The 57671-nt window shown below is 35.6% G+C and carries 54 protein-coding genes (1 of these 54 running past the window's edge); 37 read left to right on the top strand and 17 right to left on the bottom strand.

Features of this window, described 5'->3' with window-relative positions; genetic code table 11:
- Positions 1-590, top strand: partial view of a PTS sugar transporter subunit IIA gene (locus BTN98_RS08830; protein WP_231730647.1) — the 3' portion only. It extends 157 nt beyond the left edge of the window; only the last 590 of its 747 coding nucleotides appear in the window; the start codon falls outside the window, past its left edge; its stop codon occupies positions 588-590.
- A 3-nt stretch (positions 591-593) separates the two neighbouring features.
- Here BTN98_RS08830 and BTN98_RS08825 read toward each other — a convergent pair whose 3' ends face one another.
- On the bottom strand, positions 594-1439 hold the full coding sequence (locus BTN98_RS08825; protein ID WP_060997369.1) for a helix-turn-helix transcriptional regulator: 846 nt from the start codon (positions 1437-1439) through the stop codon (positions 594-596).
- A 166-nt stretch (positions 1440-1605) separates the two neighbouring features.
- On the opposite strand from BTN98_RS08825, the gene manA reads away from it, so the two are divergent.
- The 3 genes from manA to aroC all read left to right on the top strand — a co-directional run bounded on the left by manA (position 1606) and on the right by aroC (position 6875).
- Positions 1606-2805 (top strand): mannose-6-phosphate isomerase, class I, encoded by a 1200-nt coding sequence (manA, locus tag BTN98_RS08820; RefSeq protein WP_060997368.1) that lies wholly within the window; start codon positions 1606-1608, stop codon positions 2803-2805.
- 684 nt (positions 2806-3489) lie between these two features.
- The gene (locus tag BTN98_RS08815) at positions 3490-5391 is read left to right on the top strand and encodes a PTS fructose transporter subunit IIABC (RefSeq protein WP_060997367.1); all 1902 of its coding nucleotides are present in this window, start codon (positions 3490-3492) and stop codon (positions 5389-5391) included.
- Positions 5392-5789: 398 nt separating this feature from the next.
- A complete protein-coding gene (gene aroC, locus BTN98_RS08810) occupies positions 5790-6875 on the top strand; it encodes a chorismate synthase (protein ID WP_060997366.1) in 1086 nt (361 codons plus the stop codon).
- 108 nt (positions 6876-6983) lie between these two features.
- Here the strand turns inward: aroC and BTN98_RS08805 are convergent, their stop codons facing one another.
- Complete coding sequence (locus BTN98_RS08805) at positions 6984-7601, bottom strand: trimeric intracellular cation channel family protein (RefSeq protein WP_060997365.1); 618 nt, start codon at positions 7599-7601, stop codon at positions 6984-6986.
- Positions 7602-7850: 249 nt separating this feature from the next.
- Between BTN98_RS08805 and BTN98_RS08800 the strand changes: the two genes are divergently transcribed.
- The 11 genes from BTN98_RS08800 to BTN98_RS08750 all read left to right on the top strand — a co-directional run bounded on the left by BTN98_RS08800 (position 7851) and on the right by BTN98_RS08750 (position 16868).
- On the top strand, positions 7851-8402 hold the full coding sequence (locus BTN98_RS08800) for an elongation factor P hydroxylase (RefSeq protein WP_060997364.1): 552 nt from the start codon (positions 7851-7853) through the stop codon (positions 8400-8402).
- Positions 8403-8416: 14 nt separating this feature from the next.
- Positions 8417-8674 carry a YfcL family protein gene (locus tag BTN98_RS08795; protein WP_060997363.1) on the top strand — a complete coding sequence of 86 codons (258 nt, stop codon included), beginning with the start codon at positions 8417-8419 and terminating at the stop codon, positions 8672-8674.
- 115 nt (positions 8675-8789) lie between these two features.
- Positions 8790-9383, top strand: a complete 594-nt coding sequence (locus BTN98_RS08790; RefSeq protein ID WP_105029987.1) for a Wzz/FepE/Etk N-terminal domain-containing protein — start codon at positions 8790-8792, stop codon at positions 9381-9383.
- Positions 9376-9759: a hypothetical protein gene (locus tag BTN98_RS08785; RefSeq protein WP_105029986.1), complete on the top strand. Its 384-nt coding sequence runs from the start codon at positions 9376-9378 to the stop codon at positions 9757-9759. Before BTN98_RS08790 ends, BTN98_RS08785 begins: the two co-directional genes overlap by 8 nt.
- Positions 9760-9770: 11 nt before the next feature.
- The gene (locus BTN98_RS08780) at positions 9771-10961 is read left to right on the top strand and encodes an EpsG family protein (RefSeq protein ID WP_060997361.1); all 1191 of its coding nucleotides are present in this window, start codon (positions 9771-9773) and stop codon (positions 10959-10961) included.
- Between the two features lie 7 nt (positions 10962-10968).
- Positions 10969-12264 carry an oligosaccharide flippase family protein gene (locus BTN98_RS08775; protein ID WP_060997360.1) on the top strand — a complete coding sequence of 432 codons (1296 nt, stop codon included), beginning with the start codon at positions 10969-10971 and terminating at the stop codon, positions 12262-12264.
- Entirely contained in the window at positions 12249-13088 is an 840-nt protein-coding gene (locus tag BTN98_RS08770) for a glycosyltransferase family 2 protein (protein WP_060997359.1), read from the top strand. Before BTN98_RS08775 ends, BTN98_RS08770 begins: the two co-directional genes overlap by 16 nt.
- Entirely contained in the window at positions 13088-14032 is a 945-nt protein-coding gene (locus BTN98_RS08765; RefSeq protein ID WP_060997358.1) for a glycosyltransferase family 4 protein, read from the top strand. The genes BTN98_RS08770 and BTN98_RS08765 overlap by 1 nt, the downstream gene beginning before the upstream one ends.
- Positions 14032-14805 carry a glycosyltransferase family 2 protein gene (locus BTN98_RS08760; RefSeq protein ID WP_065190093.1) on the top strand — a complete coding sequence of 258 codons (774 nt, stop codon included), beginning with the start codon at positions 14032-14034 and terminating at the stop codon, positions 14803-14805. The genes BTN98_RS08765 and BTN98_RS08760 overlap by 1 nt, the downstream gene beginning before the upstream one ends.
- Positions 14806-14833: 28 nt before the next feature.
- The gene (locus tag BTN98_RS08755) at positions 14834-15589 is read left to right on the top strand and encodes a glycosyltransferase family 2 protein (RefSeq protein WP_060997357.1); all 756 of its coding nucleotides are present in this window, start codon (positions 14834-14836) and stop codon (positions 15587-15589) included.
- Positions 15590-16061: 472 nt separating this feature from the next.
- Positions 16062-16868, top strand: coding sequence for an exopolysaccharide biosynthesis polyprenyl glycosylphosphotransferase (locus BTN98_RS08750; protein WP_231730645.1), 807 nt, complete (start codon positions 16062-16064; stop codon positions 16866-16868).
- Positions 16869-17152: 284 nt separating this feature from the next.
- On the opposite strand, the gene BTN98_RS08745 is transcribed toward BTN98_RS08750, so the two are convergent.
- The 5 genes from BTN98_RS08745 to BTN98_RS08725 form a co-directional block, all read right to left on the bottom strand.
- Positions 17153-18124, bottom strand: a complete 972-nt coding sequence (locus tag BTN98_RS08745; RefSeq protein ID WP_060997355.1) for an OmpA family protein — start codon at positions 18122-18124, stop codon at positions 17153-17155.
- 354 nt (positions 18125-18478) lie between these two features.
- The gene (locus tag BTN98_RS08740) at positions 18479-20701 is read right to left on the bottom strand and encodes a YjbH domain-containing protein (RefSeq protein WP_060997354.1); all 2223 of its coding nucleotides are present in this window, start codon (positions 20699-20701) and stop codon (positions 18479-18481) included.
- Positions 20701-21480 carry a capsule biosynthesis GfcC family protein gene (locus tag BTN98_RS08735; RefSeq protein ID WP_060997353.1) on the bottom strand — a complete coding sequence of 260 codons (780 nt, stop codon included), beginning with the start codon at positions 21478-21480 and terminating at the stop codon, positions 20701-20703. The genes BTN98_RS08740 and BTN98_RS08735 overlap by 1 nt, the downstream gene beginning before the upstream one ends.
- A gap of 14 nt (positions 21481-21494) precedes the next feature.
- Complete coding sequence (locus tag BTN98_RS08730; protein ID WP_060997428.1) at positions 21495-22217, bottom strand: YjbF family lipoprotein; 723 nt, start codon at positions 22215-22217, stop codon at positions 21495-21497.
- 132 nt (positions 22218-22349) lie between these two features.
- A complete protein-coding gene (locus tag BTN98_RS08725) occupies positions 22350-22625 on the bottom strand; it encodes a hypothetical protein (RefSeq protein WP_060997352.1) in 276 nt (91 codons plus the stop codon).
- 570 nt (positions 22626-23195) lie between these two features.
- Here BTN98_RS08725 and BTN98_RS08720 point away from each other — a divergent pair.
- The 19 genes from BTN98_RS08720 (at position 23196) to BTN98_RS08630 (ending at position 43081) form a co-directional block, all read left to right on the top strand.
- Positions 23196-24338, top strand: coding sequence for a polysaccharide export protein (locus tag BTN98_RS08720; protein ID WP_060997351.1), 1143 nt, complete (start codon positions 23196-23198; stop codon positions 24336-24338).
- 56 nt (positions 24339-24394) lie between these two features.
- Positions 24395-24835, top strand: coding sequence for an arsenate reductase/protein-tyrosine-phosphatase family protein (locus BTN98_RS08715; protein WP_060997350.1), 441 nt, complete (start codon positions 24395-24397; stop codon positions 24833-24835).
- A gap of 180 nt (positions 24836-25015) precedes the next feature.
- Positions 25016-27193 carry a polysaccharide biosynthesis tyrosine autokinase gene (locus BTN98_RS08710; RefSeq protein WP_060997349.1) on the top strand — a complete coding sequence of 726 codons (2178 nt, stop codon included), beginning with the start codon at positions 25016-25018 and terminating at the stop codon, positions 27191-27193.
- A gap of 394 nt (positions 27194-27587) precedes the next feature.
- On the top strand, positions 27588-28646 hold the full coding sequence (gene rffG, locus BTN98_RS08705; RefSeq protein WP_060997348.1) for a dTDP-glucose 4,6-dehydratase: 1059 nt from the start codon (positions 27588-27590) through the stop codon (positions 28644-28646).
- A 73-nt stretch (positions 28647-28719) separates the two neighbouring features.
- On the top strand, positions 28720-29598 hold the full coding sequence (rfbA, locus tag BTN98_RS08700) for a glucose-1-phosphate thymidylyltransferase RfbA (protein WP_060997347.1): 879 nt from the start codon (positions 28720-28722) through the stop codon (positions 29596-29598).
- Between the two features lie 13 nt (positions 29599-29611).
- Positions 29612-30505, top strand: a complete 894-nt coding sequence (gene rfbD / locus BTN98_RS08695; RefSeq protein WP_060997346.1) for a dTDP-4-dehydrorhamnose reductase — start codon at positions 29612-29614, stop codon at positions 30503-30505.
- Positions 30506-30525: 20 nt separating this feature from the next.
- Positions 30526-31071, top strand: a complete 546-nt coding sequence (gene rfbC / locus BTN98_RS08690) for a dTDP-4-dehydrorhamnose 3,5-epimerase (protein ID WP_060997345.1) — start codon at positions 30526-30528, stop codon at positions 31069-31071.
- On the top strand, positions 31071-31769 hold the full coding sequence (locus BTN98_RS08685) for a polysaccharide biosynthesis protein (protein ID WP_105029985.1): 699 nt from the start codon (positions 31071-31073) through the stop codon (positions 31767-31769). The genes rfbC and BTN98_RS08685 overlap by 1 nt, the downstream gene beginning before the upstream one ends.
- 26 nt (positions 31770-31795) lie before the next feature.
- On the top strand, positions 31796-32575 hold the full coding sequence (locus BTN98_RS08680) for a lipopolysaccharide biosynthesis protein (RefSeq protein ID WP_240616114.1): 780 nt from the start codon (positions 31796-31798) through the stop codon (positions 32573-32575).
- Positions 32576-32608: 33 nt separating this feature from the next.
- Positions 32609-33439 carry a polysaccharide pyruvyl transferase family protein gene (locus BTN98_RS08675; protein ID WP_060997343.1) on the top strand — a complete coding sequence of 277 codons (831 nt, stop codon included), beginning with the start codon at positions 32609-32611 and terminating at the stop codon, positions 33437-33439.
- On the top strand, positions 33436-34272 hold the full coding sequence (locus tag BTN98_RS08670; protein WP_060997342.1) for a glycosyltransferase family 2 protein: 837 nt from the start codon (positions 33436-33438) through the stop codon (positions 34270-34272). Before BTN98_RS08675 ends, BTN98_RS08670 begins: the two co-directional genes overlap by 4 nt.
- Before the next feature lie 645 nt (positions 34273-34917).
- Positions 34918-35355: a hypothetical protein gene (locus BTN98_RS20180; protein ID WP_146107011.1), complete on the top strand. Its 438-nt coding sequence runs from the start codon at positions 34918-34920 to the stop codon at positions 35353-35355.
- A gap of 126 nt (positions 35356-35481) precedes the next feature.
- Complete coding sequence (locus BTN98_RS08660; RefSeq protein WP_105029982.1) at positions 35482-36006, top strand: glycosyltransferase family 2 protein; 525 nt, start codon at positions 35482-35484, stop codon at positions 36004-36006.
- A gap of 525 nt (positions 36007-36531) precedes the next feature.
- Positions 36532-37131: a DapH/DapD/GlmU-related protein gene (locus tag BTN98_RS08655; RefSeq protein ID WP_060997339.1), complete on the top strand. Its 600-nt coding sequence runs from the start codon at positions 36532-36534 to the stop codon at positions 37129-37131.
- Complete coding sequence (locus tag BTN98_RS08650; protein WP_060997338.1) at positions 37128-38240, top strand: glycosyltransferase; 1113 nt, start codon at positions 37128-37130, stop codon at positions 38238-38240. Before BTN98_RS08655 ends, BTN98_RS08650 begins: the two co-directional genes overlap by 4 nt.
- A gap of 245 nt (positions 38241-38485) precedes the next feature.
- On the top strand, positions 38486-39397 hold the full coding sequence (locus tag BTN98_RS08645) for a glycosyltransferase (RefSeq protein WP_060997337.1): 912 nt from the start codon (positions 38486-38488) through the stop codon (positions 39395-39397).
- Positions 39387-40307 carry an NAD-dependent epimerase/dehydratase family protein gene (locus tag BTN98_RS08640; RefSeq protein ID WP_060997336.1) on the top strand — a complete coding sequence of 307 codons (921 nt, stop codon included), beginning with the start codon at positions 39387-39389 and terminating at the stop codon, positions 40305-40307. The genes BTN98_RS08645 and BTN98_RS08640 overlap by 11 nt, the downstream gene beginning before the upstream one ends.
- Positions 40304-40855, top strand: coding sequence for a sugar transferase (locus BTN98_RS08635; protein ID WP_060997335.1), 552 nt, complete (start codon positions 40304-40306; stop codon positions 40853-40855). The genes BTN98_RS08640 and BTN98_RS08635 overlap by 4 nt, the downstream gene beginning before the upstream one ends.
- A 282-nt stretch (positions 40856-41137) precedes the next feature.
- Positions 41138-43081, top strand: a complete 1944-nt coding sequence (locus BTN98_RS08630) for a nucleoside-diphosphate sugar epimerase/dehydratase (RefSeq protein ID WP_060997334.1) — start codon at positions 41138-41140, stop codon at positions 43079-43081.
- Positions 43082-43180: 99 nt separating this feature from the next.
- Here the strand turns inward: BTN98_RS08630 and BTN98_RS08625 are convergent, their stop codons facing one another.
- The 8 genes from BTN98_RS08625 to BTN98_RS08590 all read right to left on the bottom strand — a co-directional run bounded on the left by BTN98_RS08625 (position 43181) and on the right by BTN98_RS08590 (position 52533).
- The gene (locus BTN98_RS08625) at positions 43181-44356 is read right to left on the bottom strand and encodes a site-specific integrase (RefSeq protein ID WP_060997333.1); all 1176 of its coding nucleotides are present in this window, start codon (positions 44354-44356) and stop codon (positions 43181-43183) included.
- 215 nt (positions 44357-44571) lie between these two features.
- Entirely contained in the window at positions 44572-44781 is a 210-nt protein-coding gene (locus BTN98_RS08620) for a hypothetical protein (RefSeq protein ID WP_105029981.1), read from the bottom strand.
- A 263-nt stretch (positions 44782-45044) separates the two neighbouring features.
- Entirely contained in the window at positions 45045-45839 is a 795-nt protein-coding gene (locus BTN98_RS08615) for a hypothetical protein (RefSeq protein ID WP_105029980.1), read from the bottom strand.
- A 9-nt stretch (positions 45840-45848) separates the two neighbouring features.
- Complete coding sequence (locus tag BTN98_RS08610) at positions 45849-48758, bottom strand: site-specific integrase (RefSeq protein ID WP_060997331.1); 2910 nt, start codon at positions 48756-48758, stop codon at positions 45849-45851.
- On the bottom strand, positions 48745-50367 hold the full coding sequence (locus BTN98_RS08605; RefSeq protein WP_060997330.1) for a hypothetical protein: 1623 nt from the start codon (positions 50365-50367) through the stop codon (positions 48745-48747). The genes BTN98_RS08610 and BTN98_RS08605 overlap by 14 nt, the downstream gene beginning before the upstream one ends.
- A gap of 81 nt (positions 50368-50448) precedes the next feature.
- Positions 50449-50856: a hypothetical protein gene (locus BTN98_RS08600; RefSeq protein WP_105029979.1), complete on the bottom strand. Its 408-nt coding sequence runs from the start codon at positions 50854-50856 to the stop codon at positions 50449-50451.
- Between the two features lie 489 nt (positions 50857-51345).
- Positions 51346-51639, bottom strand: a complete 294-nt coding sequence (locus BTN98_RS08595) for a hypothetical protein (protein WP_060997328.1) — start codon at positions 51637-51639, stop codon at positions 51346-51348.
- A 585-nt stretch (positions 51640-52224) separates the two neighbouring features.
- Positions 52225-52533, bottom strand: coding sequence for a hypothetical protein (locus BTN98_RS08590; RefSeq protein ID WP_060997327.1), 309 nt, complete (start codon positions 52531-52533; stop codon positions 52225-52227).
- Between the two features lie 661 nt (positions 52534-53194).
- On the opposite strand from BTN98_RS08590, the gene BTN98_RS20755 reads away from it, so the two are divergent.
- From BTN98_RS20755 to rfbB, 3 genes are all read left to right on the top strand, one after another.
- Entirely contained in the window at positions 53195-53329 is a 135-nt protein-coding gene (locus tag BTN98_RS20755; protein ID WP_268875302.1) for a hypothetical protein, read from the top strand.
- A gap of 529 nt (positions 53330-53858) precedes the next feature.
- The gene (wecA, locus tag BTN98_RS08585) at positions 53859-54932 is read left to right on the top strand and encodes a UDP-N-acetylglucosamine--undecaprenyl-phosphate N-acetylglucosaminephosphotransferase (RefSeq protein WP_060997326.1); all 1074 of its coding nucleotides are present in this window, start codon (positions 53859-53861) and stop codon (positions 54930-54932) included.
- A gap of 24 nt (positions 54933-54956) precedes the next feature.
- Positions 54957-56000 carry a dTDP-glucose 4,6-dehydratase gene (gene rfbB / locus BTN98_RS08580; protein ID WP_060997325.1) on the top strand — a complete coding sequence of 348 codons (1044 nt, stop codon included), beginning with the start codon at positions 54957-54959 and terminating at the stop codon, positions 55998-56000.
- A 117-nt stretch (positions 56001-56117) separates the two neighbouring features.
- Here rfbB and BTN98_RS08575 read toward each other — a convergent pair whose 3' ends face one another.
- The gene (locus tag BTN98_RS08575; protein ID WP_060997324.1) at positions 56118-56726 is read right to left on the bottom strand and encodes an N-acetylmuramoyl-L-alanine amidase; all 609 of its coding nucleotides are present in this window, start codon (positions 56724-56726) and stop codon (positions 56118-56120) included.
- Positions 56723-57595, bottom strand: a complete 873-nt coding sequence (locus tag BTN98_RS08570) for a lipase family protein (RefSeq protein WP_060997323.1) — start codon at positions 57593-57595, stop codon at positions 56723-56725. Before BTN98_RS08570 ends, BTN98_RS08575 begins: the two co-directional genes overlap by 4 nt.
- Positions 57596-57671: the final 76 nt, after the last annotated feature.

Below are 57671 nucleotides of genomic sequence, written 5' to 3'. Positions count from 1 at the left end.
AAATGCTAGCGTTGGCAAATAAACCGCATGCGTTATGCCAATTGATCATCAAAGGACATGATGCGGAATTAGCAAACCTGGTGCTGACTGATTTTATTGCTCAATACGCACTATCATTGTCACAATTCTCACCACCAGAGCCGTTTAAGCTTAATTTTCCTGTCACCAGTATTGAATGTGGTAACGGTGATAAAGCCGATACCATTGCGCAGTTAAGTCAAATGCTGGTGGCACAGCAAGCTATCAACTCTGAACAACAGCCGGCGTTACAACAAGCATTATTAGATCGAGAAACCGTTTCAGCCACCGTTATGGGGTCTCAAATAGCATTGCCGCATGTGATGCACGAGAGCATCAAACAGCCTGCGATGGCGATAGTGTGCCATCAACAGCCCATCGATTGGGGATCATCACGCGGAAATATCAGCCGTGCAATTGCGATGATACTGCCAAAGCCACCACCAAAAGCGGTGATCATGGCTTTTGCACAGTTCTCAAAGTGTTTATTGAATGATGATTATTGTAGGGCATTAACTTTAGCCCAGCTGCCGCAAGAGCTAAAAGCATTAGTGATTGAAGCATTAAGGTAATCGTTAGGCGACAATGCGGTATTCAGACGGTGTACGACCGGTTTTATTTTTAAACACGCGACAAAAATAATTCACATCCACAAACCCACATCGAGTTGCTACTTCGGTTAGTCGAAATGGGTATTGGCGCAGCATAAATTTAGCGCGTTCAATCCGCACCCAACAAATATAGTCAGCTAAGCGCATGTGTCCTTGTTGACGAAATAAACGCGATAGGTGGTTAGGGGTAATATTAAACCGATTGGCAATAGTATCGCGGCTAATGGCACGATGAAAATTTTCCTGAATATAAATACAAATCCCTTGATAGAGATCTTCAGTACGATTTTTTGATTGATGCAACGGCACATGAAGCATGTTTTGAGTGTAGCTCAGTAACGCTTGCAGTAAATGTTCATCCATTGGCTGCTGTTGCGGCTCGCTGGCAAGCATATTCAGCGCAGTTAAAATCGGATCGATTGCATGACCTGTCCATGCCTGAATCGAATGTTTTTGAACATCATAAAACTTAGGGCTATCTTTGGTTTTACTGACCAAACTAAAGCCCAATTGACGCTTACCAAACAATAAACTCAATACTGAGCATTCGGTATTCCAGCTCGGTTGGTTCCAGCTATTCGGTGGAATATAAATTGCGTCACCGCCCATTAAACTAATTTGGCAAATACCATTATCACCATCATCAAGTTGGTTAACATATTCCCCTTTAAGTACTAACTCTAAGCGTGGAAAATTAACTTGATAGCTAAACTGAGGCGGTTGAGTTTTTCCGCCTGCGAACCAAATTCGATTAAAGCTTTCCCGTTCAGTTAATACTGAGTCAATTAAATTAAAGAAAACATTGTCCATAGTATTCACTTTATATTTGGGGTGATGGTAACAAGATTATTAGTTTGTGCTGAATAAACCATTTAAGTTTTGTTATAGTGCTGTCAATTAAGGTATGACATCAATAATAATGTGGTTGATACCATACCATCAATATCGTGAGCAATAATAACAATAGGACCTGACAATGACCGACTCTACCCGCACTGTCTTTTTCAAGATGGATAACGTGATCCAAGATTATGCTTGGGGCAGTGTAACATCAATTGAGCAACTGTTTGCTATTCCAAATCCAGACCAAAAACCACAAGCTGAAATGTGGATGGGCGCGCATGCGAATGGTTGTTCGGTGATCACGGTTAATGGTGAAACGGTACGCTTAGCTGATTTTATTGCGACAGATCCCGATGCCATTATTGGTGCTGAAACTCAGGCTAAATTTGCTGAATTGCCATACTTGTTTAAAGTGTTAGCGGCAGAAAATGCGTTATCAGTGCAAGTACACCCAAGTAAGCATCAAGCTGAAATTGGTTACGCAAAAGAAGAAAAGATCGGTATTGCCCGTAACGCGGCTAACCGTAACTATAAAGATCCTAACCACAAACCTGAGTTAGTATTTGCATTAACGCCTTACCAAGCAATGAATGGTTTCCGTCAAATTTCTGAGATCGTAGCTTTATTCGAAGCGCTAAATCTTGAAGTGATTAACGATCTGGTTGCAACATTAGCAGCTAATCAAACTGAAGCCGGTTTAGGCGATTTCTTTGCTGCAATGTTATCACTTGAAGGTGAGAACAAAGACGTAGCAGTGCAGGGATTACTTGCTTACTGTGATGCGAATCAAGACCAGCCATTGTGTAGTTTACTATTAGAATTAGCGACTCAATACCCAGGTGATATCGGCTTATTTGCGCCTTTAATGCTAAATGTATTAACGTTGCAAGCGGGTGAAGCAATGTTCCTTAGTGCGTGTACGCCACATGCTTACATTAAAGGTACAGGCTTAGAAATCATGGCTAACTCAGATAACGTGCTGCGCGCAGGTTTGACGCCTAAATTTATGGATGTGCCAGAGTTGGTGGCAAATACTGAGTTTACTAGCATGGCTGTTGATAAGTTACTGTTAGCACCAACAGTTGCTGGTGGTGGTTTAGATTATATTGTGCCAGTGCCTGATTTTAAATTCAGCGTGTATAAGCAAGTTGATGATCTTGCGCTACAAAATACCAGTGCTGAAATCTTGTTTGCCATTGATGCGCCATTGACTGTGACGCACCACAATGGCGAAACATTGACCATTGAAAAAGGTCAGTCAGTGTTTATTCCAGCTTATGCGAAGTCATATTCAGCTGATTGTGATGGTATGTTTGCGCGAGCGTATAATTAAGTCACGAGTATAATTAGTAGCTAGTTTTAGAGCTTGCGAGATTAAGCGATGGGTGCAAGCCTGTCGCTTTTTTTGTCCCTATTCCGTCATTCCTTATAATGAATGCCATACCCCCCCCGTTATTCCCTACAGTGAATGCCAAACCAACCCCCGTCATTCCCTACAGTGAGGTTACGAACGAGATAGGGAATCTACTAACCGCGCGTTGTAGAGTTATTGAATTCACTGATTCACTGGCTTCTTTAAGGCTCGATCACCTGTTGAGTAGATCACGGATAGCTTCGTGCCTCAACTTCTGAGATGACGGAAATTGGGCTAAGTCATTCTCGTCACTAATGATCTCGCTCTTTCTGTGATCTTCCGCACTAAAAATTCGCAACATCAGCTAAGTAAAAGCCTTATTTAGATAGTTGTAAAAATTATTTCATGATGGTTTTTATATATTTAAGAATAATTATTTTAATTTAAGTGTTTGTACTATATGGTTAAAAACATCAATTCAACTTGTTTTATATACAATGAAAAATATGAGTTATAGCTCACACTGATGATTCAATGTTACAAATTTCCAGTTAAAGCCTGTTTTGTACTCTACTTTATCGACCGTAAACATTCGACAATACTCCCATGCTGATGGCCGATGCAATGTCATCGGATCCATAAATAAATCATCGGGGATAAAACATGATTACCACTCTCATCAATGAGCAGTTGATTAACCTCAACCTCAAAGCAACCACCAAAGATGAAGTGTTTGCTGAAATGGCAGATATTTTAGTTCAACAAGGTCGCGTTGCGGACAAAACACAATTTTTAGCAGATATTCAAGCCCGTGAAGAGCTAGGAAATACCGGTTTTGAAGATGGAGTGGCATTACCCCATGCTAAGAGTGGCGCGGTTATTAAGCCAGCAGTAGCAATTGGTGTTAGCCGTAGCGGAATTGAATACGGCGCAGAAGATGGCTTACCATCAAAACTATTTTTTATGATTGCTTCTCCTGATGGTGGCGATAATCACCATATTGAAGTATTAGCAGAGTTGTCATCAAAGCTGATTGAAGATGGTTTTATCGATGCATTTTTAGCAGCGAAAACACCTGCTGACGCATTAGCATTATTGCTCGCTGAAAAACAAACGGTGGCAACATTACCTCAAGATAAAGGCTTATTAATTGGCGTTACTGGTTGTCCTGCTGGTGTTGCCCATACTTACCTAGCCGCAGAAGCATTAGAAAAAGCCGCTGCTGAATTAGGCTATGAAATTAAAGTTGAAACTAACGGCTCTATCGGCGTTAAAAATTCTCCAACCGCAGAAGAAATCGCGCGTGCTGAAGCCATTGTGGTTAGTTGTGATAAGCAAGTAGACATGGCACGTTTTGCCGGTAAAAAATTAATTAAAACTGGCGTTAAAGCACCGATAAAAGACGGCAAGGGCGTTATTCAACAAGCGTTAGTCGCTAAACCGTTTGATGCTAATGGCGATGGTTTAGAAGACGGTGAAAGTAAAGTCTCTAAAGCACGTTCAGATCTGTACCGTTTCTTGATGAACGGCGTATCACACATGATCCCGTTTGTAGTAACAGGTGGTTTGTTAATTGCACTGGCATTAGCGATTGGTGGACAGCCAACAGATGCCGGAATGCAAATACCACCAGGTAGCATGTGGCAAAAAGTGCTTGATGTTGGTGTCGTTGCCTTTACGTTAATGATCCCTGTACTTGCAGGTTACATAGCGTATGCAATTGGTGATCGTCCTGCATTAGCACCGGGTTTCATTGGTGGCTGGATTGCAAATAACGGTTCATTTTATGGTGCAGATGCAGGTACAGGTTTTATCGGTGCCATCATCGCTGGTCTATTAGTCGGTTACTTTGTACGTTGGGTAGCAACGCGTAATTACCACAAGTTATTACAACCATTAGTGCCGATTCTTATTGCGCCTATCACAGGTACATTATTTATTGCTGGTGCGTTCATCTTTATCATTGGTGCGCCGATTGCAGGCCTGATGCATACCATGAACACCGTACTAACTGAAATGAGTACTGGTAACGTTATTCTACTTGGTATTGTACTGGGTGGTATGGCTGGCTTTGATATGGGCGGTCCATTTAATAAAGTTGCGTTCTTGTTCTCTGTCGGCATGATTGCTAATGGTCAAACACAGTTTATGGGTGCAATGGCATGTGCGATCCCTGTAGCGCCATTAGGTATGGGTTTAGCGACAGTGATTGGCCGTAAACTTAATATCTTTGAGCAATCAGAAATTGAAGCAGGTAAAGCTGCAGGTGCAATGGGCTTAGTCGGTATCTCTGAAGGTGCGATTCCTTTTGCTGCGCAAGACCCAATCTCGGTAATTCCAGCAAACGTATTAGGTAGCATGGTTGCAGCAGTAATGGCGTTCTCATTTGGTATCACCAACAGCGTTGCTCACGGTGGTCCAGTGGTTGCATTACTGGGTGCAATGAATAAACCACTACTTGCTCTGCTATGTATGGCAACCGGTATGGTGGTAACAGCATTAGTTGCAGTATCACTAAAGAAATTCCGTAAAGCAAAAGCGGATAAAGTATTAGCGGTAGCGTAGGGGACTAGATTTCGAGTGCCGAGATTCATCAGAAATAAAAAGCGATAGGTGCAAGCCTGTCGCTTTTTTTTATACCCACTCCGTCATTCCCTACAGTGAGGTTACGAACGAGATAGGGAATCTACTATCCGCGCGTTGTAGCGTCATAGCGGTTGTATTATAGAATTTGACTGGCTTCTTTAAGGCTCAAGCGCGCATGGAGTAGATCACGGATAGTTTCGTACCTCAACTTTCGAGATGACGAATAATGGGCTAAGTCATTCTCGAAACTCGTTACTGCTCTTGCTCGAAACCTCGCTCTTACTTTATTACTTGCTTTTCAAATCACATCTTTGCAGTATGTATTGATTACCATAATTAAAAATGCATGTAAGCATAGATTTATTACAGGGGAAGTCATGGCTGGAAATACCATAGGACAATTGTTTCGTGTAACGACTTTTGGCGAAAGTCATGGAGTCGCATTAGGGTGTATTATTGACGGTTGTCCACCCGGATTAGCACTTACAGAAGCCGACATGCAACATGATCTCGATCGTCGTCGTCCTGGTACCTCAAAATATACCACTCAACGTCGTGAAGCCGATGAAGTTAAGATTTTATCGGGCGTGTTTGAAGGCCAAACAACAGGTACATCGATTGGATTGTTGATTGAAAATACCGATCAGCGCTCAAAAGATTACTCTAACATTCAGAATTTATTCCGTCCTGGTCACGCCGATTACACTTATCATCAAAAGTATGGTGTACGTGATTACCGTGGCGGTGGTCGTTCATCAGCACGTGAAACCGCAATGCGTGTTGCGGCAGGTGCGGTTGCTAAAAAATACCTTAAACAAGTGCATGGCATCGAAGTATGCGCTTACTTATCTCAAATGGGCGAAGTAAAAATTGATAAGGTTGATTGGCAGCAAATCGAACAAAATGCCTTTTTCTGTCCTGATGTCGATAAAGTCGATGCCTTTGATGAACTGATCCGTAACCTTAAAAAAGACGGTGATTCGATTGGTGCCAAAATTACCGTGGTTGCTCGTCATGTGCCTGTCGGTTTAGGTGAGCCAGTATTTGATCGCTTAGATGCTGACATTGCCCATTCTTTAATGAGTATTAATGCGGTTAAAGGGGTTGAGATTGGTGATGGTTTTGATGTGGTTGAGCAACGTGGTAGTGAACATCGTGATGCAATGACATTACAAGGTTTTAAAACTAACCATGCTGGTGGCATTCTTGGTGGGATTTCATCAGGACAAGATATCATTGCCCATATTGCGTTAAAACCGACCTCAAGTATCAGCGTTCCTGGCGAAACAATCACTCAGCAAGGTGAGTCAGCAGAAGTGATCACCAAAGGCCGTCATGATCCGTGTGTCGGTATTCGCGCAGTGCCGATTGCTGAAGCGATGTTAGCGATCACTCTCATGGATCACTTGTTACGTCACCGTGGTCAAAATGCCGATGTAGTAACAACAACGCCGAAAATATAGAGGCGAGGTTACAAGTGTATTAGTAACGAGGAAATAGGTTTCGAGATTGCGAGTGTATTAGTAAGTCACCACTCGTCATTGCCTTTCCTCGTTCTAGTTTCTCTGTTTTTAAGCTTTTGCTTCTTCGAACTTAAATACAGGCAAGCTCCAACTGAAGAATACTGCAGCCATACGAAGACTAAAACCAACGGCTAAGGTGACTAAAGTCGTAATATAAGCTGGTACATTAAAATGCAGCATGGTGATATACATAATTCCCGCCAGAAATGATACTGAAGCATAAAGCTCTTTATGTAAAACCATTGGTTTACGACGAGTGATCATATCGCGCAACAAGCCACCAAAGACCCCCGTTACTACAGCTGCTACCACACAAATAATTGGTGACAACCCCATCGTAATTGCGACTTGGCAACCAATAATACTAAATACAATTAAACCGATGGCATCAAGAATAATAAAAATCTTGTGAAAGCGTACTACCCATTTACCGAGTACGGTTGTTAGCAAGCCTGCAACGCAAGTGATCACTAAATACTGCGGATGAGCAACCCAACCCAGAGGATAGTGACCTAATAAAATATCACGCACTGTACCGCCACCAATGGCAGTTGCACTTGCTACTAGCATCACGCCAAACCAATCCATATGACGTTTACCTGCGGCTAAGGCGCCAGTCATTGCTTCAGCAGTAATTCCGATAATGTATAAAATTGAAAGCAGCATGATAAATGTGACACCTAATATGAATTGCTGGAATTACGGTATTGTATTAGTGACCATTCTTAACTTCTAATGAAAAGAATTAAATTTGATATGAACTGAGCTAATGTAAAAATAAAATTAATAGTAACAATATAAATATTGACTAGAACGCATAAATAAGTACGAGTATTCGCGATAAGGCAAGAAAGCCTATATACTTCGCGGGTTAAATTACTATGACCTACGAATAAATATTAAATGAAAATGCATATGAAACATGACTATAACGATCTTATTCAGTTGTTTAATAAGGTCTTTTTAGAGCGCTTAAATACAGAACTATTATTAGGCGGCGATGAGCCTATTTATCTTCCAGCCTCTGAAGAACGCCCGCATCATCAAATTATATTTGCGCGTGGCTATTATGCTTCAGCAATGCATGAACTAGGTCATTGGTGTATCGCTGGCGAAGCACGACGACTATTAGAAGATTATGGTTATTGGTATCAACCTGATGGTCGTAGCGCTGAAGTACAAGCAGAATTTGAAGTGGTTGAGGTTAAACCGCAAGCGATAGAGTGGATTTTATCAGCAAGTTGTGGATTTAAGTATCAAGTAAGCTGTGATAATTTGAGCGGTAACTGTGAGCCTGATAGGGTAGGCTTTACGTTAAAAGTACGTGAACAAGTTATCCACTATTTAACATATGGTATTCCAGAACGTGCCAAAATGTTATCGAATGCCTTTCGTGATTTTTATGGCATAGAACCACTAACTGAAGCTGATTTTCCAAAGCCGATTCCATTAACTGATTACGCTTAAAACAAGGATAGAAGATGATCCACGATTACGAACAAAAGCTACTACAGCTTATTGACGACAATATTGACAGCGCAACGGATGATGAACTGTTTGCTGGTGGCTATTTACGTGGGCATATCTCACTTGCGGCAGCGGATTGTGAGCAACAAGGCATTACTGACATTGCGCAGATGCAGCAAAAAGTAAAACAAAGCCTGTTAGATGCAAAAAGTGAATTAAGTCCAAGTGATTGGCAATTAGTGCAGCAATACAGTGATAAATTAATGGCGTAATTGCATGCTATAGCATGGAGTTATGGATAAATTTAAAATTAGAATCAATGCGTTGTGGGTATAGCATATCCCAAGGGCGGTAGCGTGTTTGAATGATAGAGAGTAATGAAATTTTATGAATAAAAACGATGATATAAATAATAGACGTGCCGATTTAATAAGTACCCTTTGGAAAGGGCGATTTACCATATTTATAATATCATCAGTATTTATAGCATTTGCTATTTTTTTCGTTCATCGAAGTCCTTCTTTATGGAAGGCTACAGTAGAAATCAGTGTTAATCATGATTACTTTTTACCAAAAGAAACACAAATATTAGTTGATAACATTGCTATTAATGGAAATACAACTAATGAAATAAATAAAATTATTAGTAAAGAGAGTTTCACCAAACAATATATTGATGTTCTTGAATCTGTTCAAAATCAAAAGGATTTTATTAAGGCGAATGATGTTAAGTTTTCTAATAATCAGCAAATGAAAATAATGACAGCTGTTGTTGCTAATAATAAGTATGCAATAACAATTGAGAGTAAAAATAAAAAAGATATTGTTGAATTACTTAATAAATATATTGAGAATAGTAAAAATATAGCAAATGAAAATATTGTTATTGATTTAAATAATATTCTAGAACAAGCAAAAATAAGAGAAAACATAAGGTTAAATAGATTAGAAAAAAAAAGCAAAAATAGAAATTATGCTTGAAAAAATAAAGATTCAAAATAGTTTAAATATTGCGAATAAAGTAGGACTGACTAGTCCGATGGCAACCGCTAGCGATAATTTTTCTTATCTTTATTTGGGAAGCAAGATACTATCTGAAAAATTAGTACAGCTAAAAAAGACCACAGATCTAAGTCAGATCGTACCTGATATTGCGTTTGTAAAAGATAATATTAAAATCTTATCAGAGATAACCGTACCACAGAGTTTGAATTTTTATAAAAACACAATAAATCATGAAGCATATGTTAGTACAGATAAGCAGAAGAAAGACATATTAATAATTATCATCAGTACTATTGTTGGATTATTTTTTGGTTTTTCATTGGTATTAGTAAGAAGTGAATTTAATAAATAAGTAGTGATATTATGAACATTAGCAGCAGTATTATTAAAATGAATGTATTTATATTATTTATGCTTTTATTTTGTTTAAGTCCGCTTTTGGGTGTTGCTGCTATATGTATTTTTAGCCCTTTTTTATCACAGTTAGAAAGAAATATAGCATCAGTAGTTGTCGTTTTTTTTAGTATTTTATTTTATGCGACATTGCAACCTTTTGGAGATTTGGCTGAATATCTTCATGTGTATAATAATATTAATAATATAGATATTTTTCATTACACTCGATTTGGGAAAGGGATTGAGTTTTTTATTTTAGTTATAATGAAGGTGGTATATTTTCTTGCTGAAGATAATCAATTTGCTTTTTTAATTACGGTATACACACTAATTTTTACACTTTTAATATTTGTCTGTAAAAAAATGACAAAAGATTTTTATTTGTTATTGTTTTTTAGTGTTTTTTTTAGTTATGGTTTTGTTCAAGCTAATTCATATTTTATAAGACAAATATTGTCTATGCTATTTGTTTTCATGTTGATAGTTGAATGGAATAAAAAAAGTATAGTATATGGTTTTCTTAGTATTATCTCTCATACGTCAGCTATAATGCCTATAGGATTGATGTTTATTAAATATATAAACCAATTCAAAAAAGCATTATACGTGATAATTCCCGCATTGATTGTTGGATTATTGTTGTTGTACCATATTGGTTTTTATGATTATATTTTTAGTAAGTTGATTAGTGCAAATATTAAGTTTTCAACGTTAAAAACCTCTCAAATTATTATATATAATAGTCAGTTCGTTTTTATTTTCTATTTGTTATATGTGTACAGAAATAAATTAAATAAAGAAGCAAATAGTATATTTTTAATTACTTTTGGATTGTTTAGTTTTGCTTTATTTTGGGGGTTTATTAATATACCCGCGATGTCGAATCGATTTGCATTATTTATGTGTGCTTTCCCTGGGTTGTTATTATATCCGCTCTTAAGTGGGGATATTAATTTCAAATCAAAATATCTGATATTGATATCAATTGTATCTATTAATTTAATTCCTGCATTATATTTGTTTTATAATGTGGCATTAATGGGGAGTAACCTTAACTTTTTAGGTTTTAAACCAATTCAATCTGATATATTTGACTTAATAACATTAATAGTAAATAGAATAACAGAAGAATTACCATATCTTACACAAGGCAACTAAGTAGATAATGAAAAAATACTTATTAAATATTGGAGTTATTCTTTTCGATCGAGTGGCCATGCTTGTTTTCCAAATATGGATGGCATCATATTATGTTCAAACATTAGGCATTAGTAACTATGGTCAATGGTCTTATACATTAAATATGATAACGATTATTATATCAATATTCATTCTTGGAATTGATGTTATTGTAATAAAAGATATTGTTAATAATAAAAATAAAACTGGTGAGTATATTTACTCTGGAATACTGATCCAGCTTGTAGGTTTCATCTTTGTTTTGATTACAACATTGATTATATTTGATCATAGTGACCTTGTAATAAAAGTCGCAATGGCATCAATTTTGGTTGCTAATTTATTTATCATATTATCTAAGTCTTTTTACTGGAATTATTCAGCATTAGTTGAATCAAAGTACAGAACTATTGCAATAGTTATTAGTTTCTTGATTTTTATACCAGTTGTTAGTATTTATTTAAGTGTTATAAAAACCAAAGAATATGTATTGTTTGTTTATGCAATATACTATGTTATTCAGTTTGTAGTGTCATGGGTCGTAAATAAATTTTTGTTTAAGGCCCCATATACATTTTCTATTAATAGTGATAAATGTAAGGAATACTCAAAAGTTGGTATAAGCTTAATTTTATCGACGTTAAGTGTAATGTTATTTACTCAAACTGATGTGTTGATGATTAAATACTTTATCGGTAATGCTGCGACAGGGGAGTTTTCTGCTGCGACAAGATTATCGACATCTATATTTATTCTAGCAGGTATTTTAGCTAATACATTTTATCCTAAAATTATAAAACTGAGCAATGAAAAAAAAATTCAATTTATTAAAGTCGCAATTACAACTGTTACTTTATTTTGTATAGTTGGATCATTGATTACAATGTTGATTTCACCATACTTAACATCATCGTTGTATGGTGATAATAGTAATATTAGCTTAGTATTATCTTTTCATATCTGGTGCTCATTGTTTATTTTTTCTGGTGCTTTCACATCAAGATATCTGTATGCAAATGAGTTCTATAAGGTTGAAATAGTAAAAACTATTTTAGCCGCTATAGTTAATATTGGGCTAAATTTATACACAATACCGACATTTGGTATTATCGGTGCTGTTGGTTCTTCATTTATTGCATATTTAATTGCTAATTATTTATCACTAATTATATTCAAAGAATCTAGGATATTATTTATAACGCAATCTAAAGCTTATATTTTAATGTTTAATCCTATTCAATATGTTAAAGAATTAAAAGGTATTAAATGTTTATTTCAATAATAACACCACTTTATAATCGCGCTCATTATTTAAATGTTTTAGCCGAGTCAATAAATAGTCAAAATATAAAATGGCTATCAAAAATAGAATGGATTATTGTTGATGATGGTTCTACAGATAATGTAGATGAGGTTATAGAAGATATTAAATCTAAGTTAAATTTTAAATTTAAATATATTAGAAAAGAAAATGGTGGTAAGCATACAGCTGTTAATATGGGGATTGATGTTTCTAATGGAAAATATATTACTATTGTTGATAGCGATGATCATTTGGTTGAGAATGCATTAGACTCATTATTTTTATTATATGATTGTGATTATGAAATAAATGCGTTTATTGATAATAAAAGTCTTTGTCCGCCTTTTGATAAAGAACTCTATACTTTAGATGATTTCATCAAACTTGGTGGGGATAGATTGATTGTGATAAGAACAGATATATTTAAGGAAAATAAATTTCCTATTTATAATGATGAAAAATTTGTTACTGAATCTGTAGTATGGAATAAGGTAATTGATGAATATGATATTCACTGTTTTAATAAATCTATCATAACAGGTGAGTATGTTCAGGGAGGGTTGACTGATAATTATAAAATTTTATTAAAAAACAATCCTAAAGGTGTCTTTAGTTTATTAAAAACAAATTTGAATTTATCAAACTTCAAATTAAATGTTTTAAAACAAACAGCCTTCCATTTTTCTGCAATTTTCACCATTAAAAATATAGATAAGGTTTTTAAAAAATATCCGTTAAATAAAGCAATAAAACTAATCTTAGCAACTGCATATGTATTAATTAAGCGGAGGCTAAAGAACTAATGAAAGTGCTTTATATCGGTGATTTTATTAAAGGTAATGGGCCTAGTACTGTCGATATTAATGTTAGAGATAGTATTGAAAAATCAAATCATAGCAATCAAGTAGAGTTTCTTCAATCAACGACAAAAATAAGTTTTTCTGTTATGAGGAAAATTCATAATATAGATGTTGTTCATGTTTCTGGTGTATCATTTCTTGGGATGATGCTAATGCTGTTTTCACGATTATGTGGAAAAAAAGCATCAATGACTATGCATGGTAGTCTTATTATGGAGTCACAATTTAGAAAAATAGCACCACATCGAAGATTTTTTGAATTAATACAACAGAGATGTGCAAACAAGATTATGCCAGTATCAAATTTATTGGCAGAAAAAGCAAAAATAAATAACAAAGCAATTGTAATACCTAATGGTGTTAACTTTATAGCCAAATCATCCATATTAAAACAAGAAAATTTAATTACACTTATAGGTGGTGGACGTAAAGAAAAAAGACATTTGGAAGTTTGTGAAGTAATCAAAAAGATAAATGACAAACATGAATTAAATATTAAAGTTAATCTTTTTGGTGAGCATGGAATTGACTCAAGTAAAATAAATAGCTTTTCTTTTATTAAAGACTTTGGTTTTAGTGATAAAGAGATAGTATTTGAATCATTATCAAAATCAAAAATATTTATTCAATATAGTGAATTTGAATCTTTTTCTTTAGCTGTTGCAGATGCTATAAATTATCAATGTTATGTTATTACCTCTAATCTAGTCGGCATTAATGAATTTATCACATTATCTAATAGTTATATAGTTGTTGATAATAAAAAAGAATTAGAAGAAGCAATTATATTGCAATATAATGCAAGTAAAAGAAAAGACATTGATAATAAATTATTTACTTGGGAACAAGTTTCAGATAAGTATGTTAAGTGCTGGGAGGCATTATAATGTTAGACTCAACACTAAATATTGAAGTCGCTATATCGACGTTAAATGATGGCATTTATAATCCTAAGTTTCGTGATGATTTTAATTACCTTATTATACATCAAGTTACAAACGATATAGATTATAGTGATTATATCGAAATATTACCTAAAAATGTTCGTTACATTAAATCAAATACTATTGGCTTATCAAAAAGCCGAAATTTAGCTATTGAAAATACAACAGCCAAATATTTATGGATTATGGATGATGACGTTGAAATTCATGATTCATCTTTTAGTTACATTGAAAATATTACTAATAAATATTCAAATGTAGCGATGTTAGTTGTTTCGCATTCGCATGAAGAAATTGAATATCTTCAAGGGAATAAAGAACAAAAAATTAATAAAATATCAGCAGCATCTATCTCTTCAATTGATATGATAATTAAAATAGACCTGCTTAGTGGTGTTAGGTTTAATGAAAGTTTTGGGTTAGGTGCTAAATATGTTTCTGGTGAGGAATATATTTTTGCATGTGATTTATTGAGTAAGGGAAAAGAAATCATAAAGACACGGAAAGTGTGTACTTATCATCCTCTTATATCATCAGGAAAAGATTTTTATTCAACGCCACTCAAGCTAAAAACAAAGTTGGAAATGTTTAAAGTTGCTAATGGTTTTATTAGAGGTTATTTATTATATGTTATATTTTGTATAAAGAAGATAAAAATTATCCGTGAAAATAATGCAATGAAAAACGTAATCAAATCTCTTTATTATACCAATTGAATATTGTTAACTTTACTCGAGAATTAAAATGCATTCAAAGCCATTAGTCTCTGTTATTACACCTTCATATAATTCATCATTAACAATTGAAAAAACGATACAGTCAGTAATAAACCAATCTTTAACTGATTGGGAGATGATAATTGTTGATGATAACTCAACAGATAATACTTGCCAGATTATTGAATCATATATAGATCTAGAGCCTCGTATAAAGCTTATTAAGCAAACATGGAATGCAGGTCCAGCGATTGTAAGAAACATCGCGATTGAAAACTCTCAAGGACGATATATTGCTTTTTTAGATAGTGATGATCAGTGGCATTCTGAAAAACTAATTAAACAAATATCGTTCATGAAAGAAAAAGACATTGCATTATCTTATACCTCGTATAATAGAATTGATTCAATAGGAAATATGTTAGGTCAATATCACCCTAAATTGAAAGTATCATACCGTGATATGTTGAAAAGTAATCGTATCGGTTGCTTAACTGCTATATATGATTCGAGTAAAATAGGGAAAGTATATATGCCTAATATATCAAAGCGGCAGGATTTAGGTTTATGGCTTAGAATTTTGAAAAAAGTTGATTATGCTTGGGGTTTGGATGATGTTCTAGCTGACTATTTAGCTATACAGCCTAATAGCGTTTCATCAAATAAAAAGAGTGCAGCTAAATACCAGTGGCGATTATACAGAGACGTTGAAAAATTAACTTTCAAACAAAGCATTTTTTATTTTTGCTGTTATACATACTTAGGGTTTAAAAAGTCAAAATAACATAAGTTATGTAAGTAATTAACGCCAATTTAGGATGATATAAAATTTAATTATGAAAAAATTGCTCTCAAATTCTTATCTATGTCATACGATAGGAGTTATTTTTGTTTTACTATTATTACAACTGTTTATCACGCCAATTAATGGGCGTGAGACAGTTGCAAACTCAATGTGGATGGTGGGGATTTGCTATTTAGCGAGTGCAATGATTTTACCCCGGATTACTAGTTATTTATTAGTAGAGCGAAAATATTATATTTTACCTGTTTTACTTAGTGTTTATTGTTTTGCTATAACCATTATGTTTATGACTCGTATTGATTATTCTCGGAGCATTGTTTTCTATGGCTGGGTCTTAAGTTTTCTTTGGTTATATATTACGTCTTTACTTAGGCAAGAAAGCCAACGTTTAATCTTATTTGCTATTCCTAATTTTGATATTAGTTCGTTAAATCAAAAGGGCAGAGTGCGCGTGATTGAGCTAAAAGCACCTTATGATATTGCAAATATTAAAGGTGGTTTAGTTGTTGATTTACATCGTAACCTTTCGCCAGAAGCTGAAAAGTTTATCGCCGATTGTAGCTTGAATAATATTGCTGTTTTCCATGCTGAAAGTATTCGTGAGATGCTTGAAGGTAAAGTACAAACTAAGCACTTAATGGAAAATGCCATTGGTTCTTTGCAGCCAAATCCACTTTATATGACGTTTAAGCGTATTTGGGAATCACTGATTATTATTACGACTTTTCTGATTACATTACCAATAATGGCGATCACAGCTATTTTTATTAAACTTGAAAATCCGGGTCCTGCGATGTTTATACAAGAGCGGGTAGGGCAAGGTGGTAAGTTATTCCGTATTTATAAGTTTCGTAGTATGACCATCAAAGAAGCAGGTGCTGAAGATAAGTTTGCCACGGCAGAGCAAGCACGTGTAACCAAAGTGGGTAAGTTTATTCGTAAATTTAGAATTGATGAATTACCGCAATTCTTTAATGTATTAAAAGGCGATATGGCATTAATTGGCCCTCGTCCAGAGCAAGATAGTTTTGTAAAACAGTTTGAACAACAGATTCCATTTTATGGCTATCGACATATGGTTAAACCTGGTATTACTGGTTGGGCACAAGTTGTTCAAGGTTATGCTGATGATACTGAATCGACATCAGAGAAGTTAGCGCATGATTTATATTACATTAAGAATCTATCTTTTTGGCTAGATATTAATATCGTATTTAAAACGATCCGCACTATGCTCACTGGTTTTGGTGCTAAATAATTGAAGTATGTTAATAAAAAAGCCCAATTCATATTATGAGTTGGGCTTTTTTTTGCTTTTGATTCTAGCTCTTTCCGCACTGTATTTTCCTTATTCCTGCCATTATGATTTACTTTTCCTGCTTTCCACTCGTTATTTTTCCTCGCCCCTTTTTAATTATCGTCACTTATTCTTTATCTCCCCTAAACAAAAAAATCCGCCATAACCGTGAAGTTATGGCGGATTATTAGCGCTTACTAGTTACCTAATAAATACGCCGTACTAAGCTACTGTATCAGTAATAATTACTGAGCAACAACTTTAGTAACTGTCTCGATGTTTAGCTCAGGAACGATGATGTCAACACGACGGTTTTCAGCACGGCCTTCAGCAGTATCGTTAGAAGCAACTGGATCTAGCTCACCACGACCTTCGCTAAGAACGCGATCTTCACCAACATTTAGGTGTGCACGTAGTTCTTTAGCAACAGCTTCTGCACGCTCTTGAGAAAGTTTTTGGTTGTAAGCTTCAGGACCAGTGCTGTCAGTGTGACCAATAACAGTGATTGTAGCTTCAGGGTATTGGTTTAGACGCTCTTCGAAAGGCACTAGGTGTGCAGCATCGCCAGCAGTGATTTTAGTGCTATCAAACGCGAAAGGTACAGTTAGCTTAAGCTCTTCGATAGTAGCTACAGATACTTGATCAACATAAACAACTGCTGGAGCAATAACAGCAGCTGGAGCGCCCCAGTGGTATGCTAGAGAAACGCCAGCGAATTGAATGTCAGCACCGCCAACATCTTTGTAGTATTGGTACTCAACACGTGTAGAAACGTTGTTGTTGATGTAGTACTCAGCACCAACGCCAGCAGTTGCAGCCCAACCGTTGTCATCGTGAGTTGCGCCGTTTTTAGCGTTCCAATCGTAGTAGAAAGCACCTAGCTTACCAAACACATCAATTTTATCGTTGATAGCGTAAGAGTACTTACCTACAAGGTCAGCACCTTGAGCAGTAAATTTACCTTGGCCATTAGTAACGCTTGCGCTACCTAGGTTAGTGTAACCAACTTCAGCTGCAAACCATGGAGTGATTTGGTAACCAGCGAAAACACCACCAGAAAGGTTTTTGTTATCAACATCAATTTTGTTTGTTTCTTGTTTAATGTCGTAGAAGCTATTACCTAAACGAGCACCAGCATAAAACGGGTTATCTGTTGCAGCATTTACCGCGCCAGATACAAGAAGAGCAAGAGGTAGTACTAGAAAAGTTTTTTTCATAATATTTGCCGTATTTTCCTAATTGTAATAGATCCGACTTAAGCCGGTAATTTTCGCACTATTATATGAAAGTGCTTGTATATACCCTACAATAACAAATGTAATTGGGATATATTTTTCATATATAATAATGCATTTTTTTTGAATGACATAGCAATTACACGGTGTTTCATTTATTTTGGTGTTTAGAGTGTAACAAACTGTTAATATGGAATTATTTATACCTTTTGGGTATTCTTTTGTTAGTGTTATTTGCTATTAACGCAATCGTAAAAAGTGCGTATTTATAAAAATGAGTCGAATAGTGACGAAAATCGATAACCCACAAATGAGTTATCGATTTATTGACTCAATTTAATTATTAAACGCTTTTCGTCCGCTCCATGGTTGGCGTCCATCGGTTAAGTCATAAAGGTGATACTGACGGCCTAGCATTTGACCACCATCACGATTCATTGGTAACCATGAGATATGAGCGCGGCTAGTGCTTGGTTTAACGGTTAGAATGTCAAATGGAATTGAGACATAAAAACCTTTGTTAAAGCTGCCTTCACCATATTCTTCTGCTGACATGCTGGTTTGAGTAATAAAAGCACCAGCGATGATGCCGCTATCAAATTGTTTTGAGAAGTCGATAGTGAAGCCAGTATCTTCGGCTAAATAACGTCCAGCACTGACTTTTAAGAGCGTATTAGGTAACCATTGCCATTGCGGTTGGTAATAGGCGGTTAAATTACCGGTTGTAGTACCAGTTTGAACTTCATATGGACGGCCTAAATGATCATCGTATTGGTTTTGATCTTTAAAGAACCCAAATGCTGAATGCGGATCACGCTGCTTAACATAATTGACATCAAGCCCTAATGCCCAATTACTACCAACAGGGCGGTAAAGCACCTCGCCACCAACGCCACCAAACATCACTTCTAAATAACCCGCATACGTTTGGGCATACCAATCACTTGATAGTTGATCTAGCCACGTTAGCTGTAAGTTATTCATACGCAGTGTGTTATCAGTAATGTACTGACGCACTAAAGTACGCACGCGTTTATTGTGAGTACCATCAGGCGGAACATCGTATTTAAATTTATCGTAGGTATCGTAGAGGTTTAAATACACCGAGCCACCAACGGTGAAGTGGTTATTAAACCAATAGTCAGCACTGGCTGTAACCCCGACATTAAACATGTAGAAGCCTTCAGAACCGCCTAATGATTGCTGCAGAGTCGGTGCCACACCCACATTCCAGTTCTGATTAAGATCAACCATTTGCTGACCTTGAATAGTACTCGGTGCAACCGTGGTACGACTGTCATCAATATGACTGCCGATATAATCATTGTTAGCGACTTGCAGTAGTTGCTGACGATTGAGAATAGTTTCTGTGATCGGCTGGTTAGCCACTGTTTCAATAATATTGAATTGTTCAACTGCAGGCGCTTGGTTATTTAATAAAATCCCAGCGCGTAATTGGGCTTGATCACGATCGCGATATTTAACCTGCTCGGCAACCACAGTAATGCTATTGTCGCCATGTTGGTAAATAGTTGGATTTTTATAACCAGCAATCTTTTCAACATCTTGAGCTAACTGTTGCCATTGCTCGGTAGTTAAATTATTTGTTGTCGGCGTTGTTGCTATCGTCGGCATTGGCTCATCTAACCAACTGGCTTTAAGTTGATTAAAGTTAGTATTAACACTTAAACCAAAGCTAACGGTAGTGCCACGCTCATAACTGATATTTGCCGTAGCCCAATCACTTAATTGATAAACCGCTCCAATATTAAATGGTGATTTAGGCGTCATATCATGGCCACGATTAGCACGAAAATCATCGGTATAATCGTTGCCGTCATATTCAAGTTTTAGCTGTAAAGGCTGCCATGGTGTTTGGTATTCGACACCACCAAAAAGGGCAGCATTGCCTTTAAACCAACGTTGAGTATCAAAACTACCGCCATTATTTTTGAAACCATTATTACGATCGCAAAAGGTATCACTGACTTTACAAAATGGGTTAGTGATGTTGCCGCGTTGGCCGATATAGCCCCAACCTAAACCAAGGGTGAAATCTAATGGCCCGACGCGTTTATTGGCAGCAATGAATTCGCCATCAAATAAACCAGTACCACCGAGATCACGAATACCGATAGCGACTTCAGGTAACCAATAAGATTCTTGCCATAAACGCACTTTGGCATCGATACCTTTATCGGTCATTAGAGTCTCACCACTAAAATCGGGATTATGACTGTAATAGAGGTCAGGTATTTGAGTGTAACGAATAGTCGTTTCTAGCCATGGTAATAGCTGTAATGATGCCCAGTAATGGTGGTAATCACTACTAATGGTAGTACCAAAAGTAAATTCACCTTCTTGATGCATACGTGCTGTCGGCATTTGCATTAAACCAACACCGCCGAAATCAGTGTTGGAATAACGCATTTCAGGGTAGCTAAAGCTATCAGCTTGCGCCTGACATAAAGGTAATAACGCTATTGCTAATGTCGATAGAGCAAATAACGGACGTTGATAGTGGTGACGGCGAGTTGCAGCCGAGGTGACAGAGTTCATTACAACGTCCTGTTGATTAGCATTGAAGAAATATCATGGTTTAAATCACGATAATCATTAAATAAAGACTGGTAACCGACATAAATAATTGCGCCAGGAGCGATATCCAAATGGTTGTTATTCCAGTAGGCAATAGGGTGTTGCTGAACCACACCATCAGGCTGAATAACCGTGACTTCGCTATTGGCGGCAATATCAAGTGGCGTGACGTGGGCTAAATAGTCATTGGCAGCCATTCGTGGTTGCCAATCAAGCTGTTGTGGGGCTTCAATCGCACCAATAACAGTGATAGAGGTTGGACGATTAGCCAAACTAAGTTGATAGTTACCGTTTAATAATGGGTTATCTGCTTTGTTTAAGCGTACTTTGTCGATATCAATTGCCACTGGCAGACGCTGAGTTTGAATCTGTTGCTGCAACCATTGCGCAGTATTGGCAAAGCTGCGGCTAAGTGCTGCATCGTCACTGTGCTGTTGGCTTAATGTGGTTAGCTGTTTAATTAATGCTGCTTTAGCGCTCGGCACTGTGGTGGTGGTTAAGCTACTGCCAAGCCAATAAGGTGCTGTCGCTGTTGTACGCTGCTTAAGGCTATCGCTAACAACTTGTGCTAAGCGTACTGAATCCGCGTACTGCAAAGTGACAGCGGCTGCCGAATGACCATTAGCATGTAAGGTAATAGTGCTTTGAGCGATGGCAGGCATAGCAACTAACAAGCACAAACTCGCCATCGCAGCATAGGTGCGTTGGCGAGAGAATAAATTAAAAACTGAACAAGACATAAAAGATGCTACCGTTAGCCAAAAGGTTTAAGAATAGTCATTTCAACACTTGGTAAAGAGGGGGCTAAATATTGCAGGCTCTTTACCACTCTTCCCGTATGTTGCTCAATCCAAAAGGTATTACTGTAGTGGCGATCAAGCTGCTTGACGGTGACATTTTCATTAAAACGCAATACCGGCACTGATTTACCGTTAATGGTTAACACTTCAGGTTGCTGAAAAACAAACTCAGAATTAAGTTGATAACCAATGTGGTAACCCGGTTGCCAATCAATTGTGCGCTGCCAAGTGGTTGGCGTTGAAGCTAAATGTAGCCCTAAGCTCAATGGATCTGCTGTTTTTGCGTGAGTACTCAATAAATTACCTTGGGATAGATTGACGGTTTTTATAATGCGACCACTTTGAGTGATCAACATGCCGTTATCGCTTGCAAGCCATTTAAGTTGAGCCGGGGTATCCGTTGAATTGGCATCATTAATGGTTGCGCCCGTGGCTGTTTCTGCCAGAGCTAATACCATAAAAAGTTGTGATTGGTCGTCAATGCGAACATAGGTGCTGGCATAAGGTAATGCCGCAATCTCATGCGCGGATTTTTGAATATCTGCCGTACCGTAGACAGCGATATTAACCGTATCGCTAACACTGGCTATTTTTTGGCTACAGCCAGACGTCAATAAAGTGGCAGTTAAGAGTGCCGCCAAGGTTGAAATAACATCAGAGGTGTTTTTTTTTAGCATTGGGTCGCGCTTCCGATAGGCCATATTAAAGCGAGAGATGGCAATCATCGCCCCTATTTACAAACAGAATAACCGTGACAAGCACGGTTATTTTTTATTAACCTAAATTTTTATCAGGTTAAACGACATTAATTACTTAGCTGCGCTAACAGAAGTAGATGTAGAAGTAGATGTCGTTGTTGAGTTGGTGTTGCCAGAATCGTTTGCTGCAATAGCAACTGCTGCAACAGCTGCTGCTGCACCAACAACAACTGCTGTTGTAGTACCCGCTGCAGTACCCGCTGCAGTTGTAGTACCCGCTGTAGTACCTGCATCTACTGGTGCTGCGTCATCAGCAACATAACCGCCAGCAAATGCTGATGAAGACATAGCTAGAGCTGCTAGAAGAACTAATGCATTCTTTTTCATGATGTAAATCCTTATCGATAAAAATAATATATAGGTCGTCAATAAAATGACGTTTTATAATGTGATTTATAAAAACACTGAGTGGGTAATTATACTGAATAACAGCATAGAATGGTGTGACATTTTTTTACTTTCTATACAGTGATGTGCATAAAGTGTGATATTTGTCACCATTATGAAATAATAGGTAAGATTGGCGTGACTGATGGGTTGTAAAGCAATTAGCTTTGTGTTTATGGCTTTATTTACAATTAGTTACATGTTGTTTTTAGTGTGATCTAGATAATAAATGGACTAATTTTTATATTTCATTTTATATTGAAATTAAGTAGAATCCGTCAGCAACATAAATTAGCTAAATGATATTGAAATAAAATCATTTAGCTCTTTTTAGATAGATATGTAAATGACATGCTGATTATTACCACTATATATTCACGGTGTTTATGATTATCTGTCAACAAAAAAATGATACTTTTTTAAAGCAATTGAGGAGCTGTAACCTTCGGGCGGTAGCATGCTCATTTGAAAATATATCCCATCCATCAATGCTGAGATGAACTTAATCAAATGGAATTATCAAAAAAAATGCTTGTCACAGCAGTGGCGTCTGTGATGTTAGCTGGCTGTAGTATGCCTGGATCGCATCTTAGCCTTGATGGTAAGCATGTTGCTGAGACTAACTCGCAACAACCAACGCTTGATCAGCAAGTCAATGTGTTTCCGCTAACGGTTAACAATGTTAGCCAATTTAAAACGGCTAAAGTTGCTGCACAGGTAAACACTAAGCTTGAACAAGAACTAGCAAGCTATGAATACCATATTGGCCCTGGTGATATTCTTAATATTACGATTTGGGATCACCCTGAACTGACTATACCTGCGGGCTCTTACCGTAGTGCAAGTGAAGCGGGTAACTGGGTTCATGCTGATGGCACCATTTTTTACCCTTACATCGGTAAAGTGCAAGTCGCAGGTAAAACCGTATCGCAAGTGCGTGCTGATATCGCCCAGCGCTTAGCAGAGTATGTTGAAAAACCACAAGTTGATGTTAACGTCGCCGCATTTCGTGCTCAAAAAGCTTACGTAACGGGTGAAGTGAAAAATCCAGCTCAACAGCCGATCACCAATGTGCCGTTAACGTTGCTGGATGCTATCAATAAATCCGGTGGATTAGCCGCTGATGCTGATTGGCGTAATGTCACTCTAACCCGTGACGGCAAAGATCAAACCTTATCGTTATATGCACTAATGCAACGTGGCGATTTAAAGCAAAACCGTTTATTACGTAATGGCGATATTGTTCATGTGCCACGTAATGATGCGCAAAAAGTGTTTGTCTTAGGTGAAGTTAAAGAGCCTAAGTTACTAAAAATTGATCGTGCAGGCATGAGCTTAACCGAAGCATTAAGCGGCGTTGGTGGTATTAACGAGTTACAAGCCGATGCTACCGGGGTGTTTGTTATTCGTGCTAACCATGCTGATTTAACTAAAACACCGCATGCGCCAGCGGCAAATATTTATCAGTTAAATATTAAAGATGCGACGGCATTAGTGGTGGGTACCGAGTTTGAATTGCAACCTTACGATGTAGTGTATGTTACTGCGGCACCCATTGCGCGTTGGAACCGTGTGATTCAACAGTTAGTTCCAACCATTGGCAGCTTTAATCAGCTATCTGAAGGTATGAACTACTACATGAATTTAAAGTAGTGAGTTAAGACGCGAACTTAATACCCTCGAAACCTTTAACCTTAGAATCTATCTCTATGTTCAATAAAATTCTTGTTGTTTGCGTAGGCAATATCTGTCGTTCACCCTCTGGCGAACGAATCCTACAAGCAAAATTACCCAATAAACATATCGCCTCTGCTGGTGTTGGCACTGCCAAAAGTGGTTTAGCAGGCAAGCCGGCCGATAAAATGGCGGCGGAAGTAGCACTTGCTCATGGTTATTCTCTTGAAGGCCATCAAGCACAGCAAGTTACCAGCGATTTATGCCGAGATTACGATCTGATTTTAGTGATGGAAAAAGGTCATATCGATGCCGTCACGAGCATAGCTCCAGAAGCACGCGGAAAAACAATGCTGTTTGGCCAATGGATTGGTCAACAAGATATTCCCGATCCATACCGTCTAAGTAAAGAAGCCTTTGATCATGCATATGATTTAATTGATCAAGCTGCAACAGCGTGGGCGAAGAAATTGTAACTTTCTAACTCCGTCATTCTCTACAGTGAATGCTAACCCTAACTCTGTCATTCCCTACAGTGAATGCCCGTGAGGGCGATAGGGAATCTACTAACCACGCGCTGTAAACCATATTTAACTTTTGGATGATGCTTTGGCTCTTCCTCATCTTCTTAAATTTAACATCGGAATATTTTCTTAATGAGTATTGCCCAAAATCCTCAACCGAGTACTTCTCCAGGAACGGATGAAGTTGATATCGGTAAACTGTTTGGCATTTTAATTGATAACCGCTGGATGATTATTGTCACCACCTTTATCTTTGCTGTTGTTGGTATCGGTTATGCTTTACTTGCTACCCCAATTTATAAAGCTGATGCACTCATTCAAATTGAAGCCAAAAGTTCAGGTATGCCAGCACTTGGTGGCGATATGGCCGAAATGTTTGGTGGCGGTGAATCAAGTGCTACTACTGAAACTGAAATCATCAAATCACGAATGGTATTAGGTGAAACGGTTGATAAGTTAAACCTAACCACGGTTGTTAACCCTGAATATTTGCCTGTGGTAGGCAAAGGGTTAGCACGTTTAATGGGCGAGCAGCACTTTATTAATGTATCGCGTTTTACAGTTGCTGATGGTCGCGAGCTTGGCGGTTACCAAATCGTGGTTACTAACGCTGATAAAGGCGAATATCAACTGAATGATAGCGATGGCCGCAAGGTTCTAACCGGTAAAGTAGGCGAGTTAGCACAAGCAAATGGTTACCAACTGTTTGTTACCGATTTACAAGCAACTAAAGACGCTGAGTTTTCATTAGCAAAAATTAGCCGAATTGATGCAATTCAAAATCTGCAACAGAATTTATCAGTAGCAGAGCAAGGTAAACAAACCGGTATTTTGCAATTATCAATGACAGGTGAGAACCGCGCTGATATTAAAGCGATTGTTGATGACATCAGTAAGAACTACTTTTTACAAAACGTAGAGCGTAACTCAGCCGAAGCTGAAAATAGTTTAACCTTCTTAAAGCAGCACTTACCTGAAATTAAAATCCAGTTAATGACAGCAGAAGATAAACTCAATAGCTACCGTCAACAGAATGAATCAGTAGATTTAAGCCTAGAAGCAAAATCTGCACTTGAAACTATGGTCGGCTTAGAATCTCAGCTAAACCAATTAACCTTTAAAGAAACTGATATTTCACAACGCTTTACTAAAGAACACCCAGCGTATATTTCATTAATGGATAAACGCAAAACGTTATTAAAAGAACAAACTCGATTAAATAAGCGTATTGAAACTTTACCGGCTACTCAGCGTGAGATTTTACGTTTAACCCGAGATGTTGAAGTAAATCAACAGATTTACGTTCAGCTATTAAATAAAGTTCAAGAGCTTAATATTGTTAAAGCAAGCACGGTGGGTAACGTTCGTATTCTTGATGCTGCGCAAGTTTACACTGATGCAGTTAAGCCTAAGAAAGCATTGATCGTAGTATTAGCAACCTTACTTGGCGGTATGTTAAGTGTGGCGATTGCATTCTTGCGTGCGGCATTGCACCGTGGTGTTGAAAGCCCAGATGAGATTGAAGCACTAGGTTTACCTGTGTATGCCTCAATTCCATTATCAACTTGGCAGAATGATTTAGAAAAGAAATTTAAATCAAAACAAAAACTCAATGTTAATCAAGCGTTGTTAGCTGTTTCTAATCCAGCTGATTTATCGATTGAAGCACTGCGCAGCTTACGTACTAGCTTGCACTTTGCAATGATGGAAGCGCGTAACAATATCGTGATGATTTCAGGCCCAAGTCCGGGTATCGGTAAGTCATTTGTATCGGCCAACATGGCTGCTGTTATGGCTAAAGGCGGTCAACGCGTATTAGTGATTGATGCCGATATGCGTAAAGGCCGTATGGAGCGCCAAATGTGTGTTGATAGTAAGCCCGGTTTAGCGGATTACTTAAGTGGTCAACAAACATTAGAGCAAGTGATTAAATCACCCGGTGTTGAAAACCTTGATTTTATTGCTCGTGGCGCAGTACCACCTAACCCATCTGAGTTATTAATGCACCCGCGTTTAAAAACGTTGTTGGATTGGGCATCTGAAAACTATGACTTAGTGTTAGTTGATACACCGCCAATTTTGGCAGTAACCGACCCAGCCATTGTTGGTGCACATGCTGGCACAACCATGATTGTGGCGCGTTTTGGCTTAAACCCAGTGAAAGAAATCGAAGTCACTAAACACCGTTTTGAACAAAATGGTATTGAAGTGAAAGGTTGTATTCTTAACGCTGTGGTGCGCAAAGCAAGCTCAACTTATGGCGGCAACTACGGTTATTACAACTATAGTTACGCGAGTGATAATAAGTAATTAACTACCTTTCTCATTGTTATAGGGAATGTACGAGTCATCCTCGTCATTCCCTACAGCGAGGAACGAGCGAGATAGGGAATCTAATCACAACGTGTTGTAGAGTGAATATTTTTGCCTAGAGGCGGAGAAAAAAGGGGGGGGGGTTGGACCTATTCCCTCCAACCGCTAAATAACATACAAACTTGTTTCATAACAAAGCATTAGCTGCTACAGCTAGTGCTTTTTTATGGCTCAAATTTCAGGTTTTGTGTCTCAGGCCCTTAAAAACACTGAGTTGGCCTGATGAAATTATTCACTTTATGAATAGTTTTGTGTCGTGAAATTCACATCAATAGTGCCAATGGATACTGAATCTTGGTGCTGTAATTATAAACAAAAAGGATCGTTTTCTGTGAAAATTTTAGTTACTGGTGGCGCTGGTTTTATCGGCTCTGCTGTTGTTCGTCACATTATTAATAATACCCAAGACAGTGTTGTTAACGTAGATAAATTAACTTACGCAGGAAACTTAGAATCATTACTTACTGTTGAAAACAATGATCGTTATGCTTTTGAGCAAGTGGACATTTGTGATCGCGCTGAGTTAGATCGCGTCTTTGCAGAGTATCAACCCGATGCAGTTATGCACTTGGCCGCTGAAAGCCATGTTGACCGTTCAATCGATGGTCCTGCGGCTTTTATTGAAACCAATATCGTTGGCACTTATACCCTTTTAGAAGCTACTCGTGCTTACTGGAATCAACTAGATGAAACTCGTAAAATGGCATTTCGCTTCCACCATATTTCAACCGATGAAGTGTATGGTGATTTGGAAGGTACTGATGACTTGTTCACTGAAACAACATCCTATGAGCCATCAAGCCCGTATTCAGCATCTAAAGCATCAAGCGATCATTTAGTCCGTGCATGGCTTCGTACTTATGGTTTACCAACGATTGTAACTAACTGCTCAAATAATTACGGCCCGTATCATTTCCCTGAAAAATTAATTCCATTAATTATTCTTAATGCGTTAGATGGTAAAGCATTACCTGTTTACGGTGATGGGATGCAAATTCGTGATTGGCTATATGTAGAAGATCATGCATCAGCGCTTTATACCGTTGTTACTAAAGGTGAGATAGGTGAAACGTATAATATTGGTGGTCACAATGAAAAAGCCAATATTGAAGTGGTAAAAACAATTTGTTCACTACTTGAAGAATTAGTGCCGAATAAACCGCAAGGCGTAACGGAATACCAAAGCTTAATTACTTACGTAACAGACCGCCCAGGGCATGATGTTCGTTATGCGATTGATGCTTCTAAAATTGCCCGAGAACTTGGCTGGAAACCTGCTGAAACCTTTGAATCAGGTATTCGTAAAACCGTTGAATGGTATTTAGCGAATCAAAAATGGTGGAGTCGAGTATTAGATGGCTCATATAACCGTGAGCGTTTAGGTAACTAATTTATCCATTTCTTTTTTTATCTTGGGTTGAATCTATTTTCAATCCGAGACATATAACTTCGGATTCTTATTTATGAAAGGCATTATTTTAGCAGGCGGTTCAGGCACGCGTCTTTACCCAATTACGCGCGGTGTATCTAAGCAGTTATTACCTATTTACGACAAGCCAATGATTTTTTACCCACTATCAACATTAATGCTGGCGGGCATTAAAGATATTCTAATCATTACTACTCCTGAAGATAATGAAAGCTTCCGTCGTTTATTAGGTAATGGCTCTGACTTTGGTATTAATCTTGAGTATGCGATTCAGCCTTCTCCTGATGGTTTAGCACAGGCCTTTATTATTGGTGAAGAGTTTATTGGTAATGACAGCGTGTGTTTAGTGCTTGGCGATAACATTTTTTATGGTCAGTCATTTGGACAACAGCTAAATCATGCTAAGGAACTAACATCACAAGGGATTGCAACAGTATTTGGTTATCAAGTACATGATCCTGAACGTTTCGGTGTGGTTGAATTTGATAACAATATGAAAGCCATTTCTATTGAAGAAAAACCGCAACAACCTAAGTCAAATTATGCAGTAACAGGATTATATTTTTATGATAATCGTGTTGTTGAAATGGCAAAGCAAGTTAAACCGTCACATCGTGGTGAGCTTGAAATTACCACATTAAATGAAATGTATTTAAATGATGGTTCATTGAATGTCGAGCTATTAGGTCGTGGGTTTGCATGGCTTGATACGGGGACTCATGAGAGCTTACAACAAGCAGCATCATTTGTTGAAACCGTACAAAATATTCAAGGCTTAAAAGTTGCCTGCTTAGAAGAAATTTCATGGCGTAATGATTGGTTAACGACAGAACAAGTACAGCTATTCGCTGAGCCAATGATGAAAAATGAATACGGTCAGTATTTGATGCGCATTGTTTCTGAAAATAAATAAAAAGTGAATAAACATTGTGAAAGTATTAATTACAGGTAGCAATGGCCAAGTAGGTAGCTGTTTAGTTAAACAGCTACGATCTTGCCCTGAGATTGAATTTTTAGCTGTTGACAGAGATCAACTTGATATTACCTCTGAGCAAGAGGTAATAAAGACAGTCAATGATTTTATGCCAACTATTATTATTAACGCAGCAGCTCATACAGCAGTTGATAAAGCAGAAGATGAGGTTGAATTGTCTTATGCTATAAATTGTGATGGCCCTAAATATTTAGCCGAAGCAGCTGAGCGAGTAGGCGCTGCAATATTACATATATCGACAGATTATGTTTTTGCTGGTGATAAAGAAGGTTTATACAGCGAATCAGATACTGTTTACCCACAAGGCGTGTATGGTGAGAGTAAATTAGCGGGTGAAGAAGCTGTTATTAATGCTTGCTCCCGTCATATTATTTTACGAACGGCTTGGGTCTTTGGTGAAGACGGTAATAACTTTGTAAAAACCATGCTTCGTTTGGCACAGCAAAGAGATTCGTTAGGTATTGTTGCGGACCAGTTCGGTGGACCAACTTATGCGGGAGATATCGCTGCTGCACTAATTAAAATAGCTAAGTCAATCACAGGCTCAAAAAATACATTTAATAGTGATAATTATGGTATTTATCATTTCTCTGGTATGCCACATGTTAGTTGGTGTGAGTTCGCTCAAGTTATCTTTGATAAAGCAGTTGAACAAAATGTTTTAGTTAAATCTCCTGATGTAAAAGGAATTAAAACTGAAGATTATCCAACACCAGCGAAACGCCCAGCCAATTCTAAGTTGAATACACAAAAAATAACAACAGTATTTAATATTCCAGCAAGTGATTGGCAATCAGCATTAAATCATCAGAGTGATTACGCTTAAATATAAGATAGAGAATATCAATGAAAGTTATTGAAACAGAAATTCCTGATGTAAAAATTATTGAACCTGCTGTCTTTGGTGATGAACGTGGTTTCTTTATGGAAACATGGAATCAAAATAAATTTGAAGAATTAGTTACGGGCAAACCAACTCAATTTGTGCAAGATAACCACTCTAAATCTAAAAAAGGTATATTGCGTGGGCTACATTACCAAACAGAGAATACTCAAGGTAAATTAGTTCGGGTAGTTTCTGGTGAAGTATTCGATGTTGCAGTTGATATTAGAAAAAAATCACCAACATTTGGTAAATGGGTAGGGGTTTATCTTTCAGCTGAAAATAAACGTCAATTATGGATACCTGAAGGTTTTGCTCATGGTTTTTATGTAACCAGTAACGAGGCCGAATTTGTTTATAAATGTACGGATTATTATAATCCGAAGGTTGAAATTTCAATAAAATGGAATGATCCTAAAATTGGGATTCAATGGCCGTTTGTTGATGATCCGTTACTTTCAGAAAAAGATAAGAATAGTTGTTATTTAATTGAATATTTAAAGTTATAATGAATAGACAAATATTAAAAAACATATTATCTAATGGATTGTCATTTATAACTAATATGGCATTGATGTTGGCTTTAACACCATATTTAGTTGATTGTTTGGGTGTAATGGCTTACGGCTTTATTCCATTAGCTGCTATATTTACATCTTATATCGGAATTATTACAGAATCACTAACGATCTCTATTAATAGAAATTTAACAAAAGCATTTCAGAGTAATAATAGAAATGAATTAAGTGAAATATATAACACATCATTAATTACTGTTATTTTAGTAATTGTTTTGTTGTTACTGACTATGATTTATCCAATTAATCATCTTCAAGATATAATAACAATACCTTCTAGTATGGTTTACGAAGTTAAAATCCTTTTTATATTATTAATTACCTCTTTTTTATTTTCATTAATTGGTGCAGTTTATTCTGTTGCGATGTATGCGAAAAATAGAGTTGATTTAATGCAGTTTAATAATGTATTAAGAAATATAGTTCGATGTATATGTATTTTTTGTTTTTTTTATTATGATGATATAAGTTTAATAAGTGTTGGTTATGCAACTCTTGTTGGTAGTCTTTGTTCTGTGTTGTTTGCTTATTTTTATAAAATAAAATTAATATCTTATATGAAATTTGATATAAGATATTTTAGACTTGATAAAGTTCAAGATATTTTAAAAATGGGGGGTGGCTATTAATTAATCAACTTGGTTTCGTTTTATTTATGAAAGTTGACCTTTTAATTGTTAACAAATATTTAGGACCAGAACAATCAGGCTTATATTCTATAGCTATTCAATTTAATGATGTTCTTAGAATATTTGCTAGTATTATTAGTGGGGTACTTGGACCTGCTATTTTAATATTGTATAGTCAAAATAAAATCGATGATATGATAAAATTAACGTCTGGTTTTGTTAAGTTTTTAAGTTTGTCAATATCAATTCCTATTGTGATTATTTGCGTATGGTCAAAAGAAATTCTTAATTTTTGGATGGGAAGTAGTTATATATCTTTATCTTCTTTAGTTTGGATATTAACTTTACCGCTTGTAATTAATATAGGGGTTCAACCGTTATTTGCTATACAGGTGGCTATGAATAAAATAAAAATCCCTGCTATTTTAAATATTGTATTTGGGTTTTTTGGAATAGTTAGTTCTGTTTTGTTAATAACAAAAACAGATTTAGGGTTTTATTCAGTAGCAATATCTAGTGTGATAATGTTAACTATAAAAAATGCAATATTCACTCCATTATATTCATCGTATATTCTGAATGTTGATAAGCGACAGTTTATTTATGTACATATTAATACTTTAATATGTACATTTATATCGATAGTTATATTATTACAAATAAAGAATGAATATGTTATTACTGATTTATATGATCTTATTTTAATTGTTTTATTATCCGCTATTGTTTTATTATTATTTAGTTTGGTATTTTATACTAAAAATGAACGAGATAAATTTATAAAATTTATTAAAGAAAAAGCATAATAATTTGAATAGTTAGGTAAAGGTAGTGGAAAAATGATAAAAAAAATTTTATTCTTAATAAAAAGTATCTTTTTAAAATTTTCAGGGAAAGTAGAGTTTATTTATTATTTTAGTGAAGTGTTAAATGTAGGCGATGATTTAAATCTAGATTTAATCAAAGCATATTCTAAAAAGAAACCAATCTGTCCTCCTCTAATCAAAAAATTTGAACATAAATTAATGGTTGGAAGTGTTATTCATGAAATGAATAAAAAAAGTATAGTTATTGGTAGTGGTTTAATACATCCGGATTTTTTAAAAGGAATTAATGAATTGGGGGATATTAGGGCTCTTAGGGGAGAGCTAACAAAATTTCATATAGAAAAAAAGTTTGCTGTAGAATTGAATGTCCCTCTTGGTGATTGTGCTTTGTTAATGCCTAGAGTAATTAACTGTAATGATATACAAAAAAATAGCTCTTTTGGTTTGGTTTTACATTATAAAGATGATGATCATAAAATAAAAGAAATTGTAACAGAATTAGGTGGGAAAATTATTAGTGTTAGTCAAAATGTCACTGATTTTGTGAATGAATTGAATACATGTGAGGTTATTTTATCTTCCTCAATGCATGGTTTGATTTTATCAGATGCTTATAATATTCCTAACGAAAGAATTATCTTAGGTGATTTATTAACAGGGGGGGATTTTAAGTTTAAAGATTATTATTCGACAACGGATAGTCCTAAATATGAAGGAATATATATTAGTTCTAGCGTTACAAAGATGGATGTAGAAAAAATACTAAAAAGTGCAATGGTTAAAAAATATCGATATAACCTTAATGAACTTGAGGCTGAACTAATGAAGGCGTTAGATAAATGATAGACATTTCTATTATTATTCCTACTTGTAATCGGTTAGATTTATTAAGAAGGGTTTTAACAAGTTTATTATCTCAAAATTTAGATGAAAATACATTTGAAGTGTTAGTTGTAGATGATAGCCCTGTTGATATGACTGGAAATATTATTCATCTATTAAATAGTTATTCTTTTAAATATAAAAAAGTTATTCGTAATAATGGAGAACATTCGGCAGCTAGAGCTCGAAATTTAGGCGCTTCAAAGGCTCTCGGATATTATATAACATTTGTTGATGATGATGATCTGCTACTGCCTGACCGATTAAGTAATTTATTGAAAGTAGCAAAAAGTAATCCTCAATATTCATTAATTAGTTCTGGGCGATTATATGAATTAAATGATTTTGAATCATACTTTCAAGGGGCGAACCAGAGGTTTGGTAAAATAAATGTTGATGATATTGCTATTAAAAATGATATAGATATAGGATTTTTAATTGAAAAAAGTATGTTTCAAAAACTTAATGGTTTTGATCCTTCTTTTTATGCTTTTGAAGATTGGGATTTTATTATTCGCGCTTTAAAAATTAAACCTGCTTTTAAAATCACTCGCTTTGATTATGCGGTTAATAGTAATTTAGCTAGACCTCGAGTTTCTAATGGTGAAACTTTAGCTTATGCTCAATTAATTAATAAACATAAATTGTTTTTTGGGACTAGATGGCTTTATATAATGAAATCAATTGATTTAGCTAATAGAAGGGAATTGGGTTTTTGTCTGTGTGTCTCTTTTGCATTTAAATCACAGAGTTTGAAACCTATTCGTTCATATATATCATCAAAATTGAAGTAATATGAAATACTTATTATTTAATGCACCATTTATCCTAGGTGTTGTATTTTTATTATCACTTATCTCTACCTATTTAGGTTGGAGCGATCTTTTTAATGAAGTTAGTTCTAAAACTGTGGGAATATATGTATATGTGTCTATTATTCTTATTTGTATAGGTTTAATTCTTATAATACCAATAAAAAAAAAAATTTTTCGAGTAAATTAATAACACTTTCTAATTCTTTTAGAGCTAGTAACAAGGATAAATATATTTTCTCTTGTTTATTTGTTTTTTTTATTATTGAGGTTATTTATTCTGGGAATATTCCTATTTTTAGCTCAAGCTATGCAGATGCTGTACATGCTTCATTTGGGATTCCTTTATTGCATGGGTTGTACTTGGCTTTTTTATCTTATATTTCAATTGTTTATTTTCAGATTTTCCTATATGGTAAGAAAAAAAGTTATGTGATATATATAATCATAATTAATATTATATTTATACTGTTAGCAAGACGTGGAATAATTGTTTTTCATTTTATTAGTTATACATTTATCTATTTTTTATTTTATGTGAGATATAAAAATATAAAGTTTTCATTTATTATTAAAATGTTATGTATCGTTTCGATATTTTTTACTTCATTTAATTATATTGGAAATATGAGACTTGGTTTAGATAATAATGACTATATTTTAAGTGTGGGAAAAGCAACTGATAAATTTAAAGATTCTATAATTCCAGAATCATTTTTCTTTGGTTATTTATATATAGCAACACCTGTATCTATTTTTGATATTAATAATCAAAATATTCAAGATAAAAGTATTAATGATTTTTTTGTAGATAATATAATACCTGATTTTTTATCTAAGTATTTATCATCGGAGGAAACACTATTAAATTTTGAAACCGTTCGAGGGTTTAATGTTGGTGGTTTATTTACCGTTCCTTATTTATATAAAGGGAATGTTGGGGTGTTTTTAATTATACTATACTATCTAGTGTTCGTTTTTATAGTATATCGTCATGTTTTTAATGGAAAAAAAAAGGTCATTAATTTCATTGTCAATGTTATTATCTATAACTGTGTTGCTTAGTTTTTCTAATTTACTTAACAGTACTGGTTATATTTTACCTTTAATATATTCTCTATTATTCCGTGATTTTGGCTCATTTAAATTTCGTCAAAAGCATATATTACCAATAAAAGAAAGAAGATTTATATGAACAATGTTATATTTTGTATTATATTATATAATACAAAAGTTTCTGAATCTAAAAGTATTACATCAATCATTAATAATTGGAATGAAAGTTGTAGCAATTCAAAAATAATTATTTTCAATAATGGAGATGATATTGTTGAAGTAAACGAAATAAAAGAAATAAAAGAAATAAACGAAAATATAGAAATATTTCAAATTTTAATCAATGGGTCTCTATCTAAAATATATAATAAATGTATTCAACTGAATAAAGGTTATAATTTTGTATTCTTAGATGATGATACGGAAGTTTCAAAAGATTATTTTAATGAAGTATTAAATTGCTCTTCTGATATATTACTCCCTAGGGTTGTTTGTAATAATTTGGATGTTTATCCTGTATTTACGAAAGAAGGTGTTCAGTCTATTACAAGTGGTTTATATATCTCATCTAAACTAGTATCATTATTAACTAATTTTGAGAGCAAAGTGTTTGATGAAAGATTTGACCTTTATGGAATTGATACTGCTTTTTTTTTATAAAATAAACAAGAACAAAATAAACTATGATATTTCATCTCATAGTCTAATACATGATTTGTCCCATTTGACATCAGGCTCTAATGTTTTTAGAGAGAAAGAAGTGTTTTTAGCTAATTCAGCTTCTTTGATTCCTTACTTTAATTTTTATTTGTTGAAACAAGTCATTGGAACATTGTTTAAGTTTATTTATCGTCTTGATTATAGGACTATTTTTTCTGCGTTCATTTCATTTTGTTCTTGTCGAGTGATAAGAATAATTAAAACCATATAGTTTGTTTGATATTCTCTATTATAATTAATTAATGTACTTATAGTATTTTCTATCTCTAGATGTGAGATAAAAATTTTCTTTAGTATTATGAGATCATTTCGTTACTGAAACAATAACGGAACTAAAGACTATTACTATTTTACTTGATAGATTTTTATAAAAAAAATAGTGTTAATTATTATTTTTAACATATTATGTTTTTTATTGATTTATAAAAGACTATATAAATAATAACGCAACGTGGGTGATTATAAATGCTTAAAAAAGCATATAAAATATACGGTTTTTTGGGTTTTTTACGATTATGTCGAGATATATTATTAACTAAGTTGTTTTTTTCTAAAATTAGAATTATTCGTTACCCTTTCTATATTAGAGGAGGGGATAATGTATATTTTGGTAAAGGCTTTACCTCGGGTGTTGGACTCCGATTAGATGCTTTTGAACAATATGGAAAAAAGAAACCAAAATTGATTTTTGGGGAAAATTGTCAAGTAAATGATTATGTTCATATTGGCTGTGTTGAATCAATTGAAATTGGTGATGATGTATTAATTGCGAGTAAAGTATTTATAACTGATCATAATCATGGAGATTTAGAGGATCACTCTGATTTTCTTTTGTCTCCAATAGATCGTAAACTTACTTCTAATAATGTTCGAATTGGAAATAAAAGTTGGATTGGCGAATCAGTCATGATTTTACCAGGAGTTTCAATTGGAGAGGGCTGTATTATTGGTGCAGGAAGTATAGTTACGAAAAATATACCTGACTTTTCAGTTGCTGTAGGTAATCCAGCTAAAGTTATCAAATATTTTGATATCGAAAATAATATTTGGATAAAAAGTAAATGAAGATAGTTATTTCTGGTGTGAATTTAGTTGAAGCTGGACCTTTAAAAATATTTAAAGAAGCAATTAATGCTTTTTCTAATGATAGTCAGTTTGAAGTTATTTGTTTGGTAAATAATAAACGGTTATTTTCTGACTGTAAAAAAATAAATGTTAAATTTTTAGAGTATCCGTTAGTCAAAACAAGTTGGTTAAAACGTATTTTTTTTGAATATAAAACATGTAATGAAATAAGTAAAAGGTTAGCTCCTGATATTTGGTTGGCAATGCATGATATGTCCCCAAGAGTCAATACGCCTTTACAGCTAGTTTATTGTCATAATGCATCTCCTTTTTATAAAGCGTCTATAAAAGAATTGAAATATGAACGAAAGCTTTTGTTTTTTTCTTTATTCTATAAATGGCTTTATAAAATAAATATAAAATCGAACAAAGCTATAATTGTTCAACAAGAATGGATCGGTAAATATCTTGTTAATGATTTAGGTGCAAGAGATTATATTGTCTCAAAACCGGTTGCTTCTTTAGCTCAAAACGATGTGATTAAAAATACATTTCCTGAGCAGGATTCGGTGATATTTTTTTTTCCGGCATTAGCCAGAACTTTTAAAAATTTTGAAATCATACTAAATGCTCTAAGTTATTTAAAAATACACGATCGAAGTACATATCAAAAAATTAAAGTTATATTGACTATAAATGAAAATTCCAATATATACGCAAGGAAATTAATTAACAAATATAAAAACATTGAAAATATTAATTTTATTGGTCCAATAAGCTATGAAGATGTAGTTGAACAGTATAAGTCTTGTGATGTTGTTCTATTTCCATCAAAATTAGAAACGTGGGGATTACCAATTTCTGAAGCAAAAGAATTCTCTAAACCGATAATTTTGGTAGATCTTCCTTATGCATATGAAACTCTTGGTAATTATTCATCAGCTTTATTTATTGAACCAAATGATTATATTAAATTAGCTGATATAATGACGAAAATTGTAGCAGGGGAGAAGGTGTTTAATAATGTTAATTATAATGATAATGATGCGAGTATAAATTCGTGGAGTCACTTAGTTAGACTAATTAAAAAAATGGCACTTGATAAGTAGTGGTACTTCAATGATAGGATTAAAGTGTATTATTGAGAGTTGATAGATATTTAAAAGCTATACTTATTATTTTTATATCATGAATGGTAAGGTAATGCTAAATTTACTTATTAACACACTGATTGTTATCCTATATAAAATAGAAGTTTCTGTTTTTTGAATAATAAAAATAGGAATATTAAATAGTAACTAATTAATGTCTATTTATTTTCTTAAAAAAGTAAAATATATATTAAAGGCTTAATATGCATAATGTTTGTATCCTTTTAGCTGCTTATAATGGTGAAATGTATTTAAGTGAGCAATTAGATACCTTGCTGTATCAAGATGACATAGATGCTGATATTTATATTAGTATTGACCTATCTTCTGATAAAACAATAGATATAATTCAAGAATATATAATCAAATATAACAATATATATTTGTTGCCATATGGTAATAAATATGGGAGTGCTGGTCAGAACTTTTTTAGATTAATAAAAGATGTTGATTTTTCATCTTATGATTATGTGGCTTTTTCTGACCAAGATGATATATGGGATAACGATAAAATAATAAAAGGAATCAATGCCCTAAATGAAAATAATGCCGATTGTTATTCTGGGAATGTGACTGCTTTTTGGGAAGATGGACGAAAAAAAGAAGTTGTTAAAAATGATCCACAAGTTGAATTCGATTATCTTTTTGAATCAGCAGGACCTGGATGTACTTTTGTTATGACTAAAGAGTTTTCTTTAGCACTTAAGGCATCTTTATTTGATAATAATGAAAATATCAAAAACATTTGGTTACATGATTGGTATTGTTATTCATTTGCAAGGTTTCATGGGTATAAATGGTTTATAGATAGTGAATCATTAATGATGTATCGACAACATCAAAATAATGAAGTTGGCGCAAACTCTGGAATAGTGAAAATAATTAATAGAGCAAAAGTAGTATTATCGGAAGATGCATTTAAGAAAGTTTTATCTCAATCTGATTTTATTAAAATAGAATCAAAGCCAATCCAATTATTGAAAGATAATTCAGCAAAAAGTTTGTTTTTACTTGCAGCGATGGCTAAACAATGTAGAAGAAAAAAGGCTGAGCAAATCGCTTTTTTTATTATGGTTTCACTTTTAGCTTTTAAGCGACTAATTCATGGTAAATAGAATTCTTCTTACTGGTGCTTCTGGGTTTATTGGTTCTTACTTGAAAAAATCTGATGACATTTTTTCTATAGTAATCAGAAAAAATGAAATTGATAATTGTAAGCCTAATTATGAAATAGATAGTTTAACTGAAAATACTTGTTGGAATAACGCATTTAATAATATTGATAGTATTATTCATCTAGCAGGTCTTGCTCATTCTAATAGTTTTTCTGAAAGTGATTATAATTCAGTTAATACTCAAGGAACTTTAAAATTAGCTAGTGATGCAGCGAAAGCAGGTGTTAAGCGTTTTGTTTTTGTTAGTTCTATAGGTGTTAATGGTTCATCAACTCAATATGGAAAGCCATTTTGTTATAACTCTGAAGTTGAAGCTCATAATGTTTACGCTAAATCTAAATTAGATGCAGAGATTGGTTTAAAAAAGATAGCAGAGGAAACAGGGTTAGAAGTTGTCATTGTTCGTCCAACATTAGTCTATGGACCAAACGCTCCTGGTAATTTTGGCTTATTAACTAAGCTAGTGGCTAAATTACCATTATTACCTTTTGGGTTAGTGAATAATAATCGTAGTTTTATTGCTGTTCAAAATCTAACTGATTTATTATTAACATGTGCTAAACATCCTGATGCTGCTGGACATACTTTTTTAGCGTCAGATGGTAAATCTATTTCAACTAAACAATTTACTAATGCGATATCTAAAGGATTAAATAAATCAATTTATCAGTTACCAGTACCTAGAAGTATCATGCGTTTAGGCGCTAAATTGATAGGTAAAAAATCGATGGCTGAGCAACTGTTAGATAATTTAGAAGTGGATTCATCAAATGCATTTGATGTAATGGGATGGAAACCACCTTATACAATGGAACAAGCCATGAGCTTATTATCAAAGGAAATGAAATGATCCGTTTAATTGATTTTCTTGCAGCATTTTTCGGCTTATTATTTTTATGGCCGATATTATTAATTGTAGTTATTATTGGTTTATTTGATACTGGCTCACCAGTGTTTATTCAAACTCGTGTAGGTAAAAATAAACAACCATTTAAACTAATCAAGTTCCGTACCATGTCAGTTGATACTAAATCAGTTGCTAGCCATTTAGCAAGTAATGCCTCAATTACCAAACTAGGTGCTTTTCTTCGTAAAACAAAAATTGATGAACTTCCACAGTTAATTAATGTTTTAAAAGGTGAGATGAGTTTAGTTGGTCCTCGTCCTAATTTATTTAATCAAGAAAAGTTGATATCTGAGCGCGATAAGTTAGGTGTTTATGATGTTTTACCCGGCGTTACTGGTTTAGCTCAGGTTCAAAATATTGATATGTCGACACCACAATTATTAGCTGAAACTGATAAGAGAATGATCGATAACTTAACGTTGAAAGATTATTTTAAATATATATTAATGACTGCTACAGGAAGTGGTAGTGGTGATGCAGTAAAACCTTAATTGATCGTCGTTGTGTCTATTAAGCTCATTTTCTATCGTATATTCTCAAATAATCACATTAATATCTCATTGTAGTGCAGTGATATGCAATTGGTGTATTACTGCTTTATTACATGAAGATACAATAATTTTGTAATTAATCGAAGAAAGTTCAAGGTTATTATTTAAATCTCTATTTTAAATTTAGTGCCAACGCAATGTTGTCGTTGAATATCTTACTACGTTATACCAAAAATTAGTTATTACCTCTTTAGTTAACCTTTTTAACCTATAGGCTCCTCTATGAAAGTGGAACAGTTTATTTTTTCACTGTCTCGCAGTAACAAGCGTGTTGTTAGCTTAGCTTGTGATGTGTTATTTATTTTCGTGGCTTTTTGGGGCGCATTTGGTGTCCGTTATGGTCACTATGATTATTTCCTTAATGCTGCATTGTGGGAATGTTTAGCTATTCTAACAATCGTGACATTATTTATCTTTGTTCAGTTAGGCTTATACCGCGCGATATTACGTTACCTAACTTTTCAAGCTTTAGTGGTTGTCAGCGCTGGTGCTGTATTTTCTACTATTGCGTTTTCAGGATTAGGTTTTTATTTAGATGCGGGTATTCCACGCACTGTGCCAATTATCTATGGTGCGTTCTTAGCCTTATTAGCTGGCGGCGCTCGTTTAATTATGCGCACTTATATTGCTAATCGTAATCATCCTAAAAGCCTACGTAAATCAGTGGTTATTTATGGTGCAGGCACAACAGGGCGTCAGTTATGTTTAGCCTTGCGTCAAAGTAATGATTATAAGCCTGTAGCGTTTGTTGATAACGATGATAGCTTGCGTAATACCACCATGATGGGGCTGCGCGTTTATCCTGCTAATAAAATTGCGGCAGTACTTGAAAAATATCATGCCGAGCAAGTGTTATTAGCTCTGCCAAATGCCAGTCGTTCTGAGCGTAAAGCTGTTTTAAATCACTTACAGCATTTATCAATTGAAGTACGTACTGTGCCTGATATTGAAGATATTGTTAGTGGTAAATCAAAAATTGATGAATTGCGTGAAGTGCCGATTGAAGATCTATTAGGTCGCGATCCGGTAGAGCCTGTAGCCGAGTTATTTAGCGCAAACATTACTAATAAAGTGGTAATGGTAACAGGCGCGGGCGGTTCGATTGGTTCTGAGCTTTGTCGTCAAATACTAAATCAAAAGCCAGCTAAATTAATATTATTTGAAGTATCTGAATATAGCCTTTATGCAATAGAAAAAGAGTTAGTTGAAACAGTTAAAAAACAAGGTTTAGCGGTTGAGATTTATCCATTGTTGGGTAGTGTTCAGCGTGAAAATCGTCTGCAAACCGTAATGGAAGGTTTTCAAGTTCAAACGCTATATCATGCTGCGGCTTATAAGCATGTGCCGATGGTTGAGTTTAATGTGGTCGAAGGGGTACGTAATAACATCTTCGGTACGCTTTATACCGCGCAAGCTGCAATCAATGCAGGGGTTGAAACCTTTGTATTAATCTCAACAGATAAAGCAGTACGACCAACTAATGTCATGGGCACGACTAAACGTATGGCTGAATTGTCTTTGCAAGCCTTAGCAGAAACCTCAACCAAAACCCGTTTTTGTATGGTGCGCTTTGGTAACGTTCTTGGTTCATCAGGTTCGGTAATTCCACTGTTTAAGCGTCAAATTGCTGAAGGTGGCCCGGTTACGGTTACTGATCCAAATATCATTCGTTACTTTATGACTATTCCAGAAGCGGCGCAGTTGGTGATCCAAGCGGGTGCAATGGGTAAAGGTGGTGATGTATTTGTATTGGATATGGGCGAGCCTGTTAAAATCGCTGAATTAGCGGCGAAGTTAATTAAGCTATCTGGTTTAGAAGTCAAAGATGAGCTAAACCCTAACGGCGATATCGAAATTCAATATTCAGGCTTACGCCCAGGTGAGAAGCTGTATGAAGAGTTATTGATTGGCGATAATGTTGGTCAAACTCGCCATGAACGTATTATGACCGCTGATGAGATTTACTTGCCGTGGTCTGAGCTTGAGCCGTTATTACAGCGCTTAGATGCAGCGTGTCATGACTTTGAGCATGAAGTGGTACGCAGTCTTTTACTTGAAGCGCCAACAGGTTTTGTTCCGACTGATGGTATTTGTGACATCGTATGGAATATTAAGCCGCGTCCACAATTGGCTGAAGTGATACCGCATCAACCGATTAGTGCATAGGTTGTGACGCAAGTTAATTTTTAAAAGATTCAAAATACATTAACGCCCGTATTGCTTTGCAGTACGGGCGTTTTTTTGTTTTAAAAATTTATAAAACTATCAACGTCTATCAAATACGCCATTTGATTCCATCATATCTGAAAAGGCACTGCCATCATGACGAGTGGCGTTAAACACATAAGGCGCGTATACATCAAATAATAATCGAGTATTACTGTGACCGAGCATTTGGGAAACGTACAATGGATTTTCATGGGCAGCTAAATGCAGCACCGCCGCAGTATGACGAGTTTCATAAGGACGGCGTGTTTTTAAATTGGCTTTTTTAAGCGTCGGATGCCAAATATCTTTACCAATTTTACGGGTATCTAATGGTGAGCCATTATCGTCGGTAAATAAAAAATCATCAGGATCCGTGAGGGGGGCGGTAATACGTTTAATCGCAGTCAGTAACAGATCGTTAATCGGTAAGTCGCGACGTGATTTTGGGGTTTTCACATCAGTGATATCACCATTAACCATATTTTGACGAATATTAAGTAAGCGATGCTCAAAATTAATATGCTTTAATTGCAATCCATGCACTTCACAACTTCGCATTCCCGTCATAAAACGCAGTAAAAAATAGTCGTACCAAGTAGGGTCGACGTAGTCTAAAAAGCGTTTCACTTCCTCTAATGTCATCGGTGAACTATCCGCTTTTTGCTCGCGCAATGCGCGGTAACGTGAAAAGGGATAATTAAATTTCAATTCCTCTGCTGCGACTATCATAATCGAAATTAACGGCCATAAAATATTATTAATGCGTGCATTGGATAATATGCGGCTGCCGTCTTCTTTTTCTCGCGCAGCCAATTGTTGGCGAAATTGATCTAACTGGCTTAAATAAATCTCATTGATTAAGGTATTGCCAAAATAGGGAATTAAATAATTATCAATATTACGCTCAACCGTTTTACGGTAGCTGTTTTTCCATTTAGGTGCTTGCTGAGCTAGCCACTTCTTTGCAAAATCATCAAAGTAAGGATAAAAGCGGTCGGGGTATTTATCTCGCTGTAAGCGTTCAAACTGCTCGACCTTTTTACTGTCAGGAAAGTAATCACGGTACTGAAAAGTTTTTAACGCAATTTCAGCATTGATTTGTTTGACGGTTGCTTTGGCAATTTTAAGGTTCTTCGGGGTAGCGGGCATGCCAGAGGTTTCACGAAATCTTGTTCCATAAACGTGAATATCGTATTGAATGATCCCATTTGGGCGCACACGAATGTTAGCCATATCAAGTCTCCATTGAATAGATCTACCCATATCCAATGGACTTAGATACACTAAGGCCATCGGCTGGGCTCTGCTTAAACGTCGGGAGCAGCCGGTACGAGGCGAAGTGGTTGCCGCCACTTCGTCTCAACTGCTTATCTGAGACAGTAATGAATTACTATGCATATCTAACTGTAGACGGTACTGGTTATTTGTCCAGTGTGTAATCGATGTTTTTAAGCATCACCACTGAATAAGTCAAGTTGTGTACTTTTAGCTAATTTTGCTTTCTCTTTAAATTTTTCATCTAATTGAATAGTTTTCTTAACGTTTTTAATACTCTCAGGGATGTTATCTTTTTCGATCGGTATTGTGTTTACTGTTTTAACCCTTGAATCACTAATGTGTAATTTTCTTGTATTATCGGCCGTTTTATAAATAGTCATGGTTATTTTTGGATTGTTAATCTTATTGTAATTAGTCTTGCTCAAAGAGGTGCTAAATAATTCTTTTAAATGTGTTAATGTAAAGCGGTAAAGTTGATCACTATTAAATTTAGAAGATGCTTTAGCTTTGATTTTTGCAATTGTTTTAATTGTACTTCCTCTGGCTAAAATATAGAGATAAGAATCGAAAAAGTAGAAAAAACCCGTATTAGTATTTTTAATTTCATTGAGCTTACTATTTAAGTTTTTAAGTTCATTGTGAATTAAAAACCGTTTTCAGCGATAAAAATGACTTCATTATCTTGCGTTGCTGCGATATTAGCGTTGATCTGATCGGGCATCTTATTACTACTTGAAAAGTGTCCAGCAGGACTAGAAAGTAATACCTGATCTTGTTCAACACAGAGACTTAATGTATTTAATGATGAACAATTCATGCTATCGAGTGTTTTTACCGTCTCAGCGGTTAGGTAAACAGTGGCAGGAAAATCTAATAAATCTTCAGGATATTTGTAGTCAATAATATTATCGCCATCTACTACCTGTATTGTCTGTTGTTCTTTATTGATATAGATCCCTGTAAATGACTTATGTTTGTATCTCAAGTGAATAATTTCGTGACAATGCTGAGGCATAATGTCTAAAAATTGCTTTTGTGATAAGTGTAGATAATACTCGATGTGTGGTTGATACGCTTCAACACTTTGACAATATCGTCCTTGTTCTCCATAAGCTAATTTTGTTGCTGCAAGCATTGGATATTTAGGATCGTCATCATAATCAAATAAAAAGCCGATCGTATTTGGGGTATGTGTATTTTTAACAAATACTTTAAAAAAATCTGAGTTAATTGACCATTTACCGTCTTTAAGAGGCTGTGGATGATCCGTTATTGGAATATGAATGACATTTAATGAATCTGATGATCCTCCTATAATAGAGATCTGCTTGTTCTCATTTGAAACAATGCAGGTCACGTAAGGTGCAGGATCGGTGATATTTATTTTGTTAGCAAAAGTATCAATTAAGGTGATGCTATCAGGTGTATTGTTTTTCATATAAATGACCTATTGCTTTAAATATTCAAAGACAGACTGTAGCAACCAAGGCGAATCTAGGTTGAATTGTAAATCTATGATGAGTTGTGTTTTTCCTTGCTGAATAATATCGATCTTTGTGTGTTCATCTTTTTTTGAAAAATGCTTGTTAACTAATATCTTATTGTTAGTAACAGGGCGCTTCTTGTTGTGTTTCAACAAAAATGAAAAAGTAAAACAACCAAAAAAAGGCATACGGAAAAGCTGTGTAAATAAGGTGGCGTTATGTAATGTGCAACGAGTCGTTAGCGCTAGCGATTGGTTATCTGAGTTAATAGACAGTTGCCCAAGTTGTTTTAAGCTCTTAAATTGAGACTTAGAGAGTTGAGTGGGCTGATGTCCTCCTGTCATCATCCAAAATGCACTGATGGTTGAAAAAGGCAGTGTGCCTGCATCGATGAGATCAAAGAGTTGCGTTGATTGATAATGAAAGAGAACGCATTTAGTCATCTTTTTATTATCAGCAAGGTAGCAATATTGAATTGTCTCAAAAGAATGCTGTTTCCATCGTTTAAGCGGTTCAATATCTGTTGTCATCGTTAATATCATGGGGGAGCAAGCATCATTGATAAGATGTTTAAATGGTTTTTTATCAATTAAAAGCTGCATAAGAGCCTGCTCATTCAAGCTGACAGCAGTATGAGATTGCACCATTGTCGAGTACGTTGCCTTTAGAGTGTTAATAAAACGAAAGATGTCGTTAGAGTAAGGTTTAATGGCAAGCAAGTAGCATAACTCATCATATTCATAGCAGACGACACTGCAAAAGAAACGGGGAAGCCACTCAACGCCATGAAGATAACTTCTTCTTGTCGTTGTATAAGATGAATGTCCCCATTGATCGCTACAAACATCAAAAAGAAGGCTGTCGTTGATAGCTGAGAAAGGGCGATCCTCAAGCCAAAAATTAAACCGATCACGACTATATTGATAATCTAATTGTTGATGAACACGTTCATCGGAATATAAAGAAAAGGCAGCTGAATGTTCACCAGAGCGATTATTGCTCTGTTTTAGTATGGTTGGATCTTGTGTTGCCAGCAATAAGCCCTGTTGTGTCAGCAGATGTGCAGCACTATGTCGAAGATGATGGAAACAGGCTTTTTTGCCGAACAAAGCTTTGAGAGCTCGCGTGATTGGCAGCAAATAATAATGTGCACGTGAAGATATCGCTTCATTTTCATAGCCAATGAAAGGTGAACTCAAATCGCCCTTACATTTAATAAGCAGTATCTCGTGAAGTAATGCGGCTTGTGCTTTGGGTAAATAAACCGATATTTGTCGATGTTTATTATTTTTAGGATGGCCTTCCTTGGTTGTTGTTATATGTACAATAAAGCTTTGCTGACAGTTTTTAGAGGCAACGATATCTTGGGATCGTAAACGTAGCACTTCCCCTCGTCGCAATCCGGCATAAAACCCTAATACCAAACTACCAATACAAAATAAGCGCTGTAATGGCGTTGCTCCAGGCATGGTCAATAATGCATCTAATAGCTGTTGGTATTGAGAGACATTAATACGAAAAGCATTCACACTTTTCGGTTGGGTCGGGGGATTAAAAGCCCGAATATCAAAATGCTCAGTGATATCGATATACGATAAATAACGAAAGAAATTATAAACCAGCCATTTATCATTTTCATTGGTCGTGTTGTAACGATCTTGTGCCCATTGTGCTAACGCATCAGGATCACAAGCCATATCATAAGTGAGTGTGGTTGTGCTTAAAGATTGATAAATAGATGTATATTTCTTTATAGATTTAATGTCTAAAGAGCTTGATTGTACGCCGCCATAAAATAATAAATCGTAAGTAAAATGAAAAAACAGCTTGGGTAATACATTGTCTGTCATCCACATTGGCACTTTTGGTGGATGTTGTTGTAACCAATCTTTTCTCTTTCTTGGCGGAATATCGTCCAAATCTTTGAGTAGATCTTTATGAGACCAGCCTGTTTGTAAAGAGGGTGGACTGTCCTGTACCGTCGGTGTATATGGCGTATTATTGTAATAAATAATAGAAAGATCTTGCTGGGCCTGCAGCTTATTCACCGTAGGATAATGAAATGAGACATGCCGATTCGGTTGAGAAATGTCTTGTAATAGGACATGTGGGTAACCTTTTTGATGGTGCCAAATATTTAAAAAGCAATAATGCCAACTGTGTTTTGCTTTTTCTGTTAACGAGTATGGTGCGCTCGTCAAAAAATGATTGAGCTGATTATTCAGTTGCTTGGGACTGATATCGTTGTGATCTACGCGGTGATAATCTTGTAATAAACGGTATACAAAAGGAGTAAGTGCATAGCGAGTAAATGTTTTATCTTGCTGCTGTGTTTTTTTTCCTGTGTCATGAAAAAGAATAATGGTGAGCTGTTCATCGAAATATTCAATCACTGGCGGTGTATTTAAGATCTGACATAAATACACATGAGCAAGTGGGGCTACTTCAATCGAAAAAGCAACCGCAATCAGCGCAGGTGTTATTGTTGGGCGCTCAGTAAAAAAATGTTTACGATAGGATAGATAATCGTTATAGAGCACACTGGCATCGTAGGCTTGTTCATTAATGCGTTGCATCCATTCGAGCGTTAAATCAAGACACTTTTTATCTTGTGATTCAGGAATATCCCAATCACAGCGCTGCTGAAGATATAAACACAGTTGAGATAAAAGTTGTCTTAAATATCGTTGTTCTCCTGTCGGAATAGAGTTGATGTCACGGTTAATATTTTTAAGTGTTTCTGTCGTTAATTGTCGTCCGGTGATTGCCTGTTGATCAACAATGGTGAACAATCGATTGATCAGCCTTTTATCGATGGCGTTGAAATTCATTTCATCACAAAAAAGAGTGAATTCACGTTTAGAGAGTGTCATTGGTTTTTACTCCCTTAAGCATGCATTCAAATAACGAATAGCTTTGTCGGTAATTAGTGAGACCAAAAATTTCGGGTAATTGATGAAGAAAGCGCAATAGTGTCTGTTTATGTACAGGCAATAATTGATCATTACCGTAATGCTCCCCGAGGTTTGAATGGCCCATCAGCTTATCAATTTGCTGTGAAGTCAATTGTGGCTCTTGATGGTTGTGTGCTGTCTGGGCAAAGGTATGGCGAAAGCGATACGAGACAATTTCACTCTTGGGAGTGATGGCATTATTCGACCAGTATTGTTGAATAAACTGATTCATGAGTTTGGCATTGAGAGCTGTTGCTTGATTGTTTTCATCAATGATGAACCATAGCGCAGACGGTGTTGTTGTTATGCCTAATCGATTAAGTAATATATGCTGGATAGTTTGATAATGTGTGATCCGCTCTCTTAAATGTTCGCAGATGAAGAGAGTACGAAATTTACCTTTATCTGATATCAATACACTCGATAGATTAAAGCAACGGTTGAGTTCAACACTGATAGAATGGGTCGGACGACAACCCGTCAAGATCAAAAACTCAGCCGCGACTTGATAGGTTAAAAGTGTATACAGCGCCTTTAACTGCTTAGTCGTGATATTAGGTTGTTGAGCCATATTATCGATATCGCTACCAATAGACTTAAAAAATAATCGAATATCATTGATCGGCAGTGAACGTTTAGAGCCGATAGTAATAGGCGCGAGCTCTTTATGTTGCCATCGATTGCCATGCATTTCTTTAATTAATGATTTAATGATAGGTTGATGATTTTCTTTTGAAATAAAACCAAAATCCTGTTGTTGGAATAAGGGTTGTTTCTCTCCACTCACATCAAAATAAAGTATGTATGCTTGATCATTGAGTATTTTTGAAAGACGTTTTAAAGCTCGACTTTGAGACATAAATATTGAGTAACGGATATGATCACTATTTGCCATTTGATACCTGTGAGCATTCTTATGATGAAGGGCACTTTCTCCAATAAAAATATATTTAGCAATGACAAACACTTGAGGATCTAACGCGATAAAAGCAGAAAAGTAGCGATAAAATTGTGGTTTTCTTGATTTTGTTCGTTTTTTTATTGGCGCAGGGGCTAGCCATGGTTTTTGTAAGATTGTAAATAACAAGGCTTTCTCTTTGCTATTGAGTAAAGCCGTCTCATAACTCATCTTGTCTTGAAGCTGTCGCGTAAAGAAGTGATTGATATAGTCGGGGACAGGTTGCCATAAATAAGTCTTATTATTATGTTGATAAGTGAGGCTATATTCTGCCCAAGACATACTGCTAGAACGGGAAATACGAAAAGTATGAGGAGCAGCAGCTTTTGCTCCACTCACTTTCATTACATTGGGAATATCACTGATACGACGAATATTTTTTAATTGATCTGTAAACCATAAATAAAAGAACATTAACATTAATTTATTCGCTATTTTAGGTGACGGTGCTTTTTTATTAATAGAGAAAATAATAGCGATTAATGTATGCGTAATATTTAAAGCTGAAGGATAAACACCACCAGAATTTTTATATCGATTTGTTTTTTTTATGGCCGATAGAAAACTCAAAGTATTAACCTCATTTAGATCTAAATGCAGAAACACAGACGTTAGTAATATGGGCAAGAAATTTGATATTATAGTTAAGGATCAAATTGTGTTTTTTGCATTATTATAACGAGCACGAAGACAAGCTAAAATATTTTTTGAGGTGCGGTATTGTAATGTTGGAGTAATAAAAAGATGATTTTTGATCACTGCTTCAGCTTCATCGTGAGGATAAATACCGAGCCTAATGTTATTATTCCGAGTGTTATTTTTTAATAACATAAAATAAAGCGGTGCTGGTGATAATAAATAATAGGCATTTTCTACGGTGTCATTTTTAATGACAGGCAATACCATGGCATTCAATTGATATTGAATATCTTCTTGAGATAGTGTGAGTAAGTTATCATTATTAGACATATCAATAGTATCATCTTCACAGAGTCGTTGAATGAGAGGGTGATGTGTCAGTTGCGCTTGCGATGTAGGTATAGTCTTGTGCTTTATCATCTAATCACCTTCAGTCATTTATGTGTACCATATGGATTTATTATTATGATAATTAAATTAATTAATGATTAAACCGCTAATTATTTAAATTTACGAGTTGGCTCACAATGATAATTAAATAAAGTCATTTTTTAGGTTAGATAAATAATGCTTTATTAATTAATGAGGCCCAATAACCGTGATATTTAACAGATATATATTCTATATAGGCTTTCCTCATGCTTATTGGGATAATTAAATATTTTTTGTTCGTTACGTTTTCTACCTATATTTGGGTTTAATTGTCAGGGTGAAGTTTGTCTTTATTCATCACTATATTTGCCTATATTCAGTAGTTGTCATCAGTATGAGGCAAAAATATCGGTGGTTTTTAATTTAAGGAAGCGAATTTCGCCTGCTTAATTATTTTTTTCTTTCTTTTTAATACAGGGCTGCGGATAACGATAATATTATTGTTGGCTTGAGTGCTAGCCTGACGAACTTTTTTAGTTACTTAGGTTCAACGAAACTCAAGACATCACGTAAATCATCAATACTACCGGATGCAATCATTAATCGCGGTTGGCGTCCATTCCACTCTGCTTCGTGATTAGGCTCTGCCATAAACGCCTTAATAGCCTTGGAATTTCCTAGTTTTTTGTAAACTAGCTTATGAATCTTTACGATGATGTTGATCCGCTCATCGAGTTGGTGATCGTCCTTAGCTAATACCTGCTTAACTTTAGATGCTTCTATTCCCCAACGTCTTAAGAGTGTTGTTGCTATGACTATCTTGGTATTCATGATGTCCCCTTCGTGAAAGTGCAGATTATGCGCACTAAAAATACTGTATATCAACACAGCTATTTGATCAATAAATGAGCAGGTGTATTTTTGTGAAGGTGACGAAAGTGAGAGTGAGGAATACAAAGAGGCAACCGTCGACCCTTAATAGTGAATCTATTCATGCTTTTTGCTCAGGCTTTTTGACTGCTCTATTGGTATGACTGCCCATTTTTAGACACAGCTGTGTCATTCAAATTGTCTCATTTTGCTTGTTTTTGAAGAAAAACTGTCACTGTAAGGTTTTGATTTTGTTGTTATTGGTTGTTTTTAAAGGCAATCTAGGCGAGGGGATTATTGGGAGGAATAGCTTAAGCTATTGTAAATGAAAGGATAAAGTCATCTTAACTATGCGCATTGTCATTTAGGGCAGTGTTACAATTAAAGGGTATCTGTCATCAATTCTCCTGAATTCCAATGAAAACAGTGAGTCAGTGATTACTTAATGGTAATAAAGTATTTATCAGTAACGGAATCATATTTAGGTTTAATCATCAATCAAGCCTACTGATTAACAATAGACTTAGCATATTGATGTCTTTTTATTTACTTTGATAACAGCGACTTCGTGTCTTTATGATATAGCGATAGCAGCGTAAAACTATCTTTGTGGTAGCAGGTTGCAAAGCTTCGGTAGTCAGGTTTTTGATTATCAATATATTCTTTTACCATTGCTTGCACTTCACCTGCGGTTTTTAATTCAGGCGCTGCGTCGCTACTTTCAGAGTTCCACTTAACGGTAATTACCGTTTCTGGTGGCATATTGAGAACGTCATCCCATGAGTACTCAAGAAATGTTGCTTCATTGCGTTTTTTGTTATTTAGCCTTGATAGTATATTTTTAATAAATTTCATAAGTGTTGTCTTTTGTTATCAAGCAATAGAGTAAGGTATCAATACATCAACTAGTTAATATAATGAAAGCTTATATTTTGGCTGGGTATAATCGTCAATATGAATAATTATGTTTTTAGATGTTGATCAAAATAATCATTCCCTTACGTAATAATTAAAGATTTTTTCGTCACAATCTCGGTTTTATGAGTTCTGGTTGCATATTAGTACTTGTAAGCGTTAGAGGTGATATTTCAAGGGATAAGCAAAAGCTTTAAGTGCTTTTTTATTTATATCGGTCTTTCTTTTATTTCATATAGCTGGGGTGGGTTCGAGTTTGACACTCACTGCAGGGAATGTTGAGGTTGGGTTTGGCATTCACTGTATATAATGATGGAGGGGGCTCGTGATTTAGCTCTTCCTCGCACCTAAAAACTTGGTCCTCGTGAACTTCCCTCCGTCCCTTTTTTGACCCATAACATAAGCATCAAAGCGCTTAATATAAGAGTAATTTATACGATCTGGTTGCTACTACCGTCATATTTTTGGCTTTTATGTTTTTTATCACAAATATACTCTAAATGTATTCTTTTGATGGATTGCAGTTAATGCTCTGCATATACTTACCAAATAGAACAGGGGGAACTGTTCAACATATTTATATATTTAAGAGTGAAATAGTATGCAACTATTGAAGAAGTTTAAGGCGTGGTTAAGCAAACTTGATGAGTACGATAAGCAGGCAAAACAAATGCGTCGTGAAGATCGCCTTGGTGAATATGACTACACTACCGAGTCTCTAAAAATCAAAAAATAATCGCTATGTTTAGATTTTTTCAATTGTAAAAGCAAAATAATAATTAGCGTTGTACTCAAATATATAATAATTAAGCCACAACTAATATTCTTTATGAATGGTTGTGGCTTTTTTTATTGTTTTTTTTATGGCTGTATTTGATGTTATTGCTGGTGAATATATGCAAGTAATTTATTGATCTATTGAATAAATATCTTTGAGTAATGATATTGGTTTTGTGAATATATATTCTGTTATTTAACTGTTTTATATATTGTTGTTTTTTTGCTGTGTTGTGTTTTTTTAAGTGGTTGATATTAATATTATTGTTGGTTTTTTTTGAGTGGGTTTATTATTTATTATGATTAATTTATCTTAAATATTCTGGTTTGTTTTGTTTTGGGTGTTTATTCCTTTAGCAATTAATTGCTTTGTAATATTGTGGCTGTAGGTTTCGTTTGAAGGTTAATTATCAGATTATCATTGTGATGAATATTCTGGTTGTAATTGATAACGAACTATTTTTTGGATTACAGGTACATATTTAATTATGGAATACTCATATATCGTTGTATTTGTGCTGTCATTTATAAGCTTATTTATGATGCGCAACATCGCAAAAAAAGTGGGTTTGGTTGATAAGCCCAATGCTCGAAAACACCATCAGGGCGTGATACCACTAGTTGGAGGTATCTCGGTCTTTTTTGCTTTTGCTATTGCCGCGTTATTGTTTTTACCTGTTGATTTAACCCTTTTACTCTATCTCGGCTGTGGTTTAATTTTATTAGCTGTCGGGGTGATTGATGATTATCTCGATATTAGTTTTAAGATCCGCTTAGTAGTCCAAGCAGGGATCGCGTTGGCGATCATCAGTATTGGTGGCCATTCATTAGATAACCTCGGTTACTTAATGGGCAGTGAAACATTGCAGCTATCACCTTTTATCGGTGGCGTCGTCACTGTGGTGGCGTTTATTGGTGCTATCAATGCGTTTAATATGGTTGATGGTATTGATGGTTTGCTGGGAGGACTCGCCTCGGTGACATTTACCGCAATGGGGTATGTGTTTTATTTAAATGGTAATCACGAATTAGCCTTATTTTGTGGTTTATTAGTTGCGGCAATGCTGCCGTATATTATGCTTAACCTAGGTTTACCTTTTGGACGTCGCTTTAAAGTCTTTATGGGCGATGCTGGCAGCGTGTTTATCGGCTTTACTGTGGTGTGGCTATTGGTGCGTGGCACTCAAGAAGCTGATATTGTGGCGTTTAAACCGGTAACCGCATTGTGGTTAATTGCGATCCCATTAATGGATATGGCAACAATTATGATCCGCCGTGTTCGCAAAGGTCAGTCACCGTTTAAGCCCGATCGTGAGCATTTGCACCATATTTGTCAGCGTATTGGTTTGTCGTCACGCATGACATTAGTGGTAATTTGTTTATTAGCGATTAATTGTGCTGCGATTGGTATTTGGTCTGAAATGGCAGGTGTGAAAGAATCAACCATGTTTATTGCTTTCTTGGCGATGTTTGGCGGTTACTTTATGATGATCAATTATATTTGGCGTATTACCGCTGTCGTTAAGCGCTTTTTTGGTATTCATACCGTACACGAAGCGTAAAAAAGTAATCAAAGGATACATGTTGTGAAAATAATGGTGACGGGCGGAGCTGGTTTTATTGGCTCTGCCGTTATTCGATATATTATTAATAATACTCAAGATAGCGTTATTAATGTGGATAAATTAACTTATGCAGGTAACTTATCCACATTGGCGTCAGTGGCACAACATTGCCGTTATATTTTTGAGCAAGTGGATATTTGTGATCGTGATGAGTTAGATCGCCTGTTCACCGTTTATCAGCCTGATGTGGTGATGCACTTAGCAGCGGAAAGTCATGTTGATCGTTCCATTAATGAACCCGCGGCCTTTATTACCACTAATATTATCGGTACTTATACTTTATTAGAAGCGGCGCGCAGTTATTGGCAGTCATTAGAGCCTGCTCGCCAAACCGCATTTAAATTTCATCATATTTCTACCGATGAAGTGTTTGGTGATTTAGGCCATTGTGAGGCACTGTTTACTGAAAACAGTGCCTATGATCCTTCAAGTCCATATTCAGCTTCTAAAGCGTCAAGTGATCATTTAGTGCGAGCTTGGTCGCGAACCTATGGTTTACCCGTTATTGTAACCAATTGCTCTAATAATTACGGGTCTTATCATCATCCTGAAAAACTGATCCCGCGAATAATTTTAAATGCACTTGCAGGGCAACCGTTGCCTGTTTTTGGTGATGGTTTACAAGTTCGTGATTGGTTATTTGTCGATGATCATGCATGCGCTTTATATTGTGTATTAACGCAGGGGCAGGCAGGCGCAACCTATAATATTGGTGGCTCTAATGAAAAAACCAATATCGAGGTTATTACGACAATTTGTCAGTTATTAGAAGAGCTTGCACCGCGTAAACCTCAAGCTGTTGATGCTTACAGTGATCTCATTACGTATGTGGCAGATAGGCCAGGGCATGATATTCGTTATGCTATCGATGCCTCTAAAATTACTCGTGAATTAGGTTGGATCCCAGCCGAGACCTTTGAGTCTGGGTTACGTAAAACCGTTGAATGGTATTTAAATAATCCCACGTGGTGGCAACCTGTGCTGGAAGAGTGTGACAAAAATTAATATGAAAAGCAGCGTGAAGTAGAACCACCTAAGTATCAAGGAAAAAGCCTCACAATAGATGATGCTTTTATCTTGATACTGCTCTTCCTCGCTACTCGCTACTCGAAACTTCTGCTCTTACCCCTCCACCCACGCCAAAATTCCTTGCACATGATAATCAATAATTTTTTGACGGCCTTTAGGCGTCATCAATATCAAGCAGCATTCGATTTCATTATCCATAAAGAAGTTCTCGGTTAACACCGCAGCCATGGTGGTTTTTCTTAGCATATAAAAGCCACGTTCTTTATCGCTGTCACCATCACGGTAATCGCTGCGCAGGGGTTTATTGGGGAATATTTGGCTGAAAGCATGGGCAAGATGATCGGCGACAATATCACTTTCGGTTTGGCCGCGGCTGGTAAAAATTTCAACCCCTTTACCACCACCGGCATTGGCATGTATTGATACTAATAAACACCGATGATGCGGATATTGCTGGGCTAAAAAATTAGCCCTATCAACCCGTGAGCGCAGGCTGATATCTTCTAATTCAGGTACGATAATTTTATTATCAATGCCATATAAGGTTAGTGCTTGGCTAATACCTTTGGCGATAGCACGATTAAATTCACCTTCAAATAATTGCTTACCGTTGGACCATAATGGCGAACGTTTGCCAGCAGTTTGATAGACATTGTTAATAATACCGCCATGGCCGGGATCTAATAAAATTAATGCCTTCATAAGGTCACCTTGGGAGTACCGTATTTCGCAATAACATGGCTCCATAGATAACCATAAGATTTATGGGCATTGCCGGGATATTCATTGGTGATATAGCAATCTTGTGGCTTTATTTGATGGCGGTTGGCAAGGTAATCATCGCTTAAATCATGATCAATACACACGATATCGCGCTTATCACTGACATTGATCCATTGCTCGGTAACGCAATCGGGTGTGGCTAACTTTTTCACGCTCGGTTGCTGCGTGATTTGGGGCAGAAAGCCTTTGACGCTAGTGAGTCCAAGCGGCGAGCCAAAGGTAAACCAAGTGCAAATTTGTGGTGGCGTTGTTTGACGGCTGAGTTGATGGAGGACGTTATAGGCGATCACGGTGCCCATTGAATGACTGAGTAAAATAATCGGTCGGTGTTTATATTGATTGAGCAGTTTTATCAGCGGTTGCTCGACTGCCTTTTGGTAGCTCGAATCATGAAAATAGTGATGGATATCTGGCAGTAGTGATTTTAAAAATGGTTTAGAGATAAAAGAGAACATACTTAACTTATCTTCTATCCATTCAGCGACGTTGGCTGTCCAGTGTGAAGCGCTGGTGGTTAGCAGATTATTGTGATGAGGCGAGTTACTGACCGATAAATGTTTAATGGCATGGATCTGAGGAGTTACAGTAATGGGATCAGCAGATAAGACTAATGGCTGTTGATAATAATGATCGGCGTAATAGGCCATTTTAAAATCAATTTGTGGGTGTAATTGAGATTGATTGTAGCGTTGTAAGCCATGTTTAAGCGCTTGTTGCCACTGCTGACTTAACGTTGTGGTGGGGAGTTTATTTCCTCTGCCATGAATAGCAATAATGATCGGATACATAAATATTATTCTCTCGATTTATCGTTTAACGACCATTTAATTTTATATGCACTTAATTGTACACTTTGGGGTGGTT

Source organism: Photobacterium aquimaris (genome assembly GCF_002954455.1).
Classification (GTDB): domain Bacteria; phylum Pseudomonadota; class Gammaproteobacteria; order Enterobacterales; family Vibrionaceae; genus Photobacterium; species Photobacterium aquimaris.
This window is presented reverse-complemented; position numbering and strand designations above follow the sequence as displayed.

Excerpts from the sequence above, each read along its gene's own strand:
- BTN98_RS08735 (WP_060997353.1), bottom strand. The coding sequence starts at position 21,480 with ATGTCTTGTTCAGTTTTTAATTTATTCTCTCGCCAACGCACCTATGCT.
- BTN98_RS08800 (WP_060997364.1), top strand. The coding sequence starts at position 7,851 with ATGAAACATGACTATAACGATCTTATTCAGTTGTTTAATAAGGTCTTT.
- BTN98_RS20755 (WP_268875302.1), top strand. The coding sequence starts at position 53,195 with ATGCAACTATTGAAGAAGTTTAAGGCGTGGTTAAGCAAACTTGATGAG.
- BTN98_RS08765 (WP_060997358.1), top strand. The coding sequence starts at position 13,088 with ATGAAAGTGCTTTATATCGGTGATTTTATTAAAGGTAATGGGCCTAGT.
- BTN98_RS08780 (WP_060997361.1), top strand. The coding sequence starts at position 9,771 with ATGAACATTAGCAGCAGTATTATTAAAATGAATGTATTTATATTATTT.
- BTN98_RS08640 (WP_060997336.1), top strand. The coding sequence starts at position 39,387 with ATGGTAAATAGAATTCTTCTTACTGGTGCTTCTGGGTTTATTGGTTCT.
- BTN98_RS08595 (WP_060997328.1), bottom strand. The coding sequence starts at position 51,639 with ATGAATACCAAGATAGTCATAGCAACAACACTCTTAAGACGTTGGGGA.
- BTN98_RS08610 (WP_060997331.1), bottom strand. The coding sequence starts at position 48,758 with ATGACACTCTCTAAACGTGAATTCACTCTTTTTTGTGATGAAATGAAT.
- rfbC (WP_060997345.1), top strand. The coding sequence starts at position 30,526 with ATGAAAGTTATTGAAACAGAAATTCCTGATGTAAAAATTATTGAACCT.
- BTN98_RS08655 (WP_060997339.1), top strand. The coding sequence starts at position 36,532 with ATGCTTAAAAAAGCATATAAAATATACGGTTTTTTGGGTTTTTTACGA.
- BTN98_RS08760 (WP_065190093.1), top strand. The coding sequence starts at position 14,032 with ATGTTAGACTCAACACTAAATATTGAAGTCGCTATATCGACGTTAAAT.
- BTN98_RS08645 (WP_060997337.1), top strand. The coding sequence starts at position 38,486 with ATGCATAATGTTTGTATCCTTTTAGCTGCTTATAATGGTGAAATGTAT.
- BTN98_RS08805 (WP_060997365.1), bottom strand. The coding sequence starts at position 7,601 with ATGCTGCTTTCAATTTTATACATTATCGGAATTACTGCTGAAGCAATG.
- BTN98_RS08570 (WP_060997323.1), bottom strand. The coding sequence starts at position 57,595 with ATGTATCCGATCATTATTGCTATTCATGGCAGAGGAAATAAACTCCCC.
- BTN98_RS08600 (WP_105029979.1), bottom strand. The coding sequence starts at position 50,856 with ATGATAAAGCACAAGACTATACCTACATCGCAAGCGCAACTGACACAT.
- wecA (WP_060997326.1), top strand. The coding sequence starts at position 53,859 with ATGGAATACTCATATATCGTTGTATTTGTGCTGTCATTTATAAGCTTA.
- BTN98_RS08770 (WP_060997359.1), top strand. The coding sequence starts at position 12,249 with ATGTTTATTTCAATAATAACACCACTTTATAATCGCGCTCATTATTTA.
- BTN98_RS08790 (WP_105029987.1), top strand. The coding sequence starts at position 8,790 with ATGAATAAAAACGATGATATAAATAATAGACGTGCCGATTTAATAAGT.
- BTN98_RS08650 (WP_060997338.1), top strand. The coding sequence starts at position 37,128 with ATGAAGATAGTTATTTCTGGTGTGAATTTAGTTGAAGCTGGACCTTTA.
- BTN98_RS08710 (WP_060997349.1), top strand. The coding sequence starts at position 25,016 with ATGAGTATTGCCCAAAATCCTCAACCGAGTACTTCTCCAGGAACGGAT.
- BTN98_RS08635 (WP_060997335.1), top strand. The coding sequence starts at position 40,304 with ATGATCCGTTTAATTGATTTTCTTGCAGCATTTTTCGGCTTATTATTT.
- BTN98_RS08680 (WP_240616114.1), top strand. The coding sequence starts at position 31,796 with ATGAAAGTTGACCTTTTAATTGTTAACAAATATTTAGGACCAGAACAA.
- rfbA (WP_060997347.1), top strand. The coding sequence starts at position 28,720 with ATGAAAGGCATTATTTTAGCAGGCGGTTCAGGCACGCGTCTTTACCCA.
- BTN98_RS08625 (WP_060997333.1), bottom strand. The coding sequence starts at position 44,356 with ATGGCTAACATTCGTGTGCGCCCAAATGGGATCATTCAATACGATATT.
- BTN98_RS08615 (WP_105029980.1), bottom strand. The coding sequence starts at position 45,839 with ATGAAAAACAATACACCTGATAGCATCACCTTAATTGATACTTTTGCT.
- BTN98_RS08590 (WP_060997327.1), bottom strand. The coding sequence starts at position 52,533 with ATGAAATTTATTAAAAATATACTATCAAGGCTAAATAACAAAAAACGC.
- BTN98_RS08795 (WP_060997363.1), top strand. The coding sequence starts at position 8,417 with ATGATCCACGATTACGAACAAAAGCTACTACAGCTTATTGACGACAAT.
- aroC (WP_060997366.1), top strand. The coding sequence starts at position 5,790 with ATGGCTGGAAATACCATAGGACAATTGTTTCGTGTAACGACTTTTGGC.
- BTN98_RS08720 (WP_060997351.1), top strand. The coding sequence starts at position 23,196 with ATGGAATTATCAAAAAAAATGCTTGTCACAGCAGTGGCGTCTGTGATG.
- BTN98_RS08825 (WP_060997369.1), bottom strand. The coding sequence starts at position 1,439 with ATGGACAATGTTTTCTTTAATTTAATTGACTCAGTATTAACTGAACGG.
- BTN98_RS20180 (WP_146107011.1), top strand. The coding sequence starts at position 34,918 with ATGAGACTTGGTTTAGATAATAATGACTATATTTTAAGTGTGGGAAAA.
- BTN98_RS08675 (WP_060997343.1), top strand. The coding sequence starts at position 32,609 with ATGATAAAAAAAATTTTATTCTTAATAAAAAGTATCTTTTTAAAATTT.
- BTN98_RS08755 (WP_060997357.1), top strand. The coding sequence starts at position 14,834 with ATGCATTCAAAGCCATTAGTCTCTGTTATTACACCTTCATATAATTCA.
- manA (WP_060997368.1), top strand. The coding sequence starts at position 1,606 with ATGACCGACTCTACCCGCACTGTCTTTTTCAAGATGGATAACGTGATC.
- BTN98_RS08815 (WP_060997367.1), top strand. The coding sequence starts at position 3,490 with ATGATTACCACTCTCATCAATGAGCAGTTGATTAACCTCAACCTCAAA.
- BTN98_RS08745 (WP_060997355.1), bottom strand. The coding sequence starts at position 18,124 with ATGAAAAAAACTTTTCTAGTACTACCTCTTGCTCTTCTTGTATCTGGC.
- BTN98_RS08715 (WP_060997350.1), top strand. The coding sequence starts at position 24,395 with ATGTTCAATAAAATTCTTGTTGTTTGCGTAGGCAATATCTGTCGTTCA.
- BTN98_RS08725 (WP_060997352.1), bottom strand. The coding sequence starts at position 22,625 with ATGAAAAAGAATGCATTAGTTCTTCTAGCAGCTCTAGCTATGTCTTCA.
- BTN98_RS08670 (WP_060997342.1), top strand. The coding sequence starts at position 33,436 with ATGATAGACATTTCTATTATTATTCCTACTTGTAATCGGTTAGATTTA.
- BTN98_RS08620 (WP_105029981.1), bottom strand. The coding sequence starts at position 44,781 with ATGACTATTTATAAAACGGCCGATAATACAAGAAAATTACACATTAGT.
- BTN98_RS08785 (WP_105029986.1), top strand. The coding sequence starts at position 9,376 with ATGCTTGAAAAAATAAAGATTCAAAATAGTTTAAATATTGCGAATAAA.
- BTN98_RS08730 (WP_060997428.1), bottom strand. The coding sequence starts at position 22,217 with ATGCTAAAAAAAAACACCTCTGATGTTATTTCAACCTTGGCGGCACTC.
- BTN98_RS08575 (WP_060997324.1), bottom strand. The coding sequence starts at position 56,726 with ATGAAGGCATTAATTTTATTAGATCCCGGCCATGGCGGTATTATTAAC.
- BTN98_RS08685 (WP_105029985.1), top strand. The coding sequence starts at position 31,071 with ATGAATAGACAAATATTAAAAAACATATTATCTAATGGATTGTCATTT.
- BTN98_RS08775 (WP_060997360.1), top strand. The coding sequence starts at position 10,969 with ATGAAAAAATACTTATTAAATATTGGAGTTATTCTTTTCGATCGAGTG.
- BTN98_RS08630 (WP_060997334.1), top strand. The coding sequence starts at position 41,138 with ATGAAAGTGGAACAGTTTATTTTTTCACTGTCTCGCAGTAACAAGCGT.
- BTN98_RS08660 (WP_105029982.1), top strand. The coding sequence starts at position 35,482 with ATGAACAATGTTATATTTTGTATTATATTATATAATACAAAAGTTTCT.
- BTN98_RS08740 (WP_060997354.1), bottom strand. The coding sequence starts at position 20,701 with ATGAACTCTGTCACCTCGGCTGCAACTCGCCGTCACCACTATCAACGT.